General features: G+C 41.5%; 63 protein-coding genes and 1 pseudogene (1 of these 64 cut by a window edge). 35 read left to right on the plus strand and 29 right to left on the minus strand.

Annotated elements, in window-relative coordinates:
- The first annotated feature begins 4 nt into the window (after nt 1-4).
- A complete protein-coding gene (tnpA, locus tag L8106_RS23540) occupies nt 5-382 on the plus strand; it encodes an IS200/IS605 family transposase (RefSeq protein ID WP_039897085.1) in 378 nt (125 codons plus the stop codon).
- Between the two features lie 40 nt (nt 383-422).
- Here tnpA and L8106_RS30970 read toward each other — a convergent pair.
- A pseudogene (locus tag L8106_RS30970) lies at nt 423-608 on the minus strand (2-amino-4-hydroxy-6-hydroxymethyldihydropteridine diphosphokinase); the annotation flags it as partial.
- 319 nt (nt 609-927) lie between these two features.
- Between L8106_RS30970 and L8106_RS30975 the strand changes: the two are divergent.
- From L8106_RS30975 to L8106_RS23575, 9 genes are all read left to right on the plus strand, one after another.
- The gene (locus L8106_RS30975) at nt 928-1,179 is read left to right on the plus strand and encodes a TauD/TfdA family dioxygenase (RefSeq protein ID WP_009786991.1); all 252 of its coding nucleotides are present in this window, start codon (nt 928-930) and stop codon (nt 1,177-1,179) included.
- Between the two features lie 97 nt (nt 1,180-1,276).
- Nucleotides 1,277-1,996 (plus strand): bifunctional dihydropteridine reductase/dihydrofolate reductase TmpR, encoded by a 720-nt coding sequence (gene tmpR, locus L8106_RS23545; RefSeq protein ID WP_009786992.1) that lies wholly within the window; start codon nt 1,277-1,279, stop codon nt 1,994-1,996.
- Between the two features lie 72 nt (nt 1,997-2,068).
- A complete protein-coding gene (locus L8106_RS23550; protein WP_009786993.1) occupies nt 2,069-2,977 on the plus strand; it encodes a dihydropteroate synthase in 909 nt (302 codons plus the stop codon).
- 72 nt (nt 2,978-3,049) lie between these two features.
- Nucleotides 3,050-4,186: a TauD/TfdA family dioxygenase gene (locus L8106_RS23555; protein ID WP_009786994.1), complete on the plus strand. Its 1,137-nt coding sequence runs from the start codon at nt 3,050-3,052 to the stop codon at nt 4,184-4,186.
- Nucleotides 4,187-4,192: 6 nt separating this feature from the next.
- Nucleotides 4,193-4,948 carry a CmcI family methyltransferase gene (locus tag L8106_RS23560; protein WP_009786995.1) on the plus strand — a complete coding sequence of 252 codons (756 nt, stop codon included), beginning with the start codon at nt 4,193-4,195 and terminating at the stop codon, nt 4,946-4,948.
- Between the two features lie 71 nt (nt 4,949-5,019).
- A complete protein-coding gene (locus L8106_RS33910; RefSeq protein WP_009786996.1) occupies nt 5,020-5,211 on the plus strand; it encodes an SDR family NAD(P)-dependent oxidoreductase in 192 nt (63 codons plus the stop codon).
- Between the two features lie 29 nt (nt 5,212-5,240).
- Nucleotides 5,241-5,534, plus strand: coding sequence for an SDR family oxidoreductase (locus L8106_RS33915; RefSeq protein WP_232228561.1), 294 nt, complete (start codon nt 5,241-5,243; stop codon nt 5,532-5,534).
- A gap of 129 nt (nt 5,535-5,663) precedes the next feature.
- Nucleotides 5,664-6,047 carry a 6-carboxytetrahydropterin synthase QueD gene (gene queD, locus L8106_RS23570; RefSeq protein ID WP_039897086.1) on the plus strand — a complete coding sequence of 128 codons (384 nt, stop codon included), beginning with the start codon at nt 5,664-5,666 and terminating at the stop codon, nt 6,045-6,047.
- Nucleotides 6,048-6,089: 42 nt separating this feature from the next.
- The gene (locus L8106_RS23575; protein ID WP_009786999.1) at nt 6,090-7,049 is read left to right on the plus strand and encodes an NAD(P)/FAD-dependent oxidoreductase; all 960 of its coding nucleotides are present in this window, start codon (nt 6,090-6,092) and stop codon (nt 7,047-7,049) included.
- Between the two features lie 5 nt (nt 7,050-7,054).
- On the opposite strand, the gene folK (L8106_RS23580) is transcribed toward L8106_RS23575, so the two are convergent.
- Together folK (L8106_RS23580) and L8106_RS32535 are read right to left on the minus strand one after the other, a co-directional pair.
- Nucleotides 7,055-7,558: a 2-amino-4-hydroxy-6-hydroxymethyldihydropteridine diphosphokinase gene (folK, locus tag L8106_RS23580; RefSeq protein WP_009787000.1), complete on the minus strand. Its 504-nt coding sequence runs from the start codon at nt 7,556-7,558 to the stop codon at nt 7,055-7,057.
- Nucleotides 7,559-7,613: 55 nt separating this feature from the next.
- The gene (locus tag L8106_RS32535) at nt 7,614-7,754 is read right to left on the minus strand and encodes a hypothetical protein (RefSeq protein WP_198012993.1); all 141 of its coding nucleotides are present in this window, start codon (nt 7,752-7,754) and stop codon (nt 7,614-7,616) included.
- A gap of 67 nt (nt 7,755-7,821) precedes the next feature.
- Between L8106_RS32535 and L8106_RS30980 the strand changes: the two genes are divergently transcribed.
- The 4 genes from L8106_RS30980 (at nt 7,822) to L8106_RS23595 (ending at nt 11,328) form a co-directional block, all read left to right on the plus strand.
- Complete coding sequence (locus L8106_RS30980) at nt 7,822-8,073, plus strand: TauD/TfdA family dioxygenase (protein WP_009786991.1); 252 nt, start codon at nt 7,822-7,824, stop codon at nt 8,071-8,073.
- 97 nt (nt 8,074-8,170) lie between these two features.
- Nucleotides 8,171-8,902: a bifunctional dihydropteridine reductase/dihydrofolate reductase TmpR gene (gene tmpR, locus L8106_RS23585; RefSeq protein WP_009787002.1), complete on the plus strand. Its 732-nt coding sequence runs from the start codon at nt 8,171-8,173 to the stop codon at nt 8,900-8,902.
- A 66-nt stretch (nt 8,903-8,968) separates the two neighbouring features.
- Complete coding sequence (locus tag L8106_RS23590) at nt 8,969-9,856, plus strand: dihydropteroate synthase (RefSeq protein WP_009787003.1); 888 nt, start codon at nt 8,969-8,971, stop codon at nt 9,854-9,856.
- A gap of 11 nt (nt 9,857-9,867) precedes the next feature.
- Nucleotides 9,868-11,328 carry a hypothetical protein gene (locus L8106_RS23595; RefSeq protein WP_156803804.1) on the plus strand — a complete coding sequence of 487 codons (1,461 nt, stop codon included), beginning with the start codon at nt 9,868-9,870 and terminating at the stop codon, nt 11,326-11,328.
- Here L8106_RS23595 and L8106_RS23600 read toward each other — a convergent pair.
- From L8106_RS23600 to folB, 3 genes are all read right to left on the minus strand, one after another.
- A complete protein-coding gene (locus L8106_RS23600; protein WP_009787005.1) occupies nt 11,316-12,320 on the minus strand; it encodes an L-histidine N(alpha)-methyltransferase in 1,005 nt (334 codons plus the stop codon). The two genes, L8106_RS23595 and L8106_RS23600, sit on opposite strands and share 13 nt — an antisense overlap.
- 63 nt (nt 12,321-12,383) lie before the next feature.
- The gene (gene folK / locus L8106_RS23605) at nt 12,384-12,875 is read right to left on the minus strand and encodes a 2-amino-4-hydroxy-6-hydroxymethyldihydropteridine diphosphokinase (protein WP_009787006.1); all 492 of its coding nucleotides are present in this window, start codon (nt 12,873-12,875) and stop codon (nt 12,384-12,386) included.
- A 55-nt stretch (nt 12,876-12,930) separates the two neighbouring features.
- On the minus strand, nt 12,931-13,293 hold the full coding sequence (gene folB / locus L8106_RS23610; RefSeq protein WP_009787007.1) for a dihydroneopterin aldolase: 363 nt from the start codon (nt 13,291-13,293) through the stop codon (nt 12,931-12,933).
- A gap of 382 nt (nt 13,294-13,675) precedes the next feature.
- On the opposite strand from folB, the gene L8106_RS23615 reads away from it, so the two are divergent.
- Entirely contained in the window at nt 13,676-14,074 is a 399-nt protein-coding gene (locus L8106_RS23615) for a hypothetical protein (RefSeq protein WP_009787008.1), read from the plus strand.
- Between the two features lie 96 nt (nt 14,075-14,170).
- Nucleotides 14,171-14,845 (plus strand): SDR family oxidoreductase, encoded by a 675-nt coding sequence (locus L8106_RS23620; RefSeq protein ID WP_009787009.1) that lies wholly within the window; start codon nt 14,171-14,173, stop codon nt 14,843-14,845.
- Nucleotides 14,846-14,858: 13 nt separating this feature from the next.
- Here the strand turns inward: L8106_RS23620 and L8106_RS23625 are convergent, their stop codons facing one another.
- Complete coding sequence (locus tag L8106_RS23625; protein ID WP_009787010.1) at nt 14,859-16,241, minus strand: hypothetical protein; 1,383 nt, start codon at nt 16,239-16,241, stop codon at nt 14,859-14,861.
- Nucleotides 16,242-16,519: 278 nt separating this feature from the next.
- Complete coding sequence (locus L8106_RS23630; protein ID WP_009787011.1) at nt 16,520-17,473, minus strand: threo-3-hydroxy-L-aspartate ammonia-lyase; 954 nt, start codon at nt 17,471-17,473, stop codon at nt 16,520-16,522.
- 140 nt (nt 17,474-17,613) lie between these two features.
- On the opposite strand from L8106_RS23630, the gene L8106_RS23635 reads away from it, so the two are divergent.
- A complete protein-coding gene (locus L8106_RS23635) occupies nt 17,614-18,174 on the plus strand; it encodes a DUF411 domain-containing protein (protein ID WP_009787012.1) in 561 nt (186 codons plus the stop codon).
- A gap of 114 nt (nt 18,175-18,288) precedes the next feature.
- Here the strand turns inward: L8106_RS23635 and L8106_RS23640 are convergent, their stop codons facing one another.
- From L8106_RS23640 to L8106_RS29925, 3 genes are all read right to left on the minus strand, one after another.
- Nucleotides 18,289-18,522, minus strand: coding sequence for a hypothetical protein (locus L8106_RS23640; RefSeq protein WP_156803805.1), 234 nt, complete (start codon nt 18,520-18,522; stop codon nt 18,289-18,291).
- A gap of 454 nt (nt 18,523-18,976) precedes the next feature.
- A complete protein-coding gene (locus L8106_RS23645) occupies nt 18,977-19,408 on the minus strand; it encodes a hypothetical protein (protein ID WP_009787014.1) in 432 nt (143 codons plus the stop codon).
- A 235-nt stretch (nt 19,409-19,643) separates the two neighbouring features.
- Nucleotides 19,644-21,440, minus strand: coding sequence for an ATP-binding protein (locus L8106_RS29925; RefSeq protein ID WP_009787015.1), 1,797 nt, complete (start codon nt 21,438-21,440; stop codon nt 19,644-19,646).
- An 825-nt stretch (nt 21,441-22,265) separates the two neighbouring features.
- Between L8106_RS29925 and L8106_RS23655 the strand changes: the two genes are divergently transcribed.
- The 6 genes from L8106_RS23655 (at nt 22,266) to L8106_RS23680 (ending at nt 28,837) form a co-directional block, all read left to right on the plus strand.
- The gene (locus L8106_RS23655) at nt 22,266-23,408 is read left to right on the plus strand and encodes a glycosyltransferase (protein ID WP_009787016.1); all 1,143 of its coding nucleotides are present in this window, start codon (nt 22,266-22,268) and stop codon (nt 23,406-23,408) included.
- A gap of 254 nt (nt 23,409-23,662) precedes the next feature.
- Nucleotides 23,663-24,400, plus strand: coding sequence for a sugar transferase (locus tag L8106_RS23660; protein WP_039897080.1), 738 nt, complete (start codon nt 23,663-23,665; stop codon nt 24,398-24,400).
- Nucleotides 24,401-24,933: 533 nt separating this feature from the next.
- Nucleotides 24,934-25,962 (plus strand): GDP-mannose 4,6-dehydratase, encoded by a 1,029-nt coding sequence (gene gmd, locus L8106_RS23665; RefSeq protein WP_009787018.1) that lies wholly within the window; start codon nt 24,934-24,936, stop codon nt 25,960-25,962.
- Between the two features lie 27 nt (nt 25,963-25,989).
- Nucleotides 25,990-26,946, plus strand: coding sequence for a GDP-L-fucose synthase (locus L8106_RS23670; protein ID WP_009787019.1), 957 nt, complete (start codon nt 25,990-25,992; stop codon nt 26,944-26,946).
- A 434-nt stretch (nt 26,947-27,380) separates the two neighbouring features.
- Nucleotides 27,381-28,007 (plus strand): 5-formyltetrahydrofolate cyclo-ligase, encoded by a 627-nt coding sequence (locus tag L8106_RS23675; RefSeq protein ID WP_071941441.1) that lies wholly within the window; start codon nt 27,381-27,383, stop codon nt 28,005-28,007.
- Complete coding sequence (locus L8106_RS23680) at nt 28,004-28,837, plus strand: carbohydrate ABC transporter permease (protein ID WP_009787021.1); 834 nt, start codon at nt 28,004-28,006, stop codon at nt 28,835-28,837. The genes L8106_RS23675 and L8106_RS23680 overlap by 4 nt, the downstream gene beginning before the upstream one ends.
- Before the next feature lie 28 nt (nt 28,838-28,865).
- Here the strand turns inward: L8106_RS23680 and L8106_RS23685 are convergent, their stop codons facing one another.
- From L8106_RS23685 to glyA, 7 genes are all read right to left on the minus strand, one after another.
- Nucleotides 28,866-31,391: an HD family phosphohydrolase gene (locus tag L8106_RS23685; protein WP_039897081.1), complete on the minus strand. Its 2,526-nt coding sequence runs from the start codon at nt 31,389-31,391 to the stop codon at nt 28,866-28,868.
- Nucleotides 31,392-31,566: 175 nt separating this feature from the next.
- Nucleotides 31,567-32,706 (minus strand): ADP-ribosylglycohydrolase family protein, encoded by a 1,140-nt coding sequence (locus L8106_RS23690; protein WP_009787023.1) that lies wholly within the window; start codon nt 32,704-32,706, stop codon nt 31,567-31,569.
- 12 nt (nt 32,707-32,718) lie between these two features.
- Nucleotides 32,719-33,201 carry a type II 3-dehydroquinate dehydratase gene (gene aroQ / locus L8106_RS23695; RefSeq protein ID WP_369749523.1) on the minus strand — a complete coding sequence of 161 codons (483 nt, stop codon included), beginning with the start codon at nt 33,199-33,201 and terminating at the stop codon, nt 32,719-32,721.
- A 28-nt stretch (nt 33,202-33,229) separates the two neighbouring features.
- Complete coding sequence (locus L8106_RS33195; protein ID WP_009787025.1) at nt 33,230-33,373, minus strand: hypothetical protein; 144 nt, start codon at nt 33,371-33,373, stop codon at nt 33,230-33,232.
- Between the two features lie 282 nt (nt 33,374-33,655).
- Nucleotides 33,656-34,909: a competence/damage-inducible protein A gene (locus L8106_RS23700; protein ID WP_009787026.1), complete on the minus strand. Its 1,254-nt coding sequence runs from the start codon at nt 34,907-34,909 to the stop codon at nt 33,656-33,658.
- A 162-nt stretch (nt 34,910-35,071) separates the two neighbouring features.
- Complete coding sequence (locus L8106_RS23705) at nt 35,072-36,127, minus strand: glycosyltransferase family 4 protein (RefSeq protein ID WP_039897083.1); 1,056 nt, start codon at nt 36,125-36,127, stop codon at nt 35,072-35,074.
- A 285-nt stretch (nt 36,128-36,412) separates the two neighbouring features.
- Nucleotides 36,413-37,696, minus strand: coding sequence for a serine hydroxymethyltransferase (gene glyA, locus L8106_RS23710; protein WP_009787028.1), 1,284 nt, complete (start codon nt 37,694-37,696; stop codon nt 36,413-36,415).
- Between the two features lie 291 nt (nt 37,697-37,987).
- Here glyA and L8106_RS23715 point away from each other — a divergent pair, with 291 nt between their 5' ends.
- The 5 genes from L8106_RS23715 (at nt 37,988) to L8106_RS23730 (ending at nt 40,237) form a co-directional block, all read left to right on the plus strand.
- Nucleotides 37,988-38,185, plus strand: coding sequence for a hypothetical protein (locus tag L8106_RS23715; RefSeq protein WP_009787029.1), 198 nt, complete (start codon nt 37,988-37,990; stop codon nt 38,183-38,185).
- 110 nt (nt 38,186-38,295) lie between these two features.
- Nucleotides 38,296-38,769: a Tic20 family protein gene (locus tag L8106_RS23720; RefSeq protein ID WP_039897093.1), complete on the plus strand. Its 474-nt coding sequence runs from the start codon at nt 38,296-38,298 to the stop codon at nt 38,767-38,769.
- A gap of 118 nt (nt 38,770-38,887) precedes the next feature.
- Nucleotides 38,888-39,247: a 30S ribosomal protein S6 gene (rpsF, locus tag L8106_RS23725; protein WP_009787031.1), complete on the plus strand. Its 360-nt coding sequence runs from the start codon at nt 38,888-38,890 to the stop codon at nt 39,245-39,247.
- A 17-nt stretch (nt 39,248-39,264) separates the two neighbouring features.
- Entirely contained in the window at nt 39,265-39,450 is a 186-nt protein-coding gene (locus L8106_RS32540) for a hypothetical protein (RefSeq protein WP_156803806.1), read from the plus strand.
- 223 nt (nt 39,451-39,673) lie between these two features.
- Nucleotides 39,674-40,237, plus strand: coding sequence for an Npun_F5560 family protein (locus L8106_RS23730; RefSeq protein WP_009787032.1), 564 nt, complete (start codon nt 39,674-39,676; stop codon nt 40,235-40,237).
- Nucleotides 40,238-40,466: 229 nt separating this feature from the next.
- Here the strand turns inward: L8106_RS23730 and L8106_RS23735 are convergent, their stop codons facing one another.
- Nucleotides 40,467-40,811, minus strand: coding sequence for an STAS domain-containing protein (locus tag L8106_RS23735; protein ID WP_009787033.1), 345 nt, complete (start codon nt 40,809-40,811; stop codon nt 40,467-40,469).
- Nucleotides 40,812-41,042: 231 nt separating this feature from the next.
- Here L8106_RS23735 and L8106_RS23740 point away from each other — a divergent pair, with 231 nt between their 5' ends.
- On the plus strand, nt 41,043-41,663 hold the full coding sequence (locus tag L8106_RS23740; RefSeq protein WP_009787034.1) for a DedA family protein: 621 nt from the start codon (nt 41,043-41,045) through the stop codon (nt 41,661-41,663).
- 17 nt (nt 41,664-41,680) lie between these two features.
- Here the strand turns inward: L8106_RS23740 and L8106_RS23745 are convergent, their stop codons facing one another.
- The 5 genes from L8106_RS23745 to L8106_RS23765 form a co-directional block, all read right to left on the minus strand.
- Nucleotides 41,681-42,298 (minus strand): RloB family protein, encoded by a 618-nt coding sequence (locus L8106_RS23745; RefSeq protein WP_009787035.1) that lies wholly within the window; start codon nt 42,296-42,298, stop codon nt 41,681-41,683.
- 20 nt (nt 42,299-42,318) lie between these two features.
- A complete protein-coding gene (locus tag L8106_RS23750) occupies nt 42,319-43,518 on the minus strand; it encodes an ATP/GTP-binding protein (RefSeq protein WP_009787036.1) in 1,200 nt (399 codons plus the stop codon).
- A 12-nt stretch (nt 43,519-43,530) separates the two neighbouring features.
- Nucleotides 43,531-44,481, minus strand: a complete 951-nt coding sequence (locus tag L8106_RS23755; RefSeq protein ID WP_009787037.1) for a 1-acyl-sn-glycerol-3-phosphate acyltransferase — start codon at nt 44,479-44,481, stop codon at nt 43,531-43,533.
- Between the two features lie 182 nt (nt 44,482-44,663).
- The gene (locus L8106_RS23760) at nt 44,664-45,362 is read right to left on the minus strand and encodes a 1-acyl-sn-glycerol-3-phosphate acyltransferase (protein WP_009787038.1); all 699 of its coding nucleotides are present in this window, start codon (nt 45,360-45,362) and stop codon (nt 44,664-44,666) included.
- A gap of 28 nt (nt 45,363-45,390) precedes the next feature.
- Complete coding sequence (locus tag L8106_RS23765) at nt 45,391-45,990, minus strand: sulfite oxidase-like oxidoreductase (RefSeq protein ID WP_009787039.1); 600 nt, start codon at nt 45,988-45,990, stop codon at nt 45,391-45,393.
- 172 nt (nt 45,991-46,162) lie between these two features.
- On the opposite strand from L8106_RS23765, the gene L8106_RS23770 reads away from it, so the two are divergent.
- Together L8106_RS23770 and ggt are read left to right on the plus strand one after the other, a co-directional pair.
- Nucleotides 46,163-46,396, plus strand: a complete 234-nt coding sequence (locus L8106_RS23770; protein ID WP_009787040.1) for a hypothetical protein — start codon at nt 46,163-46,165, stop codon at nt 46,394-46,396.
- 34 nt (nt 46,397-46,430) lie between these two features.
- Nucleotides 46,431-48,209 carry a gamma-glutamyltransferase gene (ggt, locus tag L8106_RS23775; RefSeq protein WP_009787041.1) on the plus strand — a complete coding sequence of 593 codons (1,779 nt, stop codon included), beginning with the start codon at nt 46,431-46,433 and terminating at the stop codon, nt 48,207-48,209.
- 244 nt (nt 48,210-48,453) lie between these two features.
- Here ggt and L8106_RS23780 read toward each other — a convergent pair whose 3' ends face one another.
- On the minus strand, nt 48,454-49,179 hold the full coding sequence (locus L8106_RS23780) for a hypothetical protein (protein ID WP_009787042.1): 726 nt from the start codon (nt 49,177-49,179) through the stop codon (nt 48,454-48,456).
- A 420-nt stretch (nt 49,180-49,599) separates the two neighbouring features.
- A complete protein-coding gene (locus L8106_RS23785) occupies nt 49,600-50,283 on the minus strand; it encodes a lecithin retinol acyltransferase family protein (protein ID WP_009787043.1) in 684 nt (227 codons plus the stop codon).
- A 171-nt stretch (nt 50,284-50,454) separates the two neighbouring features.
- Here L8106_RS23785 and L8106_RS23790 point away from each other — a divergent pair, with 171 nt between their 5' ends.
- Entirely contained in the window at nt 50,455-51,069 is a 615-nt protein-coding gene (locus L8106_RS23790; protein WP_009787044.1) for a hypothetical protein, read from the plus strand.
- A 127-nt stretch (nt 51,070-51,196) separates the two neighbouring features.
- On the opposite strand, the gene L8106_RS23795 is transcribed toward L8106_RS23790, so the two are convergent.
- Nucleotides 51,197-51,394, minus strand: a complete 198-nt coding sequence (locus L8106_RS23795) for an Hsp20/alpha crystallin family protein (RefSeq protein WP_156803807.1) — start codon at nt 51,392-51,394, stop codon at nt 51,197-51,199.
- Between the two features lie 162 nt (nt 51,395-51,556).
- Complete coding sequence (locus L8106_RS23800) at nt 51,557-52,135, minus strand: phytochelatin synthase family protein (RefSeq protein ID WP_009787046.1); 579 nt, start codon at nt 52,133-52,135, stop codon at nt 51,557-51,559.
- An 83-nt stretch (nt 52,136-52,218) separates the two neighbouring features.
- On the opposite strand from L8106_RS23800, the gene thiL reads away from it, so the two are divergent.
- Nucleotides 52,219-53,208 carry a thiamine-phosphate kinase gene (thiL, locus tag L8106_RS23805; protein ID WP_009787047.1) on the plus strand — a complete coding sequence of 330 codons (990 nt, stop codon included), beginning with the start codon at nt 52,219-52,221 and terminating at the stop codon, nt 53,206-53,208.
- Nucleotides 53,209-53,364: 156 nt separating this feature from the next.
- On the opposite strand, the gene L8106_RS23810 is transcribed toward thiL, so the two are convergent.
- Entirely contained in the window at nt 53,365-54,387 is a 1,023-nt protein-coding gene (locus L8106_RS23810; protein ID WP_009787048.1) for a type I glyceraldehyde-3-phosphate dehydrogenase, read from the minus strand.
- Nucleotides 54,388-54,855: 468 nt separating this feature from the next.
- On the opposite strand from L8106_RS23810, the gene murC reads away from it, so the two are divergent.
- Both murC and murB read left to right on the plus strand, forming a co-directional pair.
- Nucleotides 54,856-56,433, plus strand: a complete 1,578-nt coding sequence (gene murC / locus L8106_RS23815) for a UDP-N-acetylmuramate--L-alanine ligase (protein ID WP_009787049.1) — start codon at nt 54,856-54,858, stop codon at nt 56,431-56,433.
- A gap of 57 nt (nt 56,434-56,490) precedes the next feature.
- Nucleotides 56,491-56,782, plus strand: partial view of a UDP-N-acetylmuramate dehydrogenase gene (gene murB, locus L8106_RS23820; protein ID WP_039897084.1) — the start only. It continues 698 nt past the right edge of the window; 292 of the gene's 990 nt are visible here — the first part of the coding sequence; its start codon is at nt 56,491-56,493; its stop codon lies beyond the right edge, outside the window.

The following is a 56,782-nucleotide window of genomic DNA, read 5'->3' on the forward strand; positions in this document are numbered from 1 at the left end:
CCGCATAAATCCACACTCGGTAACACTACTCAACTACCATTTTGTCTTCTGTCCAAAGAGGAGAAAGAAAGTATTGGTAGGAGAAGTGGCAATGAGACTTCAAGATATAATCTTTGAGCTTTGTGTGGAAAACAACTGGAGATTAATAGCCTTAGAAGTTATGCCTGACCATGTTCATTTATTTCTAGAGGTTGACCCAACTTTTTCGCCCTCAACAATAATAAAGAGAATTAAAGGAAGAGCCTCACATCATTTAAGAAAAGAATATCCACATCTACTCAAATTACCGACTCTTTGGACTCCCAGTTATTTCTGTGCGACGACCGGGAATGCTTCAACTGAAACCATTAAAAAGTACATCGAAAATCAGAAAGGAAAGTAATGGCAGATTAAAATCTGCCGCGTCGCTATTCGTCCATATCTTAAAAGACATGGCTAACTTTCTCCCGCATTATTTCAAGGTTTAGCTGAACTTCCAAAATGGCACAGCCATTAAGATAATCTGGTTGTGAGGGTCCAACTGGGGCGGTTTTGTACCAGCTAGAATGGGATTTGACGGTAATGCCGGAAGTTTGGTCAATCGTTTTCAAGGCATTTTCTAGGGTAGCATGAGAGTCACCCTAGAAAATGCCAAGGGCGATCACACTCATTGTCGGTTTTGTGGTTATCATGTTTGCAGCGTTATAGACGGTAGCCCTATAAAAATTATGGCTCTCCTCAACATTAAGCGGCTTCAGTTTTGGAGCGAGTCATGTCGATCGCCACCTGACCTCTAAAACCTGGAATCGGTGGCCATTTAGTCACCCGCGATCGCACTCATTGTCGGTGTCGAGAATGGCATCAATAATCGCGGTATTCAACCGTTCGATGCAAGATATTAGCAGGTGGGTGAGGCTCTAGCAAAATTGGGATATACCTTTTGACAAAATGGAAAAATTTTATGAAGCTTATAGTCAATTCTTCCGTTATTTGAAAAGCCCTGATTATCAATATCATTTCCGTTCAGAAGCAGGAAATTGCCGGATGGTGCAAAACTTCCGAGTGCTACATGGTAGAACAGCTTTTGACGCTAATTCTGGGCCTCGACATTTAGAGTCTTCTTATGTTGCTTGGGATTACTTTACAGCACGAGAAAATTTTCGGCAGTTTCAACATTTGTACTTGAATAGGAGTTGCTAGAGGTTTGCCACAGTATTACCCTTAAGACTTTGAGATTTTAACTCAAGTTCGTGTTAAATTGAAATTTACTTGTGGTTAAATCTAGTTCTTAAAAACAATGATCAAAAAAGCACTCGTAACAGGTTCCGCAAGTGGAATAGGTAGGGCGATCGCTCTTGACTTAGCGGTCAAAGGATTTGATGTAGCATTTCACTATAACCACAGTGCAGAAGCAGCTAACCAAGCAAGTCAACAAGCAGCTACCCACGGAATAAAATCTATTGCTCTACAAGCAGATGTTACCAAACCAGAGCAAGCTCAGTCTCTAGTAGAAAATGCAGCCGAAAAACTCGGAGGTTTGTCGGTAGTAGTTAATAACGTGGGTAACTATTTGGAAAAACCGACCAGCGAAATATCTGTTGAGGAGTGGCATCAAATGCTTGACTCTAACCTCAATGCCACTTTCTATGTGACTCAAGCAACAATTCCTTACTTCAAAGCAGCAGGTTGGGGACGTATTGTTAACTTGGCCTTCGCCAGTGCCCAACATACGATAGCAGGTGAGGTAGAGACAGCCTATAGAATTGCAAAAACTGGTATTATCATCTATACTAAATCATTGGCTAAGGAGTTGATTTTAGACAATATTACTGCTAATGTAGTTTCTCCCGGAGTTGCAGAAAATTCTGTTGGTTTAGAGGAAACGATCCCGATTCTGCCAGCTAAACGGCCTGCTACTGTACAAGATATTAGCAATGCAGTTTGTTTTTTTATAAGTCCTGAAGCTGACTACATCACAGGACAAGTAATGGAAGTAGCAGGAGGATGGCGGTTGTAGGGTCTGAGTTATCAAATCTCTACAAAGTGAAACAATGTAGCCAAAGTTAATACACCACAGGAGTTAAAAAAAATGCTTACTCTCGCAGATATTTACGAAATATATGACAAACACAAAGATGACTACGATGTACAAGTAGAAGAGTTTACTATCGGAAATAAAAAGTTTAACTTTAATACTCAAACAGCACTTTTAGGCATAATCAATCTTTCCACTGATTCTTGGTGGAATCACTCTATCTGTTATAATGCCGAACAAGCAATTCGTCGTGGTAAAGTTCTCACAGCTCAAGGTGCAGATATTATTGATATTGGTGCAGAAGCAAGTTCCAAAAACACACAGAGAGCTGATGAATTTAAACAAACAAGTTCGCTTTTGCCAGTAATAGAAACTCTCAGTCAAGAAAAGATATTAACTTCCATTGAAACTTATTACCCTGAAGTTGCAAGAGAATGTTTGAAAAATGGTGCAAATGTCATCAATTATACTGGCACTGAGAATAGCAAAGAAATGTATCGAGTAGTAGCTGATTATGATGCAGCTATCATTATCTGTTACCTCCAAGGAAATAAAGATGCTAGAGATGTTGGAGAATTTGACTTTGAGTCAGCAAAAGATCCTATGGATGTATTCTACGATTTTTTTGCCAGGGAAATAGAAACGGCAACTAAGCTAGGAGTCAAGAAAATTTTTATCGATCCTGCTGTAGGGATTGGATATTCAAATTTCTATTACCAATATAAAAATGTATCAAATCGGATCGGGTATCAAGTTAGAACTCTATTAAATGCTTTTCGTCTGAGAAAATTAGGATTTCCAGTTTTTCTATCAGCTCCTAGTGCTTTAGAAATTTTTGGAGAAGAAGTTAGAAGTTCTCAAGTAGTCGCAGCAGTTTTTGCAGCATTAGGAAAAGTCGATATCATTAGAACCCATGAAGTTTCTAAAGTTAAAGCTGTCTTAGAAACTATGAGTTTGATTTGAATCAAAAAATGCTCTGAAGTTTATCCCAAAAGCGAATTTTCGGCAATTTAAACATTTGTACTTGAGTTAGTTATGAGTCCTCAATTAACACAAAATATCGTAGCAGGCGATCGCTCTGTAACAGTAAATGGCAAACGTTTCCACTATATCTGGTTGCGGGATAATTGTCTGAGTCCTAAATATTACCATCCTACTTCTTTTCAGAAAATGTATGACATTTCTGAGGTGACTGCAACTCCAAAACCTCTGAATATAGAATTAACAGATGAAAAATTGATCGTTGACTGGGATGAAGACCCACCCCATCGCAGCATCTTTCCTATCTCTTGGTTAATGAGTCATGCTTATGATGGAGACCAGGGCCTAAAACCCTCCAGAGAGAAGATTTTATGGGATAAAGCTTGGGTAGATATACATCTCCCAAAATGGATTAATGCTCAGTCTGGAGATAGCCAAACTTGGAGAAATCAGCTTTTGACATTAGGCTTTACTATAGTCAAAAACTTACCTGATGAAGACCTAGATAATTTTATCTCTGATATTGGACCTGCTCACTATCTAGGCAAATATGGACGATACTCTCCAGTCAAAGCCATTCCAAACGCTCAAGATTTATCCCTATCTGCGGAGGGTAACGAGTTATCGCCTCATACTGATATTACCTTTATGTCTACACCTCCTTTAGTCCAACTGTTATATTGTGTAGAAAATTTGGCTACTGGAGGAGAGTCGGTATTGGTAGATGGGTTTAAAGTTGCCAGAGATTTTCAACAGCATCACCCTCAATACTTTGAAATTTTAACCAAAGTGCCAGTTAAATTCGAGCAGTTTTACCAAGAATGGGAATATTATGTATCTCGAACAACTCCTATAATTGAACTAGAGCAAGATGGTTTAGTTAGTGGAATATATTTTTCCCACAAAAACTTTAGTTCCCAACTTCCATTTGACCAAGTAGAAGAATTTTATGAAGCATATAAAACATTCTTTTTATACCTCAAAAATCCGGCTTATCAATATTGGTTTCGTCTGGAGCCAGGAGATTGTTTATTAGTAGAAAATTTTCGAGTATTACATGGCAGAAAAGCATTTAATCCAAATTCTGGAATGAGACATTTAGAAGTAGCATATATGGATTTGCAATATTTTGTCGGACGAGAAGATTTTCATCGTTTAAAGCATTTGTATCAATCTATTTCAGGAGGTTAATTGAAAATGAGTTACCAAGATATTGTTAAACAAGCAAAGCATAAACAAGAACCTATGCAGGAAAATAGGTTTGTTAAAATTTCTGAGCGAGAAGATAAAAGCGATATTCCTTTTTTAGCTTGGCCACCGCTATTAAATAATAGTTATTTACAAACCTGGAAAGGAATTATTTTAAATAAAGGAGTAACAGAAATTGCTCTTTATCCAATGTTATTTTATGAACTTCAACCAAAGACAATTATTGAAATTGGTGCTTTGAATGGAGGTGGAGCGATTTGGATGGCTGACATTTTAAATATGTTTGGCATAGATGCTTCTATTTATTCGGTTGATATCGATATATCTTTGGTAGATGAAAAAGCAAAAGCAGATTCTAGGGTACATTTTTTACAGGGTGACTGTAATAAAATAGGAGAAGTCTTCTCACCTGAAACTTTGGCTCAGTTTCCTCATCCTTGGTTGATTATAGAAGATGCTCATGTTAATCTAGTTGCTGTGGTAGATTATTTTCATAATAACGGTCTTAAAACAGGTGATTATTTAATAGTTGAAGACACTAATAAATATATGTGGGAAGTATGGGCTGATAATTGGGATTCTCAGGAAAATCAGGAAGAAATGGAGAAAGGTCCACAGAAAATGGATGAATTAAGAAGCTGGTTACAAAACCATGAGAAGGAATATTTGATCGATAGTTACTATCAAGATATGTATGGTTATAACGGCTCAAAAAATTGGAATTCTATTCTGAAAAAATTCTAGAAAAATCTTTTTAAGATAGTCTTGACTGGTGATTATATCTAGTTCTTAAAGACTATGCTAAAAAAGCACTTGTGACAGGTTCAGCAGTGGGAATAGGTAGGGCGCGCGCTCTCGACTTAGCTAGCAAAGGATTTGATGTGGCATTTCACTATAATCGTAGTGCAGAAGCAGCTAACCAAGCAAGTCAGGAAGCAACTACTTACGGAGTCAAAGCGAGCGCCCTTCAAGCAGATATTACTAAACCGGAACAGGCTAGAATATAGTTAATTTTGCTTGCGCTAACGCTCAAAATGTGGTATCACGGCGAACTAATACAGCTTATATAATTGCCAAAACTGGTATGATCATCTATACTAAGTCATTAGCTCTTGAACTAATTAAAGAGAAAATTACTGTTAATGTAGTATCGCCTGGAGTCGCAGAAAATTCTTGGGATTTAGAAGAAATGATTTCTAAATTACCTGCCAAACGACCAGCAACTTTGCTAGAAATTAATCATGCAGTTGGGTTTTTTATCAACCCTAATTCTGATTATATTACAGGGCAAATTTTGGAATTTTCTGGTGGTTGCAGTTTGTGGTTATAATTTTTTATCCCGATTTTTGACAATATTGACAATATATATTATTGATTATTTGAACAGCAAATAAAAATGACATCAAATCAGGAGGAAATACCCAAAATTAAAAGAGCTGAATCTAACTCAGAAACTTGGATGATAGGCAAAGAATTTAGATTTGAAGCTTCCCACCAATTACCTAATCACGATGGTAAATGTGCGAGATTGCACGGTCATTCTTGGCGGGGAGTTATATATGTTTCTGGGAATAAATTGATAGATGCTGGTGCAAAACAGGGTATGATTATGGATTATGAAGATATTAAAAAATATCTGAAACCCCTGCTTGATGATTATTTAGACCACTATCACTTAAATGAAACTACAGGTTTAAATAATCCTACCAGTGAAGCGATCGCTAAATGGATTTATGAACAACTAGAAGATAAAATTCCCGGACTTGTAGCAGTTAGAATTGATGAAACTTGTACTAGCCAATGTGTTTATTCAAAAGGAACAAGTCATGTCTTCTTACTCTAAAACAAAAAGTATTAAAACCACAGTAAAAGGAGATTTAACTAAATGAATAAAGTTGTTACCGTGATTGGTGGCGGGCCTGCTGGTATGTCCTGCGCTCTGTGGTTAAAAAACCTCAGATTTCTGCCCATTATCATTGAAAAAAACAAACAACTTGGAGGTGGGCAAACCATTAGTCCATTTCACAATACATGGTATTTGGGAATGCCCGGACACACTGGAATGGAATTAGCCAAACAATTTACTCGACATATTGAACTAGAAGTTATCCCTACCCTATTTGATTCTAAGTTAAAAAGTATTACAAGTGGAGAAAATTTTCAGATTTCCACTGAGACAAATCAAATTACAGCAAAGTCTATAGTTATTGCTACAGGTCAAAGATATAAAGGATATGAAACCATAGCATCACTTCCGGGAAGTGACGAATTATTATTGTCACCAAATGTATGTTTTAATCCTGGTGGTACTCCTATAGTTCATGGACAAAAAGTTGCTGTTGTAGGAGGTGGTGACAATGGACTAGGAACAGCAAGAATACTTGCAGATACTGCTCAACATCTTCACCTGTTTATTCGCTCAGAAATGAAAGGATTTACTATGAATGAAAAAGGTGTTTTTCAACAAATTGAATCTGGTAAAATAACTCTGCACAAACCAGCAGTTATCCAGAGATTTAAAGTACAAGGAGATAATATTCAGATTATTTTTAAAGAAGGAAACAAACCGGAGCAAGAATTAGTAGTAAACTATGTTTGTTTTCGGCTGGGGTTTGCTCCAAATGTAGAGGAGATAGTTAAACTATTTGATCGAGGAGAAGTCGGTTGTTTGGAACTTACCGAAGGTGGGTATATTGCCACTGATAGATTTCTGCGGACATCAATTCCCCAGGTTTACGCTGCTGGAGATGTGACAAATTATAGAGACCCATGTGTTGTAACCGCAGTAGCTCAGGGAGCAATTGCAGCACGAAGTGTGGAAGAAGATTTGCGATCAGATGATTAGTTTGATTAGTTCCGATTGATAGATAAAGTCACTCCAGAACTGTCTACTTTTTCCACCAGTTGAGAAATTACCTTCCCAGAAACGGGTTCGACCCAATCTGGAGCAATTTCCGCTAGTGGAACTAAAACAAATGCTCTTTCGGTCATCCGGGGGTGCGGGATTTGCAATTTGGGAGTTTCTAGAATTAAATCGCCAAATAATAGTACATCTAAATCTAAGGTTCGCGCACCCCAACGTTCTTGACGGACTCGACCAAATTTGTCTTCAATTGCTAGTAAAGTTGTTAGTAATTCTTGGGGGGTAAGCTGAACTTCTAAGACAGCACAGCCATTCAGATAATCCGGTTGTGATGGGCCGATGGGTGCCGTTTTGTACCAACTAGAATAGGTTTTGACAGTAATGCCGGGAGTTTGGTCAATCGTTTTTAGGGTATTTTCTAGGGTAGCACGAGAGTCACCCAAGTTACTGCCAAGAGCGATCGCACTTATTGTCTGTTTTATGGTTGTCATTGTTTCAGGGTTATAGACTATAGAATCTCTGTAAAAATTCTGACAATTCTCAAAATTAAGAGTTTTGTTTTTCTCGAATCATTTCGATCGCCACATTACCTCTAAAACCGGGAATCGGTGGCCATTTAATCAGCCGCGATCGCACTTTTTGCACCATTTCCATGTCGAGAATGGCATCAATAATCGCCGTATTCAAGCGTTCGATGCAAGATATTAGCAGGTGGGTGAGGCTCTAGCAAAATTGGGATATACCTTTTGACAAAATGGAAAAATTTTATGAAGCTTATAGTCAATTCTTCCGTTATTTGAAAAGCCCTGATTATCAATATCATTTCCGTTCAGAAGCAGGAAATTGCCGGATGGTGCAAAACTTCCGAGTGCTACATGGTAGAACAGCTTTTGACGCTAATTCTGGGCCTCGACATTTAGAGTCTTCTTATGTTGCTTGGGATTACTTTACAGCACGAGAAAATTTTCGGCAGTTTCAACATTTGTACTTGAATAGGAGTTGCTAGAGGTTTGCCACAGTATTACCTTTAAGACTTTGAGATTTTAACTCAAGTTCGTGTTAAATTGAAATTTACTTGTGGTTAAATCTAGTTCTTAAAAACAATGATCAAAAAAGCACTCGTAACAGGTTCAGCAAGTGGAATAGGAAGAGCGATCGCTCTCGATCTAGCCAGTAAAGGATTTGATGTGGCATTTCACTATAATCGCAGTGACGATGCCGCTAAACAAGCTTGTCAAGAAGCCATGACTCAAGGGGTAAAATCTGTTGCTTTACAAGCAGATGTTACCAAACCAGAGCAAGCTCAGTCTCTAGTAGAAAAAGCAGCGGAAAAACTGGGAGGTTTATCCGTTGTGGTGAATAATGTGGGCAATTACTTAGGGAAACCTACGAGTCAAATTTCCGCAGATGAGTGGATCGGAGTCATTGATTCCAATCTGAATTCTACTTTTTATGTGACGCAAATGGCAATTCCTTACCTCAAGGCAGCCGGTTGGGGACGCATCGTTAATTTTGCTTGCGCTAGTGCTCACAATTTAATTGCTCGTAACACCAATACAGCTTATATTGTGGCGAAAACTGGTATCATCATATATACTAAGTCTCTAGCTAAAGAACTGGTGAAGGACAAAATTACTGTCAATGTATTGTCTCCAGGAATTGCAGAAAATTCATTTGAATATGACGAAGATTCAAATGAACCCCTGCCGCAATTACCCGCAAAACGTCCGGCAACTTTGTCAGAAATTGCCCATGCGACTTGGTTTTTTATCAGCCCCGAGGCTAATTACATTACCGGACAAGTCTTAGAAGTATCCGGAGGCTGGAATTTATAACCAGTTCGGGCAACCAATTAAATTTTATTCACTTTTTATTCACTTCGATATACCAACTATTTCAATATGCTCAACCTCGAATATCTCTACGAACTTCACGAACAATACCAGGATGCCTTAAACGCTAAAGTTGCAGAATTTACGATAGGCGATCGGGAGTTTCACTTTAATTCCCAACCCGCAATTTTAGGGGTTGTGAATCTTTCTAGTGATTCTTGGTATCGAGAAAGTGTCTGTTTAAGTGCCGAACAAGCGATTCGACGCGGTATTACCTTAAAAGCTCAAGGGGCTGATTTTGTAGATATTGGCGCTGAATCGAGTTTACACAATGCCGAGCGAGTGGAAGACGTTCGACAAAAAAGTAAAATTTTGCCGGTGCTTGAAGCGCTCAACCAAGAAGGGGTTTTAACTTCGATTGAAACCTATTATCCCGAAGTTGCAAGAGAATGTTTGCGAGTTGGCGCGAATATTATCAATTTAACTGGAAGCCAAGATAACAAAGAAATTTACCAAGCGGTCGCTGAGTTTGATGCCGGAGTCATTATTTGTTATGTTCAAGGCAATAATGTCAGGGAAGTTGGTGAGTTTAATTTTGGGGAAGATCCCACCAACCTGATGTACGATTATTTTGCTCAAGAAATAGAGATGGCCACGAAATTAGGGGTCAGAAAAATTTTTGTAGATGCAGGACTGGGTTTTTATTACAAAAATCTTCAAGATAGTTCAGTCCGCATTCGCTATCAAATGAAAACTTTTTTAAAGACTTTTCGTCTGAGAAAGTTAGGTTTTCCCGTTTGCCATGCTCTTCCCCATGCTTTTGAATGTTTTGGGGAAGAAGTCAGAAGTGCTGAACCGTTTTTTGCGGTGTTAGCTGCTTTGGGCAAAACTGACTTGTTTAGAACCCATGAGGTGCCTAAAATTAAGGCGGTTTTAGACACTCTGAGTTTATTCTAAAGAAACAAATAATGACTTCAAGCTTTTCAGACTTCAAGAGTCGATATCATGAGTCTCGGATAGAGTATATGGCCAAAGGAAAGTCACCCACTTGCTCGGTCATCTCTTCCGAAACCCCTTATTGGCAAGGCTCTAGACTTATTTTTCCCTTTGCGATCGACAGATGGAAACATTTCTATCAAATTGACTTTCCAGTGGAATTTAAAAATACCCATCAATCCCATCCATTTGTATTAGTTGGGATGGCTATGGCTGAAATCTATCGCCTTTGTGAAATATGCACTCCTGAAACGGTGGAAGTTTTTTGGTATAGTTGTCTCTCGTGGGAATCAGATTGGTGGAATGAGGACATTTACTGGTATCTCCAGCAAAAGTTTTATCTGGAAAAATGGGATTGGGATAGAATGCCTCGAATAGAGTTTTCCCCAAGTTCCTCCCCAAGTTCCTCCCCAAGTTCCTCCCCAAGTTCCTCCCCAAGTTCCTCCCCAAGTTCCATAGAGAATTACTGGTCTCCATCAGTTAGGGATTCTTATCTTCTGGCAGTTAGTGGAGGTAAAGAAAGTACCTTTGCTTTTGAGTGGATGCAGAGAGCTAACCTACCCGGGGAAACTTTTACTCTACATCATGCAGGGGGCATACTAGGAGACAATTGGCAGCAAAAGTTTCCAGTATTCGATCGCATCAGAGAGCGATCGCACCTTTGGGAAATACTTACTCACCCCAAAGAAGAAGCCGCCGAACATTTTGGTTACGAGGGCGTTCGCAACGATCCCACAATTACTAATGCTTTGTTCGCGATGATGGCGATCGCGGCACAACAGGGACATAAGTTTCTGGTTTTGGCAAATGATAAAAGCTCCAATGAATCTAACGCTACCTATCAAGGACGTAGCGTTAATCACCAAAGTGCTAAAGGGACTGCTTACGTTGAACGTTTTAACAATTTTTTGGAGCGCAAAGGTTTACCATTTCGATATGTTAGCATCTGCCAAGAAGTTTACTCTATAGCGACAGTTCAACAGCTATCCATTTGGAACAAAAATATCCTGAATGACCTTACTTCATGTAATGAAGCACAGTGGGCTCCAGATTCCTCTCGGTGGTGTTGTGACTGTCCAAAGTGCGCTTTTTCCTTTGCATTAATCGAAGCTGCAACAGATGATAATTTTGCTATTCAGGTGGTAGGAAAAGACTTATTCAGCCTCCAAAAACTTGAGGAATTATGGACTCGTCTGTTTGACTCAAACGCTGAGAAACCATTTGAATGCGTTGGGGAAAAGCGTGAAACTTTGATGGCCTTAGCCAAATGTAAAGAACAGCGTCTCAAGAAGGGTAAATCTTTAGGTGTTCTTGCTGCTATTCCCGATGTTAAGTTCGATCGCTCTCTGCTGAGTATATCAGCCCCGACAAACATTCCCCAAACACACAGACAGAAACTAGATTCAGTCTTGACAAACCCTCAAACTTTTTGACAGAGATAAACCCCTTCCTCTTGACTTGCTGGTTCCCAGTAAGCTAAAACGTTAATTCCATAACTTTTGAGCATTTCTTGGATCGTAGGAGTCGTATAACGATAGGAGAAAAATAAGCGGATTCTTTCCCCGCTTTTCCACTCGATGAGTCGATCTTCTAATTTGAGACTCACATCTTTTTTTAAGTTAAAATAAGCAGCAATTCTTTGAAACTGCTTATTTTGACTATCCGCTTCTATCTGAAATTGAATCGTTCCATCTTCTCGTTCAACTCCAGCATCGAGTAAAACAGTAATTAACCACTCTTTGGTTAATTCGTTGTCATATTGAGGCAGCACTTTTTGAATGCCTTGGAGATAGTCGGAACCTGGGGCTAAGTTAGCACTAAAAAGCAATAAATCTCCCGCAGCCAAAAAATTGCTTAAAATTGGCAAAATTTCATCAGGAGAAAAGTTAGGAATCATCCCAAAAAAGGTAATAATATTCCTTTGATTTGGGGCTCGATCGTTAATAATCGATATTAGATCGTTAGACTGAAGTAAATCACAAACAAAGGGTTGTACGGGTAAGTTAGCAAAAGCTGATCTTACTTTTTGAGCGGAAATTATCGCCAGAGATAAGCTAACATCAACGGGATAATAGGTTAAGACTTTGTTAGGCTTAAATATATGGGAAACCAAGAGTTTGTCTTTTTCTCCTCCCCCACAACCTAAGCCGATTAAATTTAATTTTAAGTTTAAGTTTGAAGGGTCGCTATCTAAGATTTCTGCGGTTTTTTGAAAACACTGGGCATAGGCATCAATGCAGTTTTCATCTTGTCTAGTGGGAGAAAATTTTTCGTGAATTTTTAACCACTTTTGGCTTTGCTTGACGCTGGTGTAATGAAATTTGTGGTTAATTTTTTTTAAGGCAAAGCTGGCTAAGTAATCTTGGTAAACGCGATCGGGAAATTGACTAGGATGCACGAATACTTGTTCAATTTTTTCTAGCATAGAGTCATCCATTTACTTAATTAATATGTAGGGAAGGATTGAAAAATTAAATCAGTCGAAAAATTAACTCAACTTTACCCCAGAACTGTCTACTTTTTCCACCAGTTGAGAAATTACCTTCCCAGAAACGGGTTCGACCCAATCTGGAGCAATTTCCGCTAGTGGAACTAAAACAAATGCTCTTTCGGTCATCCGGGGGTGCGGGATTTGCAATTTGGGAGTTTCTAGAATTAAATCGCCAAATAATAGTACATCTAAATCTAAGGTTCGCGCACCCCAACGTTCTTGACGGACTCGACCAAATTTGTCTTCAATTGCTAGTAAAGTTGTTAGTAATTCTTGGGGGGTAAGCTGAACTTCTAAGACAGCACAGCCATTCAGATAATCCGGTTGTGATGGGCCGATGGGTGCCGTTTTGTACCAACTAGAATAGGTTTTGAGAGTAATGCCGGGAGTTTGGTCAATCGTTTTTAGGGCATCTTCTAGGGTAGCACGAGAGTCACCCAAGTTACTGCCAAGAGCGATCGCACTTATTGTCTGTTTTATGGTTGTCATTGTTTCAGGGTTATAGACTATAGAATCTCTGTAAAAATTCTGACAATTCTCAAAATTAAGAGTTTTGTTTTTCTCGAATCATTTCGATCGCCACATTACCTCTAAAACCGGGAATCGGTGGCCATTTAATCACCCGCGATCGCACTTTTTGTACCATTTCCATGTCAAGAATGGCATCAATAATCGCCGTATTCAAGCGTTCGATCATCTTATATTTAGAAGTTTCAATTAGTTGGCGGACTCGTTCCACCACTTCTGCATAATTTAAGGTATCTTCCAGGCGATCGCTTTGGCCCACGACTGATAAATCCAACCACAGAGTCAAATCCACTTCAAACCATTGACCCAGTACCTGCTCTTCAGGGAAATATCCCACATATCCGTAATAGCGCAACCCCGTAATTTCAATCGCGTCCATTTTTTTCAGGTTACTCCGTAATGCCTCAGTACGCCAGCCTGAAGCATTATACCCTGAAACGATTCCCCAACCCCTTCAAAAAAGTTCATCGTCTGCCGCCTCGATCTGCGATCGCTTCCCCTGGTAATATTGGAGTTTAGACTAAAACTTGAACACTTATTCAATTTCTGACATTTGATTTTAAAGTCAATAAATAGTCTAAACTCCAGTGATAAAATACTACTTTAAATCTCAATTTTTGAATTTGGATTTAAAAAACAACTATCCCCTGTTACTGACGCAGGGGAAAATAATGTAATATCATGTTAAAGTCCGCTGTTGTGTGACCGCACTATCTAAAACATCTAATCCTGTAAATTTGACTTTAGGGAGTTCAATACTTATGTATGAAATATCTGATCCACCTTACGTTATTTTAGTTGTGGGTTTATTTGCAGGAATTACTTCTTGTACTGCTTTTATTACGACTCTCAAACAACTCTTAAAAGAGTGGTCTAGCAGTCGTTCAACTCGGATTTTAGCCAATTTGCGGGGGTTTCAATTGTTGCTTCCGTTTTGTGGAATTGCGGTTGGAATTTGCCTGTTTTTAGCGTCTTGTTTACAGGTTTTCACCTTCTCAGCATTCTTTTCTTACTCTTTTTCAATTCCGTTAACAGTATTGATGGCGGGGTTAGTTTGGTATCAGTTGACTCGGTTACTCATTCAACTCGAACAAAAAGGCACGAAAGGAATAGACCTAGATGATCTGAGTTTAGGAAAGATGATTCCTCAGAAAGACTAATTATAATAAATATTTCCTGAGTAACGGATAGGGGGCAATTCATCCATTGCCCTATTAAACTGATCATGTCAATACATTTAATTGGAGTCAAAAACGATGAATTCTCAATCTTCTATTTTTCTCGCAGGCGCTAGCCGAGGTGTGGGTCGAGAAATTGCGAAATGTCTACGTGAACAAGGTAAAATAGTCAAGGCTTTATTGCGATCGCCTGATACAAAACCCGAGTTAGAAGCAATGGGAATAGAAGTGGTCATGGGAGACGCCCTCGATGCCGAAGCAGTCAAACAAGCGATGTCTGGTTCACCTATTTCTGCTGTTATTAGTACCATTGGTGGTTTACCAAAAGATGGCGAACGGGCTGATTATTTGGGGAATAAAAACTTAATTGATGCAGCAGTTCAAGTGGATACCCAAAAGTTTATTTTAGTGTCTTCTATCGGTTCGGGTAACAGTCGCGTTGCTTTACCCCCTCAAGCGTTGGAAACCCTGGGGGCGGTGTTAGTCGAAAAAGAAAAAGCTGAACAACATTTAATCGATAGCGGTCTTAATTATACCATTATTCGTCCGGGTGGATTAAAGTCAGAACCCGCTACTGGAAACGGTATTTTAACCGAAAATTATAGCGTTTCTGGAAGCATTAATCGCGCAGATGTTGCCCAGTTAGCCTGTCGCTGTTTGCAGTCTCCTGCGGCGAATAACAAGGTATTATCTGCATTGGATAACCAAATGGTTTGGAGTCAGACTGAGTTTGATATTCTCCATTTAGACTAAGGGAAAATCAGGGTTATTCTTTCGCCTGGTTTTGAGCTAAACGAGCATATTCGAGATTTTTCTGATATTGTACAACCCGTTCTTGTGCAGCTTTGTAGTTAACATCATCGGGTTGTACTTGTTTCATATAATCTATGGCATTTTGCCATTGTATCGCCACAAATTCCCATTCCGGTTTAGATTTTGCAGTTTGAACTAATAACGAAGCATTCGTTGCATTTTCTATGCCTTTCTTAAAGCTTATATCTGGAATTTCAGGTGTTACAACTTCAGCATTTTCAGGTTTAAATTCAGGTGATTTTACAGCTTCTACGCCTTTATTTTTTGCTAAAACCTCTGACGATTCTGATATTGAAAAAGGGCTTTCAATATTAGAAAATGCACCATAAATATAATTCCAATTTGTTGCAGTTGTATAAATCAAAACCGTTGACATAAAAGAGAAACAGACTAAAGCAATAAACTTGATCACCTTTTTTGCTGAAACTCTTGTCCGAATCAGATACTCTAGTTGATACAGATACAAACCTGACGTTATCCAAACAATAGTAGCTAGAACTTCCAGACTCGCTAAATAATTTTGAATGCGATCATGACAATTTTTATCTTCAAATAAAAGTTCTGTTTGACAACTTCCCCAGGGAATAAAAGGTAAAATAACTAAAAACACAGTCAAAACGGATAATATTAAAACAATCGGAGTATAGATTCCTTGCCATAAATTTAGAGGGGTTGGCAACCATTGAAAGGATTTTAGTGATGACTTCCTGAATGAAATTTGACCGAGATAAGATATAATTTGATAAACACAAGAAAGAACTATTATCGATCCTAAAAAACCAATTATTAAAGCTTGTAATAGAGGGAACGGATCATCAGAAACGACAGATACAGTTCCCCCAATAACAACACCCCAAAATGCAAAAATTCTCACTACAATTACTAACCATAATATTAATACTATCATCCGAAGCCATGAACTCGGATAAGGAAACCAAGCAGGCCATTTGAATTTTTGGAAATCAGAAGGTTCAGGTTCAGATTGGTGTGTTTCTAGTTCTTTTGTTAAATCAATACGTTCCTTGCAAGGTTTTTTGGGATCTTTTTGGATTTTGGGTTCAACGATAACATATTCAATATATTCTATCTTTAATAGCTTTAAAACATCATAAATATGTTTTTTAGATAAATAACTTAGGGGAAATAGAGAAGATTCTACTTTAAGATTTAGATAGTTATTTTGAACAGTAGCAGTGTCTTCTATGAAAGTAGAGATATTTTCTGATTGACTTGAGAAACGATTTAAAAGCATTACAATTGCTTTCGGATTTCCTTGTTTAGCAAGTTGAAGTAAGCGTTGCTTTACTTTTTGAGGATTTGTATCAGTTGAATTCATAATATTAATCTCCCTGAAATTTAAAAATAAATAAGTTTAACTGAACAATTGTTACTTAAGTTAACGATGTAACAACTTTCTTTGATTGAAACTCACTCATTCAAATAATAGCAAGGATGAAAACAGATAACCTCAGTAATTGTACGGAACTTTAGCCGTAATTATCTAAAAATAAAGCTACCCAATATAGTCTCTATCTCCGTAAATACTCGGAAACTGATAGAATCACTTAAAAATATATCTCAATCTCAATAAAGTTGATTCACTTCTTTGAAAACTTAAAAAAGTTGACTGATCTGTTTTAAATCCACATTTCCACCACTAATTACAACCCCAATTCGAGAACCCGGCGCTTTGATAATCCCTTGAAGTAATGCAGCAGCAGCCAACGCCCCAGTTGGTTCGATCACTAACTTCATTCGTTCCCAAACAAAGAACATCGTTTGAATAATATCTTTCTCTGAAACCGTGACCATCTGATCAACATTTTGCAAGATTAACGGAAAAGTTAACTTCCCTAAATAAGACGTTCTTGCCCCATCTGCTATAGTTTTGGGATTCTCTATTTTCTGTAATATTTTAGTTTTAAAAGAACGGGTTGCATCATCTGCATTTTCCGGTTCAACCCCAATAATTTGACAATTTGGCGCAAGCTGGCGAGTCGCAATTGCACAACCGGAAAGTAAACCCCCACCGCCACAACAAACGAGTAAAATATCCAGTGTTCCCACTTCTTCTAAAAATTCAAACGCTGTTGTTCCTTGTCCAGCAATAATATCCCGATGATCATAAGGAGGTATAATAGTACAATCTCGTTCAGTAGCGATTTGTTGACATAAAATTTCTCGGGCAACTTCCGCACGTTCATAGAGAATAATTTCCGCCCCATAACCCTGTGTTGCTGCTTGCTTGACAACGGGGGCATCAGACGGCATAATAATCGTTGTGGGAATGCCTAAAATCTGACCAGAACGAGCGATCGCTTGGGCGTGATTTCCCGAAGAAAACGTTAACACACCCCGAGATTTTTCTTCCTCAGAAAGTTGAGACAAAGCGTTAAAAGCACCCCGAAACTTAAACGAACCCGTCCGTTGAAAATTCTCACATTTAAAAAAGACTTCCGCCCCAGTTAATTGATTAACCGTTCGAGAAGTAACAACCGGAGTTCGGTAAGCATATCCTTGAAGACGTTGTGTTGCTTTTTGAACCTCTGCAAAAACAGGTAAATTCATGATCAAATCCTAATTCTAAACTCTAAATTATTAAACCAAAATTCGATCAGGTTACTTTTCCAGTTAGGATTTTACAAGCTATTCTAGAGAAAGAATACCTAAGAAACTAAAATTCATCATTTTTGAGGTTCCAGAAAATTATGTCTACTCAACCTCCAAAAAATTGGCTTCAACAACATCTTCGTTCTCTCGTAGCTGGCGTTGCCGGAACCGCTATCATTGCAGGTATAACCGTTGCAGTGTGGAGTCAATCAGCCAATCAGGGGGTCAGTTCTTCTCCAGCGACAAATCCTGCTCAAACTATAGCATCCTCTGCGCTTCCCCTCAATATTACCGTGCATCGCAGTCCAACCTGTGGATGCTGCAAAGCCTGGGTCCAACACCTCGAAGCCAATGGCTTTCAAACCACCGATATCGTCACAGAAGACGTGACTGCGGTTAAACAGGAATACGGAGTACCCAATGAGTTAACCTCTTGTCATACTGCGGTAATTGACGGATATGCTATCGAGGGTCATGTCCCTGCTGCTGATATTAAGCGTTTGTTGGTGGAAAAACCTCAAATCTCCGGTTTGGCTGTCCCCCAAATGCCAATCGGTTCACCGGGAATGGAATCGGGTAATATTAAAGAACCTTTTGCAGTGTTGTCTTTTCGTCCCGATGGCCGTGTGAAAACATTTAATGAATATCAATCTTATTAATAAAATTTTTAGGTTGATTTTTTTGCGGGGAGAATTAATGATCAGAAGCAAGAAAACCGATAAGGCACACCGAGAGGGATGAGGGAAAAGCATATTCGGTGTTGAGTGCAGATTTTATCGAAAGGGGGGTTGAGTTGTGTATTCTTCTCGACCACAATGAAACAAAATTATTGGGGGATTTTCCTCCTGAGAAACATCTGGCTTTAGTAAAGCGTCCTGAATGCAGTGGGGTTTGGCCTGTTCTCCCCAAAAACCTAATTCTTGTGCCATTACCTTAGATGTGGTTAGGCTGAGTAGGGTTACACTGGTGAGAAAAAAGCCTAACTTTAATCGATTGAGTTGCATCATTGACCTCCTGTTTTTTGCCGTGAATATCAATCACGAATCCTGAACGATAGTACACTTTCACTCGCAACAGCAACTCCCGACCAAAGCTGATAAACTTTGGTATAAAGAGAGTTTAAACAACGGAGAAGTTGAAGCTTATGCGAGTGATTTCTCTATCTTCAAGATAACATTTGAGTTCTGAGTTATCCGGAATATTTACAGAGTCCTTACAATAAACAAGCGATTGTATTGAGGGGGTTTTAAACTCGGAGTATAGACGAGATGAGGAGATAGTAATCAGTATTTACTACTATTTCTAACTTTTTGTCTCTTGTCTTCTAACTTCTGCCTTCAAGACTGGACTCACCATCAACCCTAACAATTTTTTATTGAGAATAAAAAAAACTTAAAAAATAAGGTTTGTTAGTCAATATTAATCATTACTCTCTGGAAATTTTGCAATGCTAATTTAATTTTACTGAATATTTTTCAGAAAATTTCGTTCATTAGGATCGAGTGAATCAGGATTTTTAGCAGATTTTGCTCGTTCAGACTGCTGTTTTAATCGGTTACTGGCCTGTTCTCTTGCTTGTTCAATGACTTGTTTTCTTGGTTCAGTTTTTCCGATAAAATCTTTTGTCTTATCTAACCCTTTATAGATTTTATCCGCAGCAATTTCAGCTTGATTAGCACTTGTTTCTAAATCTAATTCTTGCTCTTGTTGAGACGGATTATTAACGTCATTAACGTGATAGTAATCTGCCTCTGGGGTGAGAGAAGCTGCCAAAACTGTCGCTGAATTTAAACCATTCAAGCTTGATAATAAAAGCCCAAATATTGCGATTAAACCGAATACCTTTAGTAACCGAAATTTCATCACTTGAAGATAAGAAAATAAACGTTTCATTATCATCTCCTAACCTTATTTATAATTTCACTTACTTAATAATCCTAGAAGAAAATAGATTAGCTTGCCATCTGTCGAAGGTAGAGTTATCCCCCAATACATTTTTATCAATTGTTCTAAAAGAATGATCTCTATCAATTTTGACAAAAAAATCCCCTCAAGTAAGTCAGCTTAACGAAGCTGACAACTCTCGGAGTGAACTAGGAATATTTGTTTCTAGAGAGCCGATAAAATGTCAACCCGCGCGATATTGAACAACTTTTTCGACTTGAGCATTCAGACGAACCGTAAACATAGAACCTTGACCCAATTCACTAGAAACCGTGATATCACCTCCCATCATTTTACAGAGATGGCGACAAATCGTTAATCCGAGTCCAGTTCCCCCGTGTCGGCGACAGAGTGAATCATCGGCTTGAGTAAAAGCTTCAAACAAGCAGTGTTGGTGTTCAGTAGAAATCCCAATTCCAGTATCGATCAGACAGAATTCTATCCAATCACCTTGGCGACGAATGGTAAGCTGAATTTGTCCGTCTTCTGTGAATTTTAGAGCATTTTCTAATAAGTGATGTAGGATTTTTTGCAATTTGCCGAGATCAGTGTGCATGAGTCCTAAATCTCGCCCATAGTGAATTTTGAGTTGATTACGATTTTTATCAGCAATAGAGACGAGGCTTTTGACAACTCCCTTAATAACATTAACCGGATCAAAAATGTCTAGATTTAATGACATCTGTCCGGTTTCGATGCGAACTAAGTCTAGAATACTATCAATGACATGAAGTAGGCGATACCCTTCTTTACGGATGATTTGAACATCTTCGAGACAGTTTAGTTGTCCCTGTTCGAGAACTTCTTCGCAGAGAAGATCACTATAGCCAATAATCGCGTGAATGGGAGTGCGTAATTCATGGCTAATATTGGCAAGAAAAGTTCTTTTTGCTCCGAGCGCTACTTGAGCGGTATTTTGAGCTTCTTTTAAGGCGTATTCTAATTTTTGGAATTCAGCAGTTTGCGATCGCAGTTTTTGACAGGTTTTTTGAAGTTGGGCGGTTTGTTGATCGAATTGAGTCTGGAGTTTTTCGTTTTGAGTCGAGAGTTGTTTTTCCGAGTGTTGACTTCTGGAACGATCTAAAGCTAAACTAACTAAGTTGGCTAGACTTTCAAGAAAAGATTGTTCTTCGTCTGTCCATTCAGTCGTTAAATTTGTCCGTTCGACTCTGAGAAATCCAATTTTATATTGAGCCTGTTTAATGGGAATATCTAATACATTGAGAGGTTTTGAAAGATCAACATTTGGCAAGTTGGAAAAAAACAGATAATCTTCTGTGGGCTGAAGATTTTCCCCCGTCCATTCTAGGGAAGATTTCTCTAAATAATTCTGTTTGTAGGAAGTTATTGCATTGGGTTTTAGGAGAGTAAAATAGCAGTGAGCGACTTGTTCAGAACTATTTATTTTTAGCTTATTTGTGGAATTTACATTGATATTTAAGGGGTATTGGAAATGGGGAGTCAGTTGAGTCTGAGGAGTTAACCACAGGCTGATGCGTTTAACAGATTCTAGAGTCTGGACTGCGGTTTCAGTAATTTTTTGAATGATATTATGGAGATTATTTGGGTTGTGATTGTATTGACGGAGCAGATGTTCTAAGGCTAAAATTCGACGATGGGATTGTTCATTTGTCAAAGGGCGAGTGAATTGAGCAGATACGTCTAGACGACTATTGTCAAAAAAATTGATTGTAGTTTGCTCAAGTGAATCGTTTTGCGTTAGGGGTTTAGCCGATAAATTATCGTCGATTTTTTCTAATATTTGATTGCTAAAGAGGTTAATGGTTACATCAACTTGTCCAATTTCCCACTCGAGATCGGGGGGTTCTAGCTTCACGGAAACGGGATGAAACTGACTCATTGTTTCGAGCCAATTTTTCAAGGTTGTATTTTCACGTCTTAGGTGTTCGATTTCTTGATACAAAGAATGATTAACATCCCAGGAAAATTCTTCATTTGATTGGATTGGATTCAGCATCATGGCAAGGCTTATCTATCTAGTTTTTAGGTTCGATTGTTTGAGGATAGTCGAACTCAGTGGTTTGTTTATAAATAGATACACCCTACTGATTCTCTAACTGTATAATCAGAACTCTCAACATTGTGAGTCAGTTCAAATGAAGAAAGATTCTGGATATTTTATAAGTCCAAGCTATAAAAAAGAAGATTCAAAATTCAGGAGAAAAAACAGACTTTTCTTTTGGGAAATGTCTAACTGATTGCTCAGGTGAGATCTCATCGCGTTTTGTCTCCTCTCTAATCGATTTTTGGGTTCCATGAGCCTGATTGACTCAGGTCAACTTTTTTTGCTTAGGGTTTGGAGGAATTAACCGAGTAGATGCGTGATTTTATCTAAGATTGTAACCGATATTAACTTTTTTCAGAATAAATACAGTTGAGTTGTTGCTAAACTCTGTGATTTTGTTTTTGAGCTGATTTGTCATCCCATGAGTTGAGCTGCTCAACTAACATCACACCCCAATGTTGTTATTTTTACCCGGTCTGGAACGGATTACACAGTAGTTAAATGATCTCAAACAACGACTGACTTTAGTTTGAGCCAAATCAGTGACTTGTGGCTATTGTAGCAATTTAGCGAGCATTAAACCCTCGTTATACTGACGTGTTGATAAGAATTATTGAACCGATTCATAAGATCAATTAAACTATCTGGGCAGAATGTACAGTATTCTGTGTAATAAATTTCGCAGCAAAATTTGTCAGTCATCGTAGCTTGATCTGTACGATACGGTAATCGCTATGAGATATTGATGAATACGATCTCTAGCTTAAGCGTCCCCTAGCCGTGCCGTTAAAATACGCTCTCGTTCACGAATGGTTAACCCCGAAAGCAACAGGCGGATCTGAGCTGGTTGTGCGAGAAATTCTCAAACACATCGATGCAGATCTGTACGCTTTGATTGATTTTGAGTCGAGCAACCCTCAAAGTTACTTATTCAATCGTCTGATTGGCACAACATTTTTGCAACACTTCCCCCTGGCTCAAAATGGTGTTCAGAAATATCTGCCCTTGCTACCGTTAGCAATCGAACAATTGGATTTGCGAGCCTATGATGTGATTTTATCCTCATCCCACGCGGTTGCTAAAGGCGTGTTAACCAGTCCTGACCAACTGCATATCTGCTATTGTCATACGCCAATGCGCTATGCTTGGGACTTAACCTTTGATTATTTACAAAGCAGTTTGGCGGGTAGGGGGCCACAGGGGATGCTCACCCGGTACTTATTGCATCGGCTACGCCAGTGGGACGTGCTATCTGCCAATCGTGTAGACTATTTTATCGCCAACTCCCAACATACGCGGGCGCGGATTTGGCGATGCTATCGACGACACGCTAGAGTAATTTATCCTCCTGTGGATCTAGAGCGCTTTCAACTTCAGACGGAAAAGCAAGACTTTTATCTAACCGTTTGCCGTCTAGTGAGCTATAAAAAAATCTCCTTAATCGTGAACGCCTTCAATCAACTGGGGCGTCCACTGGTGGTGATTGGTACAGGCCCACAGTTAAATCAAATTAAAGAGATGGCCAAATCAAATGTGCAAGTGTTAGGTTGGCAACCCGATGAAATCGTTGAACAGTATATGTCACAGGCTAAAGCATTTGTCTATATGGCTTGTGAAGATCTAGGAATGGCTTTAATTGAGGCTCAAGCTTGTGGAACTCCCGTCATAGCTTATGGAGCAGGAGGAGCGCTCGAAACCGTTCGTGATCTTCGTCAATATCCGAACTCAGGAACGGGGTTGTTGTTTTCTCCTCAAACCGAGACCGCTTTAATCGAAGCAGTGCAGACGTTTGAGCAACTCAACAGCCAATTTGATCCCCAGAAGATACAATCCCATGTCACTCAGTTTGAGCGAAAACGCTTTGGACAGGAGTACCTGGAATTTGTAGAACGTTGTCAGAAAAAACAGTTTCCGAACATTTGACAACAGTATCTTGATAGAAGTCAATGTTCCGAAGAAGTCGCGTTCGGAAAAATTTGGCTAAAATGCTTGCATAATTGCGGATTCTGCTCAAAGCGAAAAGAATCAAGCGATCATGGGTTCCCGTTAAACTATTTTCGGGTACGCTCCCCCGAATGGCAATTGGACTAAAGACTTTCTTGCACCTTAATTTCGCGCGCAAGGTGTCTGGAAGCTTTATGATCAGGACTGTGTGTGGTGTGAATTGAAGGAGTAAGATGACTGCCAACAGCCAACTCATCTTCGGTAGGGGACTACGACGTGCGTTCACAAGGCGTAGTTTTGTCCCCCTAGTCCGGCAACATCCGGTTCGAGGCTTATCTGTTCTACAGAACCTCAACGGAGAGTTTTTCAAGCGATCGTTCGATATTTTGTTTTCGTTGTCGGTTCTGATCCTGTTTTCCCCAGTTTACTTGCTTCTGGCTCTGTTGATCTCGCTTAGTTCACCAGGGTCAGTGTTTTATGTACAGCAACGAGTGGGCAAGAACCGCAAGTCTTTTGACTGTATTAAGTTCAGAACAATGGTGACAAATGCTGATGAGATGTTGACCCAAATGATGGAGACATCCCCCCATCTGCGTCAAGAATTTCAGGACAATTTCAAACTGAAACACGACCCCCGAATTACCTGGATTGGTCATTTTTTACGAGTGACGAGTCTTGATGAGTTTCCTCAATTTTGGAATGTACTCAAAGGGGACATGAGCGTTGTCGGGCCAAGGCCTCTTGTTGCTGAAGAATTACACAAGTACGGGCGTCACATGGATAAAATTTTAACGATTAAACCCGGAATTACTGGCCTCTGGCAAGTTTCTGGGCGCAATGATATTCCCTATCCTCGACGAGTTCAGATTGATTTGTATTACGTGAATTTCAAAAATTTCTGGACTGACCTGTGGATTATAATTAAGACCATCGGTGTTGTCATTTTTCCCAAGAATAATGGAGCTTACTAAAGGGTGACAAAGATTCGTTGTCAGTCAATGCTACCGCTTTAACTCCCGTTCTCTAGTTTTCGCATTGTGCAGTCGGTTTTGGGCTAAGGTAGACATGAAATCAGCAGTGTTATCGCTTAACAATAGCCCCTCGCCCCTGATGCTCAAATCCCAAACTGAATTTTTGAAAATTTTCAGTCCGTTGAAAAGATGTCATCATCGGGGATTCTTGGCTGTAGTGATCGATTACCCGCTTAATTCTATCTGTATAGCACTACGCAAATTGGTTAGGACATTTCTAAATTCTGAAACCCTCTCAGGCGTGTGCATTCCTTGGCGGCTTACAAAGCCGCAGGGTCACACCGCTTTCATAGTCTGCTGTTCCCTGATCCGGTGTTCCCTATTCCCGATTCAAGTAGCGCTATACAATTCCGATTGCACTGGCGAGAAACTGGTCGTGACGAGATCCAAACATCAAGCTTGATCTCAATCACATCGCTGATCTGACCAGAGGAGGCAACATTGACTTACATTAACTCACAGAGAATATTGAGATGAACGAACGCAAGCGCGCCCTGATTACTGGAATTACGGGTCAAGATGGCTCTTACTTGAGTGAACTTTTGCTCGCCAAGGACTATGAAGTTCACGGCATTATTCGCCGAAGTTCATGTTTTAATACTGACCGGATTGATCATATCTACAAAGACCCTCACAACGAGGAGGCTCGTCTGTTTCTTCATTATGGAGACCTCACAGATGGGACAACTCTACGTCGTATCTTAGAAGAAGTTAAACCCGTTGAGATTTATAATCTCGGCGCTCAATCTCACGTTAGAGTGAGTTTTGACTCCCCTGAATATACGGTTGATGCCGTGGGAATGGGAACGTTACGGATTTTAGAAGCAATTCGCGACTACCAACATCGTACAGGGATTGAAGTTCGCTTTTATCAAGCGGGTTCTTCGGAGATGTTTGGAAAGGTACAGGAAGTTCCTCAAAAGGAAACAACACCGTTTTATCCCCGCAGTCCCTACGCCTGTGCTAAAGTTTATGCCCACTGGCAAACCGTTAACTATCGAGAATCCTACGATTTATTTGCCTGTAACGGTATTTTATTTAACCATGAGAGTCCTCGACGGGGTGAGACATTTGTAACCCGCAAAATTACCCGTGCATTGGCTCGAATTGCCAAGGGAATGCAGAAAGAGGTTTATCTCGGAAATCTCGATTCTAAGCGCGATTGGGGCTACGCTAAGGACTATGTGCGAGCCATGTGGTTGATGCTTCAGCAGGATGCCCCGGATGATTATGTCGTGGCGACCAATGAAACCCACTCGATTCGTGAGTTTCTCGATGTTGCCTTTAATTATGTCAACCTCGATTGGCATGATTACGTCAAGTTTGATGAACGTTATCTTCGTCCGGCAGAGGTGGAACTCTTAATTGGTGATCCCAGCAAAGCTAAACAAAAAATGGGCTGGGAACCTTCAGTGACGTTTGACCAGTTGGTGAAATTAATGGTGGATGCCGATATTCAAGCGTTGGAAAAATCTAAAAAGATCGCCCAGGGTTTTGACTAATCGTTTGTATATAATGAGGTTCAATCCATGAATACACTGGATTTACGAGATAAACGAATTGTTGTGACCGGAGGCGCGGGGTTTCTGGGTCGGCAAGTGATTGATCAGCTGCTCAAAGCCGGAGCGAATATAGATAAAATTTTGATTCCGCGATCGCAAGAGTATGATCTGTGTACGTTTGAAGCCTGTCAAAAGGTGGTTCAGGGTCAAGATATTATTATTCATTTGGCCGCTCATGTGGGTGGAATTGGTCTGAACCGAGAAAAACCTGCGGAACTGTTTTACGATAACTTGATGATGGGTACACAGCTTATTCATTGCGCCTATCAAGCCGGTGTCGAAAAGTTTGTCTGTGTGGGAACGATTTGTGCTTATCCGAAATTTACTCCCGTACCGTTTAAAGAAGATGATCTTTGGGAGGGTTATCCGGAGGAAACAAATGCTCCCTATGGGATTGCCAAGAAGGCTTTGCTCGTTCAATTGCAAGCCTATCGCCAACAATATAATTTTAATGGCATCTACTTGTTACCCGTCAATCTCTACGGCCCGGAAGATAATTTTGATCCCCGTAGTTCTCATGTGATTCCGGCTTTAATTCGTAAAGTTTATGAAGCTCAACAACGAGGGGATAAAAAACTTCCTGTTTGGGGTGATGGGAGTCCCAGTCGCGAGTTCCTTTATTCTACAGATGCGGCTCTGGGGATTGTGATGGCAACTCAAGATTACAATGAACCGGAGCCGGTGAATTTAGGGACAAACCAAGAAGTCAAAATTCGAGATTTGGTGGAAACTATCTGCGAATTAATGGGGTTTGAAGGGGAAATTGTTTGGGAAACCGATCAACCCAATGGTCAACCGCGTCGGTGCTTGGATACGCAACGGGCTAAAGAAAAGTTTGGATTTGTTGCGGAAGTGGATTTTAAACAGGGATTGAAAAATACCATTGATTGGTATCGTCAACACGCTGAACCGGTAGCAGTTTAAATCACTATCAACCCGGTTTCTCGAAAAGGCCGGGTTTTGAAGTTTCAGCTAGCATCTACATAAACTTTTCTGATTCTTGATTTCTGGCTTCAGCTTTTCTCAGTTCATAATTTTCAAGACTCAAGCTTTTCAGGGCGCATTTACACCCGATCTAGATGATCGATAGAGTCTATTAAGTATTTTTTAACTGATCTTTCAGGGTGCTAAAGTTAAACTAAACTCAGGCTGAATTATACTTTTTAAAATTGGGTAAATTCGTCTATTGTTGACCTGAAAAAATCTGGGTTTAGTCTCAATAAAAAGTCCTAAAAATCCAGTTGATCTAATGAGTAGAAAGTAGATTATTGTTTGGACTTCAAGAAAACTTTCAAATAGATTTCCACATTTAACGCTGGAAATTTATGATCAAACTAAAACTTAATCATTATAGTGTTATGATTCCAAAGATAGATCAAACCTCTATCAACCTCGTGAACCAACAGCAAACTCCACAAAGTAAAAATCAGCTTCGTCGAGAGTTACTGCACATTCGTCAGTCAATGTTAGCAGAAGATTGGCGAGAAAAGAGTGATCGCATTAGTTTTCATTTACAAGCTTCGTCTAGATTTCAACAAGCAAAAACAGTCTTAGCTTATGTTAGCTTTCGTCAAGAACCCGATCTGAGTCGTCTCTTTGCAGAAACCAGCAAAGAAGGAACAAAAATTTGGGGATTTCCAAGATGTGTTGAAAATGCTATGATTTGGCATGAATGGAAACCCGGCGAACTATTACAAACAGGGGCTTATGGAATTTGGGAACCTCACGCCGACTTACCCCTAATTTCACCGTCTCAAGTTGATTTAATTTTAGTTCCGGCTGTTGCTTGTGATCAGCGAGGATATCGTTTAGGATACGGTGGAGGATATTATGATCGGATGCTCAGTTCTCCTGAGTGGCAATCTATTCCAACGATAGGAATTGTATTTGATTTTGCTTATTTGACCGAGTTACCGATTGATAATTGGGATCAACCTTTAAATGAATGTTGTACAGAAGAAGGGTTGAAGTTGAATAATAAATGAACTTAAAATCACCAAGAATCAAGATATTTTGGAATTATTTACTGTTGAGTGTTATTGCTCTTTTGATGCTCTTTCCGTTGTTGTGGCTGATCAGTACAGCCTTTAAGTCAGGGAACGAAAATATCTTTCAATTTCCCCCGCAGCTTTTCCCTCGTGAACCGACTTTTGAGAATGTCATCAAAGTCTGGCAAACAAATCCTATGGGGCGTTATCTTGTCAATAGTATGATTGTGGCGAGTTTGACTGTCGAGTTAAATTTGTTATTCTGTGCGTTAGCCGCTTACCCCTTGGCGCGATTAGACTTTCGGGGACGAGATAGCATTTTCACCGCCATTATTGCCACAATTATGATCCCATTTCAAATTGTGATGATTCCCCTCTACGTCTTAACCGTCCAGTTAGGATTGAGAAATACTTATCTCGGGTTAATTTTTCCCAGTGTAGCTTCAGCATTTGGCATTTTTTTGTTGCGACAAGCCTTTTTGGGTGTACCCAAAGAACTCGAAGAAGCCGCCCGCATTGATGGATGTTCTGAACTGGGGATTTGGTGGCATATTATGCTTCCGGCTGTGCGACCTGCTTTAATAACATTAGCAATTTTTGTGTTTATCGGGTCTTGGAGTGACTTTCTTTGGCCGTTGCTGATCTTAGATCAACCCGAATACTACACCCTGCCTTTAGGAGTCGCCAAATTAGCCGGAACCTTCTCTTTTGATTGGCGTTTGGTGGCTGCGGGATCAGTGATTTCAATAGCACCCGTTTTATTATTATTTCTGTTACTCCAGCGCTATATAGTGCCAACAGATGCCGCAACAGGGGTCAAAGGATAATTCTAGTAACCTTTCCGTTTTCCGTGACTTATCGAGCCGAAAACACCCCTTTCGGATAAGCAATACGTTTGTGGTTGACTTGTTCCCAAACCCGCACAAAAACTTCAGCAATTTTTGCCATATCTTCTCGGCTGAGTCCAGAGTCTACCAATTGATTGTCTTGCCATCTCGCCCGGAGAATTTTATTCACCATTTGTAGAGCTTCTTCGTGGGTGGCATCTTTAAGACTTCGCAACGCCGCCTCACAAGAATCAGCCAACATCACAATTCCTGTTTCCTTCGACTGTGGACTTGGCCCATCATAGCGAAAATCTTCCTCCTTAACCGCAATTGTCGGATCTTCTTTTGCTCGTTGTTGAGCTTGATAATAGAAGTAGGCAATCAGCATTTTCCCTTGGTGTTCAGGAATAAAAGCTTGAATCGCCTTTGGTAAGCGACAACGACGTGCCATTGCCAACCCTTCACTCACGTGTTTTTTGATAATTCTGGCACTTTCCCAGGGATCATTAATTTCGTCGTGCTTATTCGGCCCTCCCATCTGATTTTCAATAAATCCGAGAGGATCGTGCATTTTCCCAATATCGTGATACAGAGTTCCCGTTCTCACCAGTTCTACATTACATCCCAAAGTTTGAGCCGCCGCTTCTGCGAGAGTAGCCACAAACATCGTATGTTGGAACGTGCCAGGAGCCTCCGTTGCCAAGCGCTTCAGCAGGGGTCGATTCGGGTTCGCCAGTTCCGCTAACCGAATGGGTGTAATTAAGTCAAAGACGTGTTCTAAATAAGGGCTTAATCCCAAAGCCACAACACTCCAAGCCAGCCCTTCGAGAACTTGTAAAACGACTTGGCGTAAGATAATAAACCAGATCGAACTCGCCGTTGTACCGACAACCGTTAGCGTCACCAGGAGATAAACAGTACCTTGAGCTAGACCAACCGCTCCCCCGAGTAAAGCCAGTTCTTCTCGCGATCGCAATTGTCCAGCCAGTAAGCTTCCCAGAAGTCCCCCCGCTGCACTCGCCAGCAGAGGAATCATCTCAATTTCCAGACCAATCGGAATCATCGCCGAGAGCAAACCTACAACAGTTACGCCCACCGCCGAACCATAGAAGCTACCTGCTAATAAACCCACTGCGGGTAAACCCGTGGAAGGGACTTTTAACATTACCAGCAAAGGTGTACTTAGAGTTAGTAGCAAGAGCAATAAATAGTCTCTGTGGCGAAGACTGGGCCGGAACCGCCTTCCCACAAATAAAACCACAACAACCGCCCCACTGACTAGAGTTGTAAAAGCCAGTAAACCTTTCCAATTAATGCCTCGTTCGCTCTTGTCAAAATGATCGAGCATCACGAACTCGCGTTGAGTAATTTTTTCGCCCTGACGAACAATCACATCGCCTTGACTAATCGTGACAACCACCGGATCAACACTTTGAGCGGCGAGTTCAGCCCGAGTCCGAGTGGAATCTCGATCTTCAATCAGATTAGTTCGCAAAGCGGTTGTGAGCAACTTCGCCGCAAAGTCTTGAGATTCGGTTGGTAGAGCGGTTTTGACCTGAATATTAACCGCTTGTTCTAAAATCTCGGTCGGTAATCCAGGGGCAATACCCTGACTCAGCATTTCCTTTGCCACTTGCCAGATCCCGACTTGAGTTCGCTCCCAAGTTTGATCGGACCAGTCGAGCAAAGACTGATTATAAAAGCTAGTTTTATCTGAGGGAAGCTGTTTAGAAAAGGTTGTATAGGCTTTAGCATAACGCTTGCGAGCATCATCGATATCTGTCACTAGAAGGGCAAACTCTTCGGGAGAGGCTCGTTTTCCATAACCTCGGAGTTGAGCAAATGCTTTCCAGCGCAGTTGATCGGTTCCTTCTTGTTGAGTTGATGAAAATTTGCCGCTATCGGTTGATAAGTTCCCAGAGGTACTTAAATTGAGTTGGGGTTGCACGGTTGTTTGTTCAACTTGCGCCAGTAATTCGTTCCATTGCCACTCTGGTATTCTTCGCAAGTAGGATTGGACATCTGTTGATAGAGTCCCTGAGTCAAGGAAGGGGAAGGGTTGAGCAAGATCTCTCACCACGTTACCCTGAGCAAGCACAGTTTCGATTCTCTGATTAATTTCTTCATTGACCAGGGGATTCGGCACCAAGACAGGAACAACGCCATAGAGAGCCTCTTTGCGTCTTTCCTCTGTGGTTTTCATATCGGTGAGTTCTGCATCGGTCGGCGCTAAAATCGTCTCAGGAGCCTCCCGGCCAACGGCGAGTTTGGGTTGGTTGTAGAAGCGAACACCCATCACTCCTGTTAGCGAAATAATCGCCAAAAACAGTAGTGCTGGAGAACCGGCTTGAGGAGACTTCGGTGATTTGCGCTTGAAGTTTTGAGAAGATGTCTGTTTGCCTTGAGACTCGTCAGACGACGATCCAGGTTGGCGTTGCTGCGAGCGATCCGAATTGCGATTTTCAGCCCGAGTCCCATTGACTCGCAACGACGAGCTGTGAGTACGGCTACGAAGCCGTTCAATCTGCCGTGTGATTAACTGGAACGTGTTCATCTATATCGAAGCTAGATTCTAGAGTGCAGCCGTGTCATATCAATTCTAGAGTACAGATTTCTGATTTTGGGATACGATCTTTGTGGACAATAACTCAATATACTGTACCAATCTGAGTGTTCTTGACTGGGTAAACCCTTTCACCTTCAGGGATTTACGAATCTTGGCTAGGTTTTTAGAACTGACGTGGATGAATTACATTGGGCGCAGCCACAGCCAGGGTTGAATCTGTTTCCAAGAATGGATTTGCTGTATTATAAACCCCAGACCAAACTGCGAATAGCTCTGTTGCCTTTTGGAGAGTTTCTCCGACTGACTGTTTCCGGCTCTTCGCTGGGGTTTCTGCCGAAATTATCGGTGAAGATGAAGTTGTTGTTGTTTGAAGTTGCAGTCGCCAAGAGAGGGGAAAGCTAGAAATACTGTTGTAAGCTCCAGACAATGCTCCGGTGAGTATACTTACAATTGGAGTTAATGGATCCATCTCAACGGTTCGCAACAAGGCGATCGCTGGATTGTGGGGTGTACTGACAAAGCTGTAAAATGCAAGGGCTATCGGTGTTGTATCTTGTGAACCGACCCAGCTCTTTTCTGTTTTAGAGTAAATCGCGAGTTCCTGAGAATTTTTGAGCAGCAACTCTCGAGCTGTTTCTAAACTGACCCTTTGTTCTACTAAGCTCTGAACCTGTTGCAACTGCTGATGCAAATCGATTTGCGGATCTAAATAATTCAGGAGAGTGGGAATCAAAGTTTGGGGATCAAGTTCTTCCTTTAATGCCAATGCGATCGCGGAGTTAAAGGCAATGACAGCCTGTTCTAAAACCTCACAGGAGGGGGATTCTTGCCAAACTTGTATGCCTTGCTGTAGTTGCTGCTGAAGTTGAGCGGGTTGCTCGTGAAATAATAAGGTGATTGGTACTGTTGCTACAGCGACTTCTGCCACGGATTTTGGACGGGTGCGAGCTAAATTGCTCTCCTCTTTAACCCCGGAGGGTGACGATTGCTGCTCTTGTTGCCATTTCTGCCAACTCTGATTCCAATCGACTCGTTCTAATCCCTGGCATCGAATCAGGCTACGAGTCATTTGAATCACAAGACTCTCGCAGTCGCTTGAAGTGAATTGTTCATCCTTCCCCTCGGATTCACATCCTTTCAACTGATGCTGCTTTAAGTTTAGCAAAATTTGGGAACCGTGATTCTCTTTTTGGGGAGAAGCCCCTGAGAGGAAGACAGATTTTTCGGGGGGCAATCTTAATCTACTGCCAAAGGACAAACCTGCCATTGCTCCTTGAAACCGACTGAGCAATGAGTATTGCATCGATTACTCTCCTTACTCAGCCTTGGCTTGAGAAGACACATCTCTCTCTCGCTGCATGGTCTGTCGTAGATATCGGACTAGAGCTTGCAGTCCCAGAATATAGCTGTCTGCACCAAAGCCACTGATTTGTCCTAAAACAACGGGTGCAATATAGGAGTGATGCCGGAACGTTTCACGACGATAGATGTTACTCAAATGCACTTCTACCGTCGGAAGCCCTACTGCTGCGATAGCATCTCGGATCGCAATACTGGTGTGCGTGTAAGCTCCTGCATTAAGGATTATGCCCTGACTTTGGTTTTGTGCTGAATGAATAGCATCAACCAGGACTCCTTCTGAGTTAGACTGCAAAAACGAAACTGCAAACTGATGAACCTGCGCCTCTTGCTGCAAGCACTGATTAATTTCTGCTAGTGTTACGGTTCCATAAATTCCAGGTTCTCGCTGACCCAAAAGATTGAGATTTGGGCCGTGCAGCACCAAAATACTGGGCAACTTTAATACTTCCTGCAAAAGCTTAATCCTAAGACTTGCGGCGACGTCGAAGATCATCGACTGGAACCGGAATTGGCTCGACTTCCGGATGAGTTTGAGGGCCAAGTAATGCTTCTATCACTTCACGCGCCCACTCTTTCAATTTTTCCAGCACTTTTTCAATGTATTCCATTGCAAAAATGGCTCCTTGCTGTACACCGATTACAACTTAACAAATGGAGTTTATTTCTAGCTGAGACAGACACTACCATGGGTAAGTCAGTGGGTCTAACCTAAATAAACTCTACAAAATTGAAACTTATTCGGATATAAATATATCCTAAATCATTCAATTATTTGTATCTCCCTTATCATAACGAATCTTCACATATTTGTGCAAGATTACTCACAAAGATCGAAAATGCTAATCAGTCTCTGCCCCTCACCCAACACAAATTAATCAATAGAGGGAATCTCATGGGGATAAAAGCTGACGTCGTAACACATCAAGCGCAGAACTTGCACTGACTCGCTGAATCCATTCTCGCCCCCGTGCCTGACCAAATAGAAACTTATTACTTGTTGCTTGTCCATCTGGCCCGGCTAAACCCATATACACTAATCCCACCGGCTTCGTTTCCGTCCCCCCACCTGGCCCCGCAATTCCGGTAATACTCAAGCCCCAAGTTGTGTTGAGTTGAGATCGCACACCTATAGCCATTTGTTGAGCAACACTCTCACTCACCGCTCCCCACTGTTCAAGATCCTGAGGATCAACCCCCAGTAAAGCCGTTTTTACCCCATTCTCATAAGCAATAATTCCGCCGCGAAAATAGCTTGAACTTCCCGCAACACTGGTAATCATCTGACCCAATCCTCCACCCGTACAGGATTCAGCCACAGCTAAAGTTGAATGGGTTTGTTGTAAAAGTTGACCGACGACTGAGGCGAGGGTGTCCTGGTCACGACCATAATAGTCTAAACCCGCAATATCTTTGATTTGCTGTTCAATCGGAGTAATAAGCTGTTCAGCCGCTTCTGGAGACTCAGCCCGAGCCGAAATTCTCAGCTTAACTTCTCCATAATTGGCGTAAGGCGCAACGGTGGGATTGGTTAAATTGAGGTAAGCAGAGACTTTTTCTGCTAAAGCCGACTCAGCCACCCCCCAAAACCTGAGTGTGTGACTGCAAATCATCTCTTGACACCATCCCTGACTTTGCAAATAGGGAACGGCGATTTCGTGCCACATTTGCTTCATTTCCGCTGGAACACCGGGAAACGTCAGAATGGTCAGTTTGTCGGAACGAGGTTGCCAAATAATCCCCGGAGCGCTACCAATGGGATTGGTGAGAATCTCTGCCCCTTGAGGAATTAAAGCTTGCTTATGATTACTCGGTGACATCGTTCGTCCCCGTTGAGCAAACTTTTGGCGAATGTCGGCAATAATTTCGGGTCGTTCGATCAGGGGAACCCCAAAAAAATCGGCAATGGTTTCCACCGTCAGGTCATCAGGCGTTGGCCCCAAACCCCCTGTGAAAATCAGGAGTTGAGCGCGTTGTGAAGCGATCGCAATCACTTGTTTGAGGCGTTCTCGGTTATCGCCGACGACCGTTTGATAATAGTGAGCAATCCCCAACTCAGCAAGCTGTTTACCCAAAAACTGAGCATTGCTATTGAGGATATCACCAAGTAGGAGTTCAGTTCCGACACAGATAATTTCAGCAGTCATTCCCCGATTATTCCGTTATGGGTTCGCTATTTTCATTGTCTCAAAAGAGTGCGTTAGAGGGAACAGTGTTTACAGTCACTCATTACCAGTGTTTTCAGGAGACAGGGGACAGGGTACAGTATTTACTCTTACCTCTTGCCAGATGAGCTGTTGCCTGTTGCCTTACTTTGCGTGTTTTAAGGCTTTCCAACTGGTATATCCGAGTAAACCTGTCGCCCCGAGTGCATAAATCAAACCACTGGGAAGACCTGAAAATGCCAAAGCTAAACTCCCCACCCACAAAGTCAAAGAGTAGATAAATAAAACCGTCAAACGTTGGGAGAGTCCCGCTTGTAGTAGTCGATGATGCAAATGGCGCTGATCAGCGATAAAGGGAGATTTACCATGACGCAGCCGATCCAAGATTACCGCCGACATATCCAAAATCGGCACCGCTAAAATAATGTAGGGCATTAAAACCGAAGTAACAACGGTTGTTTTTACCAGGCCAATCACCCCGACTGCTGCTAACGTAAAGCCGAGAAAATAGGAACCGCCATCTCCCATAAAAATTTGAGCGGGATTAAAGTTATAGCGTAAAAACCCTAACGCGCCTCCAGCTAAAGCTGCCGCAATTAAAGCCGCCGCAGGTTGATCCATTTGCAGACTGACAACAAGCATCACCAGTGCGGCAATACCAGAAACTCCTGCTGCTAAACCGTCTAAGCCATCGATCCAGTTAATGGCGTTTGCCATCCCGACTAACCAAACAACGGTAATGGGTAGACTCCACCAACCCACATGAACTAATCCGACAAATGGAATCGTGAGAAACTCGATATTAACTCCTACCATCCAAGCTAGACTGGCAACGGTCATTTGTAGGATCAGGCGAGTCAGAGGGGAAAGGCTAAACAGATCATCTGCTAAACCAATTAAAAAGAAGGCTAAACCCCCAACTGTAACTCCCCAAATTTCATATTCCTGTTCTACGCCTAAAGGCTGGCCGTGGGCATCAATAAAGCCTCCTGACCACCAAACAACCAGTAAACCGATCAGAGTACCGAGATAAATCGAAATACCGCCTAGACGAACCATTGGACGTTGGTGAACTTTGCGATCGCTGGGTAGATCGACACGTCCACTTTTGATGCCCATTGTCTTGACGACGGGTGTCGTTCCCAGGACAACAAGTGCAGAGACGAGAAACACGAGCAGATGGTACAGATGGAGAGGCATCTGAAGTTATGGGGGTGCAAGACATTGTGCAGACAAAAAGCAAACGCTCTACAGAGGTGATCAAGACCGCGATCGCAGATCAACGGACAATATTGCACTCTGAGAGGATTGAGTGTTGCTTTTCGTGATCGGCTTTAAAAAAAATAAAGCGTCAGGCAGAGTCTACTACATTTCTGCTCGTTTCTACCAGAGATCTCTAAATTGAACTTCTCATTTAACAAGGAGCGAAGGAAAAGGGGCCAGTCAACCCACTCCACTTTTGCTCCTTGCTGACTCATTGAATATTTAAGCTAAAGCGGGGACTTTGGCTGTGAGATGAGGATAGAGGGGAAACGCTGTACAGAGGGACTGTATTCGTTGACGACAGCTACTCGCAACGGCTTCGTCTTCGGGTTTGATCAGTCGATCTGCGATGATTTCGCCAATTTCGGTAAACTCTGTTGTTCCCATTCCTCGGGTTGTCATCGCTGGAGATCCGAGTCGTAGGCCACTGGTGACAAAGGGAGACTCTGGATCAAAGGGAACGGTATTTTTATTGGCGGTAATATTGACTTCACTAACGAGTTTATCGGCTTGTTTTCCAGTCATACTCACAGAACGCAAGTCAACTAACATGACGTGATTATCGGTGCCGCCCGAGACGATTTTCAAGCCGCGTTTTTGTAACTGAGTGGCTAAGGCTTGAGCATTTTCAATCACTTGTCCAGAATAAGCCTTAAACTCGGGTTTTAGCGCTTCTCCAAAAGCAACGGCTTTTCCGGCAATTACGTGTTCGAGGGGGCCACCTTGACTACCGGGGAAAACGGCTTTATCGAATTTTTTGCCAAGATCGGGATCGCGAGTGAGAATTAAACCCCCCCGAGGGCCTCGTAGGGTTTTGTGAGTAGTGGTTGTGACGACATCACAATAGGGAATAGGGTTCGGGTGATGTCCGCTCGCGACTAACCCGGCAATATGAGCAATATCGGCGAGTAAGTAGGCTCCGACTTCCGAAGCGATCGCTCTAAATTTGTCAAACTCAATGATGCGAGAATAGGCAGAATAGCCACAGACGATCAATTTGGGTTGATGCTGTTTGGCGAGTTGGAGAATTTGGTCATAGTCGAGGCGTTCGTTGTCGGGACTGACGCCATAATGACAGGCTTTGAACCATTTCCCGGAGACGTTGACGGGGGAACCGTGGGTTAGATGTCCGCCATGAGATAAGTCCATTCCCATGATCGTATCACCGGGTTCTAGCAAGGCTAAGAAGACGGCAAAGTTGGCTTGAGCGCCGGAATGAGGCTGAACGTTTGCATGAGCAGCACCAAAGAGTTCTTTGGCTCGATCAATTGCCAATTGTTCGATAGTGTCTATAAACTCGCAACCGCCATAGTAACGTTTTCTGGGTAATCCTTCTGCATATTTATTAGTCAGAACTGATCCCTGAGCAGCCATGACTGCGGCTGATGTAAAGTTTTCACTGGCAATTAATTCTAGGTGATCTCGCTGACGTTGTAGTTCGTGTTGAATCCCTTCGGCGATGATCGGATCGCTTTGGGCTAGGATGTCTAAGTTAGTATCGCTCACAGTCGCTTTCCTCAGATTGCAGATCGGAATATTTCAGGGAGAGTCGGCGATCCAGAAGTGAGAGGTTTCCCAATGGGTAAATCTTTTGAATTGCGTTTACGGATTCGGGAGTTCTCTTTCTTTGATTCGTGACTCTATGAACTTAAAGATCATAACGTTGTTTGTCTCATTGTTCTAGGAGTGAAGTTCTTGACAGAAATGTTAAGTTGTGATCAGATTCCTGAGTCTCCCTCGAGTCTTGGAATACAATTGGAAGGGCAAAGACGGAATCTGTTGGAGGGATAAGATCAGATGTTAGTGATTTTGATGGAGAACCAACTTCTCGAACCGCAGCGAGTTTGTCAAGGTTGTCCGCTTTCTGATCGAAGTGGTCAGCCTCGGTGGAGAGGGGGACAACTCAGTTGTGGTCATCCGGTTGGCAAAACGACAGAAAATCTTCCGAGTCAATATGAATGTCAGATGGGTTTTAGAATTGCCAATATTGAATAGAAGTTTAAGCAATACTTTAAATACTGAGGAGAAATATTCTTGAAACTCTGCGCTATCCTGAGTTTAGAGGCAATTTAATGATTGATGAACAATACTCAGGAGAACAAATTATGACGTGGCGTGGCGAAACAACGATTCGGGATCGAATTTTTTCGGCTTTACCTTATTTACTTCCTTTAATGTATGGGTTAGAGTTTGGTCGTTTTTTATTTGCCCAATTTCCCATACTCACTATTATTCTGATTCCCCTAGCCCCTTTAATGTCAATCTACCAAACAGTTCCTTTTATCGGTTTGGTGATTTTCTTTGCTTTGTTTTTGCTGGTGGTGCGAAATCAAAATATTCCTCACTTTATTCGCTTCAACGCGATGCAGGCGATTTTGCTTGACATTATTATCGTTTTATGTAGTATCATTCTGGGCGTTTTGGGTGGTGGACTGCAAGGCTTTATCCTAGAGACGATCTACAATATGCTATTTTTGGGAATTTTAGCGGCAGTTATTTATTCGGTGGTGCAGTCGCTTCGCGGACATTATGCAGAGATCCCAACGATCTCGGATGCGGTTTATATGCAGGTTCCCTAACGGGGAAATATTCGCACTGAGATCCGGTCGGGTGATCTGTCTTTCGGTATTGTAGAATTGAAAAGTTCCTTGCTTCTAAAAGCTTAGAAGCCTAATAGCCCATGAGGAGATTTTCTCAATGAAAGAATTTGTTTACGAAACGATGTATATTCTACGTCCGGACTTGATCGATGAACAGGTTGATGTTGCGATCGCTAAATATCAAGACTTGTTACAAGAACAGGGCGGACAGAATATTCAGATTCAAAATTTAGGTAAGCGTCGTCTGGCTTATGAGATTGACAATCACCGAGAAGGGGTTTACGTTCTAATGAACTATGATGGCCCCGGTCATCAAATTGCAGTCATGGAAAGGGCAATGCGGATCAGTGACGATGTTATTCGTTATTTGACGACAAAGCAACCTGCTTTACCTGTAGAGGCAACAACAGAAGTGGCTGAACCTGAACCCGAGGAAGTCTCTAAAGCACCGGAATAGCAACAGAGATAGGGAGCTTGCGATGTGAAGACAGGCAGGCTCTCTGCAAAACTCGATCGGCGTTTCTTGATGCGCGATCGCTGAAGTTAGGATTTTATCGACTCGGTTACTCGGCAAAGATCAAAGGAGTTCGGGGTAAACTTGCACCTCAGCAAAAATCTGGTATTTTAGTCTGTTATAAGGAAGTGATTTCTTTTGGATAAAATATTCTAGAAGTCATTGCACACAAGCCCAAACAAGCCCAAACTGAGGTCAGAATCAAGTCACAGATTATTTTGCCTGAAAATAAAGTAGTCTACTGTGACCTTTGATCAAAGGTAAATTTCTGACTTACCCGGTCACGTTTGAGTCTGTTTTTGCCCTGGGGCTTGTGAAGATATTTAAGATAGGTATGGCATAAAGTTTATATTTGAGGAGCAGTCCGCCATGGTCAGTCAATCTAACAAACCGACTCAACAAGATTTACAAGCTGAAATTACTCGTCTCAACGAGGAGCTGAAAATGCGCGATCAGCTCGTCCAACAACTGTCTCAAGAACTGTTTCGGTTGGTCAAGGGAAATACGGGCTTGATGCCGACTCCCGAACTCTCTGAACACCAACAGGTTCAACTGCGATCATTGCGAGAACAACTGCAAGATGTCGAACAGCAGGTGAAGTTTTATCAAGACCAAATTTCTGAGCGAGATGGGGAAGTTTATCAACTGCGCCAGTCGGTTCAGGAATTAACTGATCGCTCTCGGATGCTTGAACAAGTTGTTCAAGAACTCCCTGGTGTCTATCGCCAGAAGTTCTCAGAGCGTCTCCAAGAGGTGATGGAGAAAGTGGAAGCACTACAACGAGAAAACCGCCAACTTCATGCAGAACTCCAAAGTGTTAGCTACCGTCTGGCTCAAAAGAGTCGTCGTCCCAGTGGTTTGGATCTTCCCAGTTTTCAAGGCGGAAACTCTGGTGGCTCTGGTGTTGACTTTCCGAGCTTTAAGAATGCTTGAAATCGGTTAATTGTGTTAATTCTATCCCCAATTCAAGTCTTTAAGTTTTTGAGGATAGAGGATTTACAAATTCAACGACAAAAATCTAACTCCTGCTGTCAGTGTTGATAGTGCAGGAGTTTTGTTACTTCTTGATCTATTTGACTGGGCAATAGTAGGCAAATTTTTTCTGAGGAGAACTCTCACCCATTCACACGGTTTACAAAGTATCTAGAGGTGAGAGAAAACCCTATGCTGAAAGCAATTCGGAGTCAGTTGAGAATACCGCTTCTAACTCATCAAAGACTTCAAAGACTCGATCGAGTTGGGTAATCTCCAAAATCAGTTTAACCGTTGCAGAAGGATGACAAAGCACTAAACGAGATCCTTGTCTGCGAGCCGACTTGAGGGCTGTTACCAATGCACCCAACCCAGAACTATCGATAAACTCGACTGCCGCCAAATCAATTACCCACAGTCGAGAATGTTCTGCTGAGATAGCTAATACTTGCTCTTTGAGAGCATTCCCCCCTTGCAAGTCCAAGCGAGGCTGAGACTGAAGTACAATATGCTGCGGACATTCTGCTAATTTCATAACTTATCACTCCCCAAGGATTATCATGTAAAACATCTTAGCTGACTTGTTTCCAATTCACCTTATCCTGTTTTTGACCAGGTAATTCTGATAAAAGTTTCAACACCTTGAAAACGGACTTTTCCCGACGACTCGGGATGATCCCTCTATTCTACTCGGGAGGACAGATTTCCGCCATCAAGATAATATAGAAGTATAAAGCTTTGCAAAAAAATATGAAGGCAGCATTGAATGTCTTTTGAGATTGTATCATTGGAAACAATTCAGGAAATTGCTCATCAGTATGGCTACTGGGCTGTTTTCGTGGGAATTGCTTTAGAAAATGCCGGAATTCCCCTTCCTGGAGAGACGATCACTTTGGTGGGAGGTTTCCTCGCCGGGAGTGGTGAACTCGACTATTGGTTTGTACTCGGTTGGGCGATCGCCGGGGCGATACTGGGGGACAATTGCGGATATTGGATTGGTCGCTGGAGAGGTTGGCCATTTTTACTGGCGATTGGTAAACTGTTTCGAGTTCAAGAAACCAAACTTACAGAAGTCAAAAATCAGTTTAGCCGCAACGCTGCTAAAGCCGTATTTTTAGGTCGGTTTGTGGCATTATTGCGAATTTTCGCAGGGCCATTGGCAGGGATTGCCCGAATGCCCTACTGGAAGTTCTTGCTGTGTAATACTGCCGGGGCTGCAACTTGGGCTTCTGTGATGGTCAGTTTATCATTTTTTGTCGGTCAAGTTGTTCCGCTTGAACAATTGGTGTCTGGGGTGGCAAAATTTGCGGTTATTGCTTTAATTTTGGTTGTCGCTTGGGTGGTTATTCCGATTTGGTGGGAATCTCGCCAAGCAGATAATCTCTAGAGAATCTTGAATCAATTTTAGTGGACAATAAATCGATTTAATTGTTCAACCAATAAATGAACGGTTGTTGAGGGGTTGTCTCGTACAGGATGAAGGGAAGGATACTGGGTGAGTAGCTTTTTAGCATTACGAATGGCATCCGGTTGTCGGCTTTTTAATTCTTCGTAAATCGTCTCACTATTTTTCTGATAGCGATGATCGAGTAACTGACTCAACATCCGTTTATATTCACGGCGAGGAATAGCTGTATCATAAAAATTGAAGTGTAACAAATACCAAATTTCAAAGCCTTCATTTGAGTAGGCTATATTAATATTATTTTTCCCAGCCAATTCTATCGCCCGATTAAATTTTTGGGCGGGAAAGGAATCTCGATCAAACACACACCAAACTTGATCATAGTTTCCTTCTTGTTTTAATAAAAGGGCTTTGCGAACAATTCCTAATGTATTGTCTCCCATTCCGTAAATATCTAAACATTCTTCAGGTATCGGAAAACTTTTAAAATAATTAGGTTCTGTTTTTTCACCTTCACAGACAATCAAAAATCGTTCAAATTTTAAATCTCTAATTGCTACTTTTCGTTCTAAATAGCCTCGTTTTCCGGTTTGAGAACCTCCTTGTTGATAGTGCATCAGGCTAGTTTGAGTTCGATTTACAACGGAATTCCGCCATATTTCCCTAAGAGATAATCTTGATCATAAGAACTATCATTTTTGATTTTGAATTCGGCTAAAGCATATAACTCTGTTTGGCTAATTTGATTTTTAATGTCTCTAGTCGTGAACCAAATCTGATCGCGTCTAAAGAGTTTGGGAGTGAGTAAACTGGTATCATAGGCGGTGAAAATGAGTTGTGCATTTTGGGGGTTGGTTTCTCGCTGATGAAATAACTCAATAATTGTTTTGGTAATCAACGGATGTAAATTGAGATCGAGTGAATCTATCCAGATGACTTGGCCAGAGTTTAAAGCTTCAACTAAAATTATAGCGAGTTGTAACAGTTTTTGAGTTCCAAGGGACTCCTCTTGATATAAATCAAAGGTTTGCGATGAAGTTTGCTGTCTTTGTTGATCATAACTAGAACGAATGATTTTCACGACTGGCTGATTGGTTTTTTGGTCTAAAAAGGGTTCAATTTCAATCGCATCAATTCCAAGATTAAATCGTTTTAAAAATTGGATAATTTGGTCTTGATACTGAGTATTTTCCCAAGATTTTATAGTTTTAGCGTTGATCAAGTTTGGAAAAAAACTTGGAATAATTTTGAGATTGTGATGAAACCATTTCCAGATTTCTTGCATAATTTCGATGTGAAATTGATCGGTAAAAGAGAGGAGTAAATTATGGGGTTTGATTTGGGGAGTGAGTTCAGGAATTGTGGGGAAAGGCGGGAAAAATTCAAACTGATTGAGTTCTCGTTTTAATAGGGGTACTTCTTGATGTTCAGGAACGTAGTATAACCATTCTGCAATTACTTCTTCTGAGTAGATTTCAAAGCCGTAGCGATAAATTATTTTTTCAATTAAAATGACAATTTCAAATCGAGAAGGTTGGTTGATGGTTTTGGAGTTGAGACGAAACGGTTGAATTGGAAAGATAGAGTTGATAGCAGTGTCTTGAACAGAGTTCAAAACCCAATGAGTCATCAAGTTTAAAGCTTTAATTAGATTCGTTTTTCCACTTCCATTCTCACCATAAATTATAGCCGTTTTAAGTAAACTTAGTTGATCATCGATTTTAACACGATTGTTGCGGAGTTTTTTGTGAGGAAGTGGGATTTTAGCAGTGACTAAACTAAACGTGACAATATCTTGAAACGAGAGATAATTTCCAACACTAAACTCAATCAGCATTCAAAACTCCATTTACCACAACATATGATTGAGAAAATCACTAAATAACTTAAGTTCATCAGGTTCTTGATAATTTTGAGGTAATAAATCAAAAATAGCAGCTTCTAGAGTCTCTAAAGCAATTTTTATATCTTTGGGTTTAGGTCGATTAATTTGCGGAAAAGTGAGAGGTTGACCAAAACGAATCGTCAGTTCTTTGTATAAATAAAGATTTCTTGTGCCAATAATTCCCACGGGTACAATCGGAACTCCTGTTTTTAACGCATAGATCACTGTTCCTCGTTTTAGAGGTAAAAATAATTGACCTTCTTGAAATCCTAATCGTCCTTCTGGAAAGATAATGATACCTTTTTTTTGGGCAAAAACTCCTTGGACAATCTGATCTAATCGACGTAAACTTTGAATTGAGTTTCCTTTGGGAACGTCTTGTTCAATGGCTGCGGCTAATTCAGTTAAATTTTTCTCTCCGGCTTTCGCTGCTTCTAAGACTGCTATTTCTTCTTTCCAAATCCGTTCGAGGGGAATTGTTCCCCCACTAAATCGCAAAAATAACCGTTTCCAGAACTTATTGTAAAGACTGCGAGCATCACCTAAAATATAATAATAGGGTTGATCGGGAATTTCGGATAAAATCAAGAAGGGATCGATATGACTGAGGTGATTGGGCGCGATGATCACAGGCTGTTTGGGTAAGCGATCGAGAGATTCAACTTTAACGCGAAATAAACTATGAATGACAGTGTGAATCAATAGCCAACGTATCCAACCTCGTAGTTTTAGGTTAGATTTGTTCTGAATAAAAGCTTCAGTTTGATGTAAGGATTTCTCAACAATCGCTTCAGCCTTCAGCAACTGGGCGGCTTCTAAACCCTGTCGGGCGCGTTTAATTGTCTCTGGTGTTAAGGGAGGTAATACAAAGGGCTGATTGTTGGACTGAGATTGAGCAGAAACATTGGTATTCATGTAATAGAATACGAGAAGATAAGATGAGTTTTTTTGTAGCTTAAATTATCACGATAGACAGGGAAAAGAAAGAGTTACAATTAAAGGTCAATATGGGTATCGATTGTCATCCTCTGTTCCTGTTTTAAGGTGAATATATTTTAGCATAAAATAGCTTACCCGAGTAGGCTTTTAATCAACGGTCACAGCAGTTCAGACGGAGGTTGATGTAAGGCTTGAAGTGCTTCTTTTAAATCAGTTGTTAAGTGTCGAGTTGCTTTTTTAATCGAATCCTCTTGATATTCCCTCACATTCAAAGGAGAACCAATATTTACCCAAACCTTACACCCTATTGGGGGGGGTGCGGGATGTTGATAATAAATACTAACTGGAACAATTGTTACACTCAAATCTGACTGTTCAGAAACTGCTTGCAAGGCAATTCTCGCAACTCCGGGCTGAATTTTATCAATTTGATTATCCTCGATAATATACCCTTCAGGAAACAAAACCAGAACCTTTTGGCTTTGCAGCAATTTAACACTATAGCGAATACTAGAAGTGGTCGGACGAGTTCGATCAATCGGAAACCCCCCCAAACGTCGGACAAACCACCCTTGTATGCCTTTCGTTTGATTTAATAACACCATATAATACAGATCCCAGCCTGTGACGTTTCGACCTGCGGCATAGGCTAAAATAATCGGGTCCCACCGAGATCGATGAGTTGGGGCTAAAATCACCGCCCCAGACTGGGGTAAATGTTCCTGTCCATTCACCTCAATTCGGCCAAAATAAATCGGTAAAATCAGATGACTCAACAGCGAATAAGCCAGAGGAGTCAGCCACGGTGAAATCTCTGACTTTATCCCGATTGAATCGGTTTCGGAGGCGTTTGACATGACTTCTTCTAAAGAGTCTTGAGGATTGTTAAAATAAACCGCTATAGCGTTCTTCTGCCCAAGGTTCGCCCCGTTTGTGATAACCGTTGCGTTCCCAAAATCCTAGCGCTTCTTCGTTTATAAACTCTAACCCGTTAATCCATTTTGCACTTTTCCACGCATACAGATGAGGAACGACTAAACGTAACGGGCCACCATGATCAGCGCTTAAAGGTTCATCAAACAGGGTATGGGCAAAAAAGTTTTCTTCTCGCAGGAAATCTTCTAGGGCGATATTTGTAGTGTAGCCTCCATAGCAATGTTCCATAATATGAACCGCTTGAGGATCGACTTCAACCTGCTTCATAAAGTCAGTGACTTTAATTCCTCGCCAGGTGACATCTAGCTTTGACCAACGAGTTACACAGTGGAAATCAGCCGTAAATTCACTTTGAGGCATTGCCATCAGATCAGACCAAGAAAAGGTCTTGGGTGTGGCTAAACCCCAAACTTTAAATTCCCAGTCTTCTGTGCGAATTTCGGGCGTATCTCCGTAGGTGAGGACGGGAAATCCTTTGGCAAGGTACTGACCCGGAGGAACGCGATCACTTTGTTCGGGTTCGGGCTTCTGAAAAAATTTGCCTAGCATTGCTTTGACTCAATAGCAATCTTGATGCAATGTTCAGTATATCGCACAGTCTGGGAAACTTTTCATCCGCTTCCGAGGTCTAGACTTTTTGACTTGTGACGTTAAGTTAATATGACAATCTTGGGAGTCGTCTACTATACTGTGATGAGTCTAATGTTAAGAAATAAGAACTATGACTACACAATTTATCATTCCTCTCGTCATTTGCTGTCTAGCTGTTTGGGTGAGTTTGGGCGATCCTCTCGGAACCCCTGAAGAACTACCCCGTTTGCTTTCAGGGGTTATTGGGATCGTCTGCGGAGTTTGGTTTTTTGTTGTCGCCCCTTGGGTACTCCAACTCAGTTTGATGGTAATGCTTCTCATCTCTAGCAACTTTTTCCTGGGAGATGGTTTTAAGGTAAGATAAACACTGCATAAATTGCAGAGGATGTTAAGATTCGGTGCAACTTCAGCCTAGAATCGCTCGATTGCTTTGGTATCCGCGACTTTTCCAAAGTTTTATTTGTTTGTTGATTATTATTATTTGGGCAACTGGGTGTCAATCTCAACTTAAAGTTGCCGAGTCTCCACGCAGTCAACTGGGTATGGTGGTTTCTGCCGATCCGTTGGCGAGTCAAGCAGGAATTGACATACTAAAACAGGGCGGTAACGCCGTTGATGCGGCTGTAGCGACAACTTTTGCGATCTCTGTTGTTGAGCCATTTTCTGCTGGAATTGGGGGAGGTGGGTTTTTGTTAGTGGGTTTTCCTCCAACGACACCGCAAGCTGAGGACTCTTACGACATTCAAGCCCTTGATTTCCGAGAACGGGCGCCGAAAGCCGCAACACGGGATATGTACCTTGATGACGCAGGAAAGGTTCAACCGAGATCGAGTTTAGATGGACATCTCGCCGCAGGGATACCGGGAACAGTTGCAGGACTTTACACCGTACATCAATATTATGGAAATTTACCCTGGGCGACGGTGGTTTCCCCTGCAATTCGGTTGGCTGAAGATGGATTTCCGGTGAGTGATTATTTTGTGCGATCAGTTAAACGCCGTCAAGATGTGATTAATAATAATCCCGCAGCGAAGGCGATTTTTACTCGCAATGGGGAACCCTATCAGCCGGGAGAGGTTTTAATTCAGCAGGATTTAGCAACAACATTAAAAAGAATTGCTGAAGATCCCAATAGTTTTTATCGGGGAGAAATTGCCGAAGCGATCGCCGCAGATATGGCAAAAAATGGCGGTTTAATGACGTTGGATGATTTAAAAGCTTATACTCCCATTTGGCGTAAACCTGTTTGTGGAGAATTTCGCGAGACTCAAGTGTGTTCAATGCCTCCGCCTTCTTCGGGGGGTGTGCATTTGGTTCAGATTTTAAATATGATCGGCGATACTAACTTAAAACGTTGGGGAAGACAAAACCCCGACACGTTGCATTTATTAGCCGAAGCGATGCGAATTGCTTATGCAGATCGGGCGACTTATTTGGGCGATCCAGATTTTGTGACGGTACCTGTAGAAGCCTTAACGAGTTTGGCTTATGCTAACCAACAGCGTCAAGCAATTAATATGAAAAAAGCGAGGAATTCAACTCAGGTGAAACCTGTTGATGAAGCGACTTTACAGCGTTATCTTTGGGAGTCTCCGCAAACGAGTCATTTAACGGTTGTGGATAATGAACGGAATGTGGTGAGTTTGACGTTTACCATCAATGGGAGTTTTGGCGCTGCTGTGGTTGCAGAAGGGACGGGAATTGTTTTAAATAATGAGATGGATGATTTTGCAGTCGCGCCTGGTGTTCCCAATTTATATGGGTTGGTGGGGGGAGAAGCTAATGCGATCGCCCCGTTGAAAACACCGTTATCGAGTATGAGTCCGGTTATTGTCACCAAAGATGGAGAGTTCGTGATGGCGGGAGGTTCACCGGGAGGAAGTACGATTATTACGACTGCATTACAACTGGTATTAAATGTAGTTGAGTTTGATATGAATGCAGGTGAAGCGGTATCAGAACCCCGAATACACCATCAATGGCTACCCGATAAATTAATTGTTGAAAAAGGGAGAATGAAGCCTGCAACGTTAGATAAATTGCGGCGTCGCGGACATAATCTTGATGAATGGGACGGTTGGGGTAATGCTAATTTAATTCGAGTCACGTCAAACGGAATGTTAGAAGGGGCGGCTGATCCGAGGCGAGAAGGGGCGGCTATTGGGCTTGATAATTAAAAGTTAGAGACATTTCCCGTAACTCCTCTGTTGCGAAAATACGGGAATAATCTTTTCAAACGAGACACTTACAAAACTGGGGAAAATTCTCCTTCTAACCTTCCGTGACTGAGAAAGTTAAACCTTTTAAGCTTTATCAACTTAACTTTCTAAGTTTGTTCTTCACGAATGGTTGGAGGAAAATTTACACTATCCAATATACAGCATTAAGTCGGAGGTTGTCAAGATCTATCTTTGGATGTACTCAAGACTCAAGTTTTTCTAAAGCTGCAACTAGAATCTCTGCTATATTCTCTGTCAATGCCTCTAAACTCGGTTTTAGCTTCCAATCTTTAACTTTGCTAGGAACTAAAAATCCATGAGTTGTAGTATTTCTAAAAGCTCTAGCGAGAAGAAGCGCATCTTTCCAGGTATTAATCGGACAAGACTCAACTATCCAATCTTCGATCACCTCTATATCCTTGTGTTTCAAGTTTAGAAATTCTGCGATTGATTTTTCTTCTTTATTTAACCACTTTTCTAAATTTTTACTATTCTCAGGTTGAGGGGGTTTTAACGGTAAGTAGTTGGGAAGATTACACTTATCAAGCATTAATTCAAAGTCAGATAAATTCGGTTTTTTTTCCAAAATATTGCTCAATGCTTTAGTTGTAATCTCAAATCCACTATACGCGATAACTAACTGCCATTGAATTCCCCTCCATTTACCTGTATCATTACGACGACCAATGCTAGGTTTTTCCCATTCTATAGCAGCTTGAGTAATATTTATACCTCGAACTAGACCTTTGTAGACTCGATCAATATGTTCAGGATTGTCTTCATGTTCTGGATTAAAGTAAGATAATTTTTTCTGAATTTTTGTACATTTATCAGGGTCGTCAAACCAAGAATCGTTTGGTAGAAAAATATTATTTACATTTTTCCAAGCATTTCTCAGCTTTTCCTGAATTGATCGAGTTTCTTGCATAAGTGTTGTTGAGTAATATTGTCCAAAATCCTTTTCAAAAAAACAATTTAATTTGATGAGTATTCCCTTTTTTATTCGTCGTTACTATTATCAATTATCCCAATCTAATATAGCAATCCTAAATGATTTGTGAAAAGTTGCCATACATGAAAATTTTCGGAACAGTTCACGCGGGTTAGGATTACTCCGGATAAACTCATCTAGTTCTTCCATCCTTAGATTGATACACTTAAGTTGAGCCATTTAATTAGAGTATACCATCTCGGGCTTTTCACGAATGAGATAGGATTACTATATTAGGGATTGAAACTTCAAATTGCGGCAAACGACAATGGCAAACAGTGCTGGAGACAGTTACAATTACCAATAATCCCTATTAGGGATTGAAACGATAATTTTAGGGTCAAGAGAAAATCCCTTCTAGAGAATTTGTAGATTTTTCTGATTACTGATTAAAGTTTGAGTCATTGCTGCTAAATTCTCTAAATTTTCTTCGAGTTCTTGAGCGCGTTTTTCAGAAATAATCTTTCGTTGTAACGCTTCGCGAGCTAAATCTTCTCGATTTCGTTGTAACGCTTCCTTCGCTACATTTTGCCAAGCATTCATATCCTCAAGGGCTTGTTTGTATTGGGGATGAACATCATTCCAAGCAGTACGAATATCAGCTAAAGCTTTATCTAATAACAACGGTGCGTTATCTTTTTTAATCCCCGTTAAAGCTTCCTGAATTGGTCGATATAATTGATCAACATCAATTTGATTGAGAAGCGGTACAAAATTTCTAATCTGGCGACTATCATTCACCCCTGTTACGCACCATGTCGCAAAGTGTTCACAGTTGTTGAATAATAAATTATATTTACACTCTCCCAAACGATTTTCTGCTCGCTGAATCACAGTATCAGGAATATAACGCACAGGATAAGGTCTAATATAAACCTTTCCTCCCCGTGCAAAAGTTTCCATTGAAGTCCGTTCAACGATTTCGCTAGGTTTGCGGTAGTGAATGACGCTACCATCTCCACAGTCTATTCCATGATGCTCATAAACGCCATCTAGATTCAAAAATTCTCGATAAGCATAAACTTGATCGCCTCTGGCCATATTTCCCCTGCTGTTTAACTCTATTTTTTCAGTATAAAGTGTTGGAGTTGTCCACTGAGAATAGTTTGTCTTCAGAAGTGTTGTTTGTTTTGAAAGTTGATTAACCTTTCCGGAAGTCTCCTAGCATCTGCTGCATTTGTCTTATTAATGGGATTGAAAAGGATAAGTAACATGAGTATTAATTCAGTTAATTGGCAACTGATTGGTCATGCTAATAATGTGGTTGCAATGACTGCGTTGAATGGAACTCTTTATGCTGCAACATCTGACAATAAACTCTGGGTACGAGTCGCTATTCCGGGTGATATCAACTGGCAACTGATTGGTCATGCGAATAATGTAGTTGCAATGGCGGCAATGAATGAACAACTCTATGCAGCTACTTCAGAAGATCAACTCTGGATACGAGCTATTGTAACAGAAGATCGGGGTTGGCAAGCAATTGCTGTAGCGAATAATGTGGTCACGATGACTGCAATGGATGGTAAACTATATGCAGTGAGTTCTGATGATAAATTTTGGGTACGAGATGGTCGAGTTGATCTCAATTGGAAGCAGATTGGTCGAGGAATTTCTGTGATGTCATTAGCTGCTACAAATAATCAACTTTATGCAGTGACTTTTGACCATAAACTTTGGCAGGTTGATCTCACTCCTGATGGGATCAAATGGCAAGAAATTGGTCATGCTAATAATGTGGTTGCAATGGCGGGAATGGATGGAAAATTGTATGCAGCCACTTCTGATCATCAACTTTGGTGTCGGACTGTAGATTCTGAAATTTAATGAAAATCCCGGTTTATGAGGAGATATTAAGAGTTGAAATCGCTTAATAAACCGGGTTGATCTATCTGTTTTTAACCTCGATTAAAACGGGGTTTGGAGTGACTAGACTTCAGCCATTTCTAACTGTTCAGGTTGATGGGTTTCCATTAAATTTACCTTGACGATCCGATTGACTCCTTCCGGTGCTTTGGGTAAAGATTAGAGTTAAAATTTCGTTGGTATAATCGGCTTTAACTTCAGTATTGATAATGGCTTTAGGTAAAGCAATAACCCGACGAAATTCATCAACTGGAAACTCAACTGTACAGATATTTTTCGGCTTCATTGAGTTAGGGAAATGTTGTTTTTCCTGAGAATACAATCCCTTGATTTTTGGTTTAAACATCCAGTTTATCTATCTCTAAATTAGGAATAATTACTCGTAGAATAATTAACCATTTTTAGAAGTTAGCCCTGCTGAACATCTATTCTGTTTTTACATCAATTTTTATTGGTGTGAGTCATCAGCTTTACGAACAACAATCATTCCCCGAGAGCGGGTAGAGGAAGAATCTTTGTCTACACAAGCCTTATACATTCGTTCAGCAGGACATTTCCAAAAGCGAGTATACTTTTTGGGGTTGGTATCTGCAATTGTTAGTTCTTGTGTATTGGGATCATAGTCCGCTAATAATGAAAAATGCCCCCCACCGAGATTAAAATTATCGTGAGCGATACTCACACTAAAGTTTAAGATGTGGATGTCTTTATCGTCAGAAACAGCCCGTTCGATTTCTTGAACAAAAGTATCAAAAGTTATCTCTCGTCGGTCGAAATACTCCATCTTGACAGACAAGGGTAATTTGGCATTTTCGACATAGCTGAGGAAGGTATCGTAAGTTTCTGCTAAAGTCATCCCATCATCGAGAACAGAAGCAATAGGTAATCGGGTTACATAAAAAATCTCATCAACAGAGGTGGGATGTCCCAATGCTGTTAAAGCATAAGCGACCGCAGTCACATTACAACAGTTGATCGGTTGTTGGAAGGCTAAGAGGTTGATATTGTCCAGATCTTTAGTGACCATAGGGGTAATCCTAATTTTATCTATTCCTTAAACTTTGAGGAATTCAGCATCTTATAGTATCAGAAAAGATTAGTTTTTTTACAATGAATATTCAGGACATTGGTGAGCAAGGTCTACTCGCAATTGTAAAGCGTTTTTGTCCCCAAGAAGTGGTCGGGGATGATGGGGCGATTCTTACCCCAAAACCAGATCAATCTTTGGTTATTACTACAGATATGTTAGTTGATGAGGTGCATTTTAGCGATCGCACCACGACCGCTAGTGACGTGGGTTGGCGGGCGACAGCAGCGAATTTATCGGATATTGCGGCGATGGGGGCGTTTCCGGTGGGAATTACGGTGGCTTTGGGGTTGACTCCTGAGACTTCTGTAGAATGGGTTGAGGAATTTTATCAGGGAATTTCTCAATGTTTAGAACCCTTTAATACCCCGATAGTTGGAGGAGATATCTGTCAGTCGCGGGTGCGTTGCGTTTCCATTACCGCTTTTGGACAAGTTAATCCTCAGTTTGCCATTCGTCGAAATACAGCCCTAGCGGGAAATGCGATTGTTGTGACTGGGGTGCATGGAGATTCGCGGGCGGGGTTAGAAGTGTTGCTGAAGCCAGAGTGTGGACAATCTTTAAGCCAGATGCAACGTTCATCCCTGATTCAAGCCCATCAACGACCCTTACCCAGACTCGATGCGATCGCTATTTTACAAGAAATTCTCCCGGATGAAGTCAGAGTTGCGGGAATGGATAGTAGTGATGGTTTAGCCGATGCGGTTGTACAAATCTGTCAAGCGAGTCAAGTGGGGGCAAGAATAGAACGCCATCAAATTCCGCTGTCAAAAGCTTTACAACAGCTTGTTTCTCCCTCAGAGGCTATCAACTGGGCGCTGTATGGGGGCGAAGATTTTCAGTTGGTGTTGTGTCTTCCTTTATCCTGGGCTGAACAGTTCGTGGAGAAATTGGGAACGGGGGCAGCAGTTGTCGGAATAACAACCACTAACCCCCAAATTCTTTTAGTTGATCAGACGCAACCTCAGACGGAAACCCCCCTTGTTCTTAACAAAGGATTTAAACATTTTTGAATGTTCTATGGGTTGAGAACATTAATTTTCAATTAAAAAACTCAATCGTCTAGTAAAGAACCGGGAAAATGGAATAGGAACAAGTAAAATCGATCCTTGATCACTCGATTTGAGTCTTCAAGTTCCTAATCCCTAATTCCTAATCCCTTGTTCTTTCTAGGCTGCTGGCCAATGTTTTGCAACTAACTCAGCCAGGTCTACAACCCGTTGGCTATAGCCCCACTCGTTGTCATACCAAGCGATGACCTTCACCATGTCACCACCCATAACCATCGTCAAACTAGCATCGACGATAGAGGAAGCATCTCGTCCGCGATAATCACTGGAAACCAGAGGGAGATCGCTATATTCGAGAATACCTTTCATAGGGCCTTCGGCAGCTTCTTGTAAAACTCGATTGACTTCTTCAGTAAATGTATTCTTCTCGACTTGAACCACCAAGTCTACAACAGAAACATTTGGAGTCGGTACACGCATGGCAATACCGTTGAGTTTATCCTTCATTTCAGGAATAACCAACGCCACCGCTTTAGCAGCACCTGTCGAAGTCGGTACGATGTTAATCGCAGCAGCCCGCGCCCGACGTAAATCCCGGTGACTCGCATCTAAAATGCGTTGATCTCCAGTGTAGCTGTGGGTCGTTGTCATCGTCCCTTTAATAATGCCAAAGTGTTCGTGTAGCACCTTGGTAAAAGGAGCGAGACAGTTCGTGGTACAACTGGCGTTACTGACGATATTGTAGTCTTCGTGCTTGTAGGTATTGTCGTTAACCCCCATCACGAAAGTACCAATCTTTCCGCCTTTACCTGGGGCTGTAATCAACACCTTCTTGGCACCCGCTTCTAAGTGCTTAGAAGCACCCTCTTCGGTGACAAACACACCCGTCGATTCGATAATCAAATCAACACCCCAATCAGCCCAGGGTAGATTGAGAGGATTACGATCAGAGACACACTTAATTGTTTTACCGTTGACAGTCAGCGAGTTTTCATCCGCTTGAATATCAACATCTTTCAGGGTCCCCAACATCGAATCATACTTCAGCAAGTGAGCATTTGTCTTCGGGTCTGAGGTATCATTGATGGCGACCAGATCCAGATTGCTATTCTCGCGAGTCAATAAGCAACGTACAAAGTTGCGTCCGATCCGTCCAAAACCATTGATTGCGACTTTAATCACCTTGTTCCTCCTAACAATGGCATTGCCCAACTCAGGCACGAGCCTTTTATGATTTAGGTTTCTAATGACCCCAATCATACCGTAAAGGCTGATCCATTCTTACGTTTAGCTTTCCAAACTTCTGATTTTAATCGGATCACCAGAAACAGATAGAACACTCTAACCCCCTAGAGGAGAGAGTTTGACCGAACAAAACCCCTGTCAGTTCAATGCTTCAGACCCCTGAAACAGATACTTCACCGAATTGTCCCATTCCCATCCCCTCTAAATTTGATCGAGAGGAATCCGGTATTTGCTTAGAGACAAGGGATATAGTATACAACTACTACAGCATTTCGCCTCCTATACGTGAAGGATGGCGTAGAATGCTTCTTGAGAAATATTTTCCGAACTCTGTATCGGGAAAAAACAATTCTTGATATGATATCGCCTGTTATTGGCGTGGTGTGGTGTGGTTAAGGAGCTAAAATGCCTAGTTCTGTTGATTTCAGTGGCAGACCCTTTCATTTCATCGGAATTGGTGGAATCGGAATGTCTGCTCTCGCCTATATTCTAGCAAAGCGCAACTTGCCAATTTATGGCTCAGACTTACAAACGACCCATATTACCCGGCGTTTGCAAGCCTTGGGTGTCCATATTTTTTGGAGCCAAGAGGCCAGCAATTTTGAGGCTTTTCAAACTCAAATCGATTCAAACAGCACCCCTAAAAACTTAAACTTGGGGCAGACTAACGGCTCAAAGCCAGCCGTCAAGATTTCGTCTGGAGCAGTTGGGGCCAATGAAACAGCAATGACATCATCAATGCCATTACCCCAAGTCGTCTGTTCAACAGCAATTCATCCCGAAAACCCAGAATACAAAGCGGCTCAAGCTTTAGGCTGTCCGATCTTTCATCGTTCTGACATTCTAGCCGCCCTGATCGGCGAGTATCAAAGTATTGCGGTAGCGGGAACTCACGGGAAAACAACCACCAGTAGCCTAATTGCCTATATGATGCTGGAAGCGGGCCTCGATCCGACAATTTTAGTTGGCGGAGAAGTCAATGCTTGGGAAGGCAATGCCCGTGTCGGCCAGAGTCCCTATCTCGTGGCTGAAGCGGATGAATCTGATGGCTCTTTGGTCAAGTTTTCCCCCGCTATTGGAATTATCACCAACATCGAACTTGATCACCCCGATCATTATCAAACCCTCGATCAAGTCATTTCTACCTTTGAAACCTTTACCGAGCATTGTCAAACCTTAATTGGCTGTATTGACTGTGCCACGGTTCGAGAGCGGATTCAACCTCAAATTAGCTATAGCTTAGACCCTAACTCGGGAGCCGATTACACTGTAGATGCAGTCGAGTATGGTTCCGATGGCTCCCTTGCTCAAGTGTCCGAACGGGGCCAACTGTTGGGTCAGTTACACGTCAAGTTACTGGGTCAACACAACCTCCAAAATACTCTCGCTGCCGTTGCCGTTGGCCGACTTGTCGGATTGGAGTTTTCGGCAATCGCCGAAGCCATCTCTACCTTTGAAGGGGCAAAACGACGCTTTGAACATCGCGGTAGTAGCAACGACATCCTATTTATAGATGACTATGCTCATCATCCCAGTGAGATTCGAGCCACTTTAGGCGCCGCTCGCCTTCGTAAAGGCTCTCACACTGCAACAAACATCCCTGTTCAAAGGGTTGTAGCGATCTTTCAACCTCATCGTTATAGCCGGACTCAAACTTTCTTGTCAGAATTCTCCCAGTGCTTTGCTGACGCTGATCTGGTCGTACTGACGGACATTTACAGTGCGGGTGAAGCGAACACAGGTCAAATCAATGGACAACAATTAGCCGATTCCATTGGAACCTATCACCCTCAAGTTTACTACCGACAATCGTTGGAGTCCGTCAAAACTCTCTTGAGTGAAATTCTCAAACCCGGTGATTTAGCTCTCTTTCTGGGGGCAGGTAACCTCAACAAAATTATCCCAGAGGTCATCGCATTCTATCAAAATCACCCGTTCCCTCAAATAGAGCAGCGACCCCAATCGGCTCGCTCCATTGGGTGAAAAGCTCGTGATGGTGCTGTTGTTTCGATTAAGAATAAGCATTTTGTTGTATTTGTTATGGTTATGACGCTTTCCTACGACTCTCCAGGTCAGCTTAATCAACAGTCGAGTTCCGGAGCAAGTTGCCCAGCAGCTCCTCGCTCCATTTCCTTGCTAGGAAAAGACTGTTTGATTCAATCAAAAGTTTCCTTAGCTTCTCATACGTCCTACCGTGTGGGTGGCCCGGCTGAATGGTATGTCGCCCCCAAAAATCTTGATGAAATGCAGGCGAGTTTAGCATGGGCAGCCGAACAAGGACTTTCAGCGACCTTACTGGGAGGAGGATCAAATCTTTTAATCAGTGATCAGG

It is taken from the genome of Lyngbya sp. PCC 8106 (genome assembly GCF_000169095.1).
Taxonomy (GTDB): domain Bacteria; phylum Cyanobacteriota; class Cyanobacteriia; order Cyanobacteriales; family Microcoleaceae; genus Capilliphycus.

Coding starts and splice junctions, on each gene's coding strand:
- rpsF (WP_009787031.1), top strand. CDS start 38,888: ATGAAAGAATTTGTTTACGAAACGATGTATATTCTACGTCCGGACTTG.
- L8106_RS23720 (WP_039897093.1), top strand. CDS start 38,296: ATGACGTGGCGTGGCGAAACAACGATTCGGGATCGAATTTTTTCGGCT.
- L8106_RS23625 (WP_009787010.1), bottom strand. CDS start 16,241: ATGAATTCAACTGATACAAATCCTCAAAAAGTAAAGCAACGCTTACTT.
- L8106_RS30975 (WP_009786991.1), top strand. CDS start 928: ATGGAAAAATTTTATGAAGCTTATAGTCAATTCTTCCGTTATTTGAAA.
- L8106_RS23795 (WP_156803807.1), bottom strand. CDS start 51,394: ATGAAGCCGAAAAATATCTGTACAGTTGAGTTTCCAGTTGATGAATTT.
- L8106_RS23680 (WP_009787021.1), top strand. CDS start 28,004: ATGAACTTAAAATCACCAAGAATCAAGATATTTTGGAATTATTTACTG.
- L8106_RS23620 (WP_009787009.1), top strand. CDS start 14,171: ATGAATTCTCAATCTTCTATTTTTCTCGCAGGCGCTAGCCGAGGTGTG.
- L8106_RS23740 (WP_009787034.1), top strand. CDS start 41,043: ATGTCTTTTGAGATTGTATCATTGGAAACAATTCAGGAAATTGCTCAT.
- L8106_RS23670 (WP_009787019.1), top strand. CDS start 25,990: ATGAATACACTGGATTTACGAGATAAACGAATTGTTGTGACCGGAGGC.
- L8106_RS23770 (WP_009787040.1), top strand. CDS start 46,163: ATGACTACACAATTTATCATTCCTCTCGTCATTTGCTGTCTAGCTGTT.
- L8106_RS23615 (WP_009787008.1), top strand. CDS start 13,676: ATGTATGAAATATCTGATCCACCTTACGTTATTTTAGTTGTGGGTTTA.
- L8106_RS23735 (WP_009787033.1), bottom strand. CDS start 40,811: ATGAAATTAGCAGAATGTCCGCAGCATATTGTACTTCAGTCTCAGCCT.
- tmpR (WP_009787002.1), top strand. CDS start 8,171: ATGATCAAAAAAGCACTCGTAACAGGTTCAGCAAGTGGAATAGGAAGA.
- folB (WP_009787007.1), bottom strand. CDS start 13,293: ATGGACGCGATTGAAATTACGGGGTTGCGCTATTACGGATATGTGGGA.
- L8106_RS23550 (WP_009786993.1), top strand. CDS start 2,069: ATGCTTACTCTCGCAGATATTTACGAAATATATGACAAACACAAAGAT.
- L8106_RS23750 (WP_009787036.1), bottom strand. CDS start 43,518: ATGCTGATTGAGTTTAGTGTTGGAAATTATCTCTCGTTTCAAGATATT.
- L8106_RS23780 (WP_009787042.1), bottom strand. CDS start 49,179: ATGCAAGAAACTCGATCAATTCAGGAAAAGCTGAGAAATGCTTGGAAA.
- L8106_RS23600 (WP_009787005.1), bottom strand. CDS start 12,320: ATGCTAGAAAAAATTGAACAAGTATTCGTGCATCCTAGTCAATTTCCC.
- L8106_RS29925 (WP_009787015.1), bottom strand. CDS start 21,440: ATGATGCTGAATCCAATCCAATCAAATGAAGAATTTTCCTGGGATGTT.
- folK (WP_009787006.1), bottom strand. CDS start 12,875: ATGACAACCATAAAACAGACAATAAGTGCGATCGCTCTTGGCAGTAAC.
- L8106_RS23785 (WP_009787043.1), bottom strand. CDS start 50,283: ATGGCCAGAGGCGATCAAGTTTATGCTTATCGAGAATTTTTGAATCTA.
- L8106_RS23700 (WP_009787026.1), bottom strand. CDS start 34,909: ATGACTGCTGAAATTATCTGTGTCGGAACTGAACTCCTACTTGGTGAT.
- L8106_RS23730 (WP_009787032.1), top strand. CDS start 39,674: ATGGTCAGTCAATCTAACAAACCGACTCAACAAGATTTACAAGCTGAA.
- L8106_RS30980 (WP_009786991.1), top strand. CDS start 7,822: ATGGAAAAATTTTATGAAGCTTATAGTCAATTCTTCCGTTATTTGAAA.
- tmpR (WP_009786992.1), top strand. CDS start 1,277: ATGATCAAAAAAGCACTCGTAACAGGTTCCGCAAGTGGAATAGGTAGG.
- L8106_RS23790 (WP_009787044.1), top strand. CDS start 50,455: ATGAGTATTAATTCAGTTAATTGGCAACTGATTGGTCATGCTAATAAT.
- L8106_RS23800 (WP_009787046.1), bottom strand. CDS start 52,135: ATGGTCACTAAAGATCTGGACAATATCAACCTCTTAGCCTTCCAACAA.
- L8106_RS23630 (WP_009787011.1), bottom strand. CDS start 17,473: ATGAATTTACCTGTTTTTGCAGAGGTTCAAAAAGCAACACAACGTCTT.
- L8106_RS23705 (WP_039897083.1), bottom strand. CDS start 36,127: ATGCCTCTCCATCTGTACCATCTGCTCGTGTTTCTCGTCTCTGCACTT.
- L8106_RS23560 (WP_009786995.1), top strand. CDS start 4,193: ATGAGTTACCAAGATATTGTTAAACAAGCAAAGCATAAACAAGAACCT.
- L8106_RS23590 (WP_009787003.1), top strand. CDS start 8,969: ATGCTCAACCTCGAATATCTCTACGAACTTCACGAACAATACCAGGAT.
- murC (WP_009787049.1), top strand. CDS start 54,856: ATGCCTAGTTCTGTTGATTTCAGTGGCAGACCCTTTCATTTCATCGGA.
- L8106_RS23555 (WP_009786994.1), top strand. CDS start 3,050: ATGAGTCCTCAATTAACACAAAATATCGTAGCAGGCGATCGCTCTGTA.
- L8106_RS23760 (WP_009787038.1), bottom strand. CDS start 45,362: ATGTCAAACGCCTCCGAAACCGATTCAATCGGGATAAAGTCAGAGATT.
- L8106_RS23595 (WP_156803804.1), top strand. CDS start 9,868: ATGACTTCAAGCTTTTCAGACTTCAAGAGTCGATATCATGAGTCTCGG.
- L8106_RS23745 (WP_009787035.1), bottom strand. CDS start 42,298: ATGCACTATCAACAAGGAGGTTCTCAAACCGGAAAACGAGGCTATTTA.
- L8106_RS23640 (WP_156803805.1), bottom strand. CDS start 18,522: ATGATGCAACTCAATCGATTAAAGTTAGGCTTTTTTCTCACCAGTGTA.
- L8106_RS23645 (WP_009787014.1), bottom strand. CDS start 19,408: ATGAAACGTTTATTTTCTTATCTTCAAGTGATGAAATTTCGGTTACTA.
- L8106_RS23575 (WP_009786999.1), top strand. CDS start 6,090: ATGAATAAAGTTGTTACCGTGATTGGTGGCGGGCCTGCTGGTATGTCC.
- queD (WP_039897086.1), top strand. CDS start 5,664: ATGATAGGCAAAGAATTTAGATTTGAAGCTTCCCACCAATTACCTAAT.
- L8106_RS23685 (WP_039897081.1), bottom strand. CDS start 31,391: ATGAACACGTTCCAGTTAATCACACGGCAGATTGAACGGCTTCGTAGC.
- L8106_RS23660 (WP_039897080.1), top strand. CDS start 23,663: ATGACTGCCAACAGCCAACTCATCTTCGGTAGGGGACTACGACGTGCG.
- L8106_RS23765 (WP_009787039.1), bottom strand. CDS start 45,990: ATGCTAGGCAAATTTTTTCAGAAGCCCGAACCCGAACAAAGTGATCGC.
- L8106_RS33195 (WP_009787025.1), bottom strand. CDS start 33,373: ATGGAATACATTGAAAAAGTGCTGGAAAAATTGAAAGAGTGGGCGCGT.
- L8106_RS23715 (WP_009787029.1), top strand. CDS start 37,988: ATGTTAGTGATTTTGATGGAGAACCAACTTCTCGAACCGCAGCGAGTT.
- gmd (WP_009787018.1), top strand. CDS start 24,934: ATGAACGAACGCAAGCGCGCCCTGATTACTGGAATTACGGGTCAAGAT.
- L8106_RS23675 (WP_071941441.1), top strand. CDS start 27,381: ATGATTCCAAAGATAGATCAAACCTCTATCAACCTCGTGAACCAACAG.
- thiL (WP_009787047.1), top strand. CDS start 52,219: ATGAATATTCAGGACATTGGTGAGCAAGGTCTACTCGCAATTGTAAAG.
- folK (WP_009787000.1), bottom strand. CDS start 7,558: ATGACAACCATAAAACAGACAATAAGTGCGATCGCTCTTGGCAGTAAC.
- L8106_RS23635 (WP_009787012.1), top strand. CDS start 17,614: ATGTCTACTCAACCTCCAAAAAATTGGCTTCAACAACATCTTCGTTCT.
- L8106_RS23755 (WP_009787037.1), bottom strand. CDS start 44,481: ATGAATACCAATGTTTCTGCTCAATCTCAGTCCAACAATCAGCCCTTT.
- L8106_RS23690 (WP_009787023.1), bottom strand. CDS start 32,706: ATGCAATACTCATTGCTCAGTCGGTTTCAAGGAGCAATGGCAGGTTTG.